Annotated in this window: 54 protein-coding genes (2 of these 54 only partly in view); 32 read left to right on the forward strand and 22 right to left on the reverse strand. The window is 70.9% G+C overall.

All coding sequences use genetic code 11. The features are described from left to right. Nucleotides 1-824 carry the end of a tetratricopeptide repeat protein gene (locus ACZ5WG_RS35060; RefSeq protein WP_468728535.1) on the forward strand. Its footprint begins 4,510 nt before the window's first position, so only the last 824 of its 5,334 coding nucleotides appear in the window; the start codon falls outside the window, past its left edge; its stop codon occupies nucleotides 822-824. 118 nt (nucleotides 825-942) lie between these two features. Here the strand turns inward: ACZ5WG_RS35060 and ACZ5WG_RS35065 are convergent, their stop codons facing one another. Then, nucleotides 943-1,881: an SDR family NAD(P)-dependent oxidoreductase gene (locus ACZ5WG_RS35065; protein WP_468728536.1), complete on the reverse strand. Its 939-nt coding sequence runs from the start codon at nucleotides 1,879-1,881 to the stop codon at nucleotides 943-945. Nucleotides 1,882-2,108: 227 nt separating this feature from the next. Between ACZ5WG_RS35065 and ACZ5WG_RS35070 the strand changes: the two genes are divergently transcribed. Next, nucleotides 2,109-2,630, forward strand: coding sequence for a hypothetical protein (locus ACZ5WG_RS35070; RefSeq protein ID WP_468728537.1), 522 nt, complete (start codon nucleotides 2,109-2,111; stop codon nucleotides 2,628-2,630). A 359-nt stretch (nucleotides 2,631-2,989) separates the two neighbouring features. On the opposite strand, the gene ACZ5WG_RS35075 is transcribed toward ACZ5WG_RS35070, so the two are convergent. Continuing rightward, a complete protein-coding gene (locus ACZ5WG_RS35075; RefSeq protein WP_468728538.1) occupies nucleotides 2,990-3,877 on the reverse strand; it encodes a hypothetical protein in 888 nt (295 codons plus the stop codon). Nucleotides 3,878-4,219: 342 nt separating this feature from the next. Between ACZ5WG_RS35075 and ACZ5WG_RS35080 the strand changes: the two genes are divergently transcribed. The 12 genes from ACZ5WG_RS35080 (at nucleotide 4,220) to ACZ5WG_RS35135 (ending at nucleotide 14,935) form a co-directional block, all read left to right on the forward strand. Then, nucleotides 4,220-4,420: a hypothetical protein gene (locus tag ACZ5WG_RS35080; protein WP_468728539.1), complete on the forward strand. Its 201-nt coding sequence runs from the start codon at nucleotides 4,220-4,222 to the stop codon at nucleotides 4,418-4,420. A gap of 341 nt (nucleotides 4,421-4,761) precedes the next feature. After that, nucleotides 4,762-5,547, forward strand: coding sequence for a hypothetical protein (locus ACZ5WG_RS35085; protein WP_468728540.1), 786 nt, complete (start codon nucleotides 4,762-4,764; stop codon nucleotides 5,545-5,547). 179 nt (nucleotides 5,548-5,726) lie between these two features. Then, on the forward strand, nucleotides 5,727-6,860 hold the full coding sequence (locus tag ACZ5WG_RS35090) for a hypothetical protein (protein ID WP_468728542.1): 1,134 nt from the start codon (nucleotides 5,727-5,729) through the stop codon (nucleotides 6,858-6,860). Nucleotides 6,861-7,421: 561 nt separating this feature from the next. Beyond that, a complete protein-coding gene (locus tag ACZ5WG_RS35095) occupies nucleotides 7,422-8,486 on the forward strand; it encodes a COX15/CtaA family protein (protein ID WP_468728543.1) in 1,065 nt (354 codons plus the stop codon). Nucleotides 8,487-8,662: 176 nt separating this feature from the next. Beyond that, entirely contained in the window at nucleotides 8,663-8,785 is a 123-nt protein-coding gene (locus ACZ5WG_RS35100) for a lasso RiPP family leader peptide-containing protein (protein ID WP_133895650.1), read from the forward strand. A gap of 120 nt (nucleotides 8,786-8,905) precedes the next feature. Then, a complete protein-coding gene (locus ACZ5WG_RS35105) occupies nucleotides 8,906-10,705 on the forward strand; it encodes an asparagine synthase-related protein (RefSeq protein WP_468728544.1) in 1,800 nt (599 codons plus the stop codon). A gap of 17 nt (nucleotides 10,706-10,722) precedes the next feature. Beyond that, nucleotides 10,723-10,950, forward strand: a complete 228-nt coding sequence (locus tag ACZ5WG_RS35110; RefSeq protein ID WP_468728545.1) for a lasso peptide biosynthesis PqqD family chaperone — start codon at nucleotides 10,723-10,725, stop codon at nucleotides 10,948-10,950. 1 nt (nucleotide 10,951) lies between these two features. Continuing rightward, nucleotides 10,952-11,413: a lasso peptide biosynthesis B2 protein gene (locus ACZ5WG_RS35115; RefSeq protein WP_468728546.1), complete on the forward strand. Its 462-nt coding sequence runs from the start codon at nucleotides 10,952-10,954 to the stop codon at nucleotides 11,411-11,413. 14 nt (nucleotides 11,414-11,427) lie between these two features. Further along, a complete protein-coding gene (locus ACZ5WG_RS35120; protein WP_468728547.1) occupies nucleotides 11,428-12,384 on the forward strand; it encodes a phytanoyl-CoA dioxygenase family protein in 957 nt (318 codons plus the stop codon). Next, the gene (locus ACZ5WG_RS35125; RefSeq protein WP_468728549.1) at nucleotides 12,381-13,511 is read left to right on the forward strand and encodes a hypothetical protein; all 1,131 of its coding nucleotides are present in this window, start codon (nucleotides 12,381-12,383) and stop codon (nucleotides 13,509-13,511) included. Before ACZ5WG_RS35120 ends, ACZ5WG_RS35125 begins: the two co-directional genes overlap by 4 nt. A gap of 140 nt (nucleotides 13,512-13,651) precedes the next feature. Next, complete coding sequence (locus tag ACZ5WG_RS35130; RefSeq protein ID WP_468728551.1) at nucleotides 13,652-14,182, forward strand: hypothetical protein; 531 nt, start codon at nucleotides 13,652-13,654, stop codon at nucleotides 14,180-14,182. A gap of 528 nt (nucleotides 14,183-14,710) precedes the next feature. Beyond that, nucleotides 14,711-14,935: a hypothetical protein gene (locus ACZ5WG_RS35135; RefSeq protein ID WP_468728552.1), complete on the forward strand. Its 225-nt coding sequence runs from the start codon at nucleotides 14,711-14,713 to the stop codon at nucleotides 14,933-14,935. Between the two features lie 197 nt (nucleotides 14,936-15,132). Here ACZ5WG_RS35135 and ACZ5WG_RS35140 read toward each other — a convergent pair whose 3' ends face one another. From ACZ5WG_RS35140 to ACZ5WG_RS35170, 7 genes are all read right to left on the reverse strand, one after another. After that, nucleotides 15,133-15,834: a formyltransferase family protein gene (locus ACZ5WG_RS35140; protein ID WP_468728554.1), complete on the reverse strand. Its 702-nt coding sequence runs from the start codon at nucleotides 15,832-15,834 to the stop codon at nucleotides 15,133-15,135. Further along, on the reverse strand, nucleotides 15,831-19,055 hold the full coding sequence (locus tag ACZ5WG_RS35145; RefSeq protein WP_468728555.1) for an amino acid adenylation domain-containing protein: 3,225 nt from the start codon (nucleotides 19,053-19,055) through the stop codon (nucleotides 15,831-15,833). Before ACZ5WG_RS35145 ends, ACZ5WG_RS35140 begins: the two co-directional genes overlap by 4 nt. Next, on the reverse strand, nucleotides 19,052-20,245 hold the full coding sequence (locus ACZ5WG_RS35150) for an NAD-dependent epimerase/dehydratase family protein (RefSeq protein WP_468728556.1): 1,194 nt from the start codon (nucleotides 20,243-20,245) through the stop codon (nucleotides 19,052-19,054). Before ACZ5WG_RS35150 ends, ACZ5WG_RS35145 begins: the two co-directional genes overlap by 4 nt. Next, the gene (locus tag ACZ5WG_RS35155; protein WP_468728558.1) at nucleotides 20,230-22,272 is read right to left on the reverse strand and encodes a fatty acid CoA ligase family protein; all 2,043 of its coding nucleotides are present in this window, start codon (nucleotides 22,270-22,272) and stop codon (nucleotides 20,230-20,232) included. The genes ACZ5WG_RS35150 and ACZ5WG_RS35155 overlap by 16 nt, the downstream gene beginning before the upstream one ends. A 5-nt stretch (nucleotides 22,273-22,277) precedes the next feature. Continuing rightward, nucleotides 22,278-23,165, reverse strand: coding sequence for a hypothetical protein (locus tag ACZ5WG_RS35160; protein WP_468728559.1), 888 nt, complete (start codon nucleotides 23,163-23,165; stop codon nucleotides 22,278-22,280). A gap of 3 nt (nucleotides 23,166-23,168) precedes the next feature. Continuing rightward, on the reverse strand, nucleotides 23,169-24,227 hold the full coding sequence (locus tag ACZ5WG_RS35165; protein WP_468728560.1) for a 3-oxoacyl-ACP synthase III family protein: 1,059 nt from the start codon (nucleotides 24,225-24,227) through the stop codon (nucleotides 23,169-23,171). 317 nt (nucleotides 24,228-24,544) lie between these two features. Beyond that, the gene (locus ACZ5WG_RS35170; RefSeq protein WP_468728561.1) at nucleotides 24,545-25,048 is read right to left on the reverse strand and encodes a hypothetical protein; all 504 of its coding nucleotides are present in this window, start codon (nucleotides 25,046-25,048) and stop codon (nucleotides 24,545-24,547) included. Between the two features lie 229 nt (nucleotides 25,049-25,277). Between ACZ5WG_RS35170 and ACZ5WG_RS35175 the strand changes: the two genes are divergently transcribed. Then, nucleotides 25,278-26,087 carry a hypothetical protein gene (locus ACZ5WG_RS35175; protein WP_468728562.1) on the forward strand — a complete coding sequence of 270 codons (810 nt, stop codon included), beginning with the start codon at nucleotides 25,278-25,280 and terminating at the stop codon, nucleotides 26,085-26,087. A 275-nt stretch (nucleotides 26,088-26,362) separates the two neighbouring features. Then, nucleotides 26,363-28,198, forward strand: coding sequence for a glycoside hydrolase family 15 protein (locus ACZ5WG_RS35180; protein WP_468728563.1), 1,836 nt, complete (start codon nucleotides 26,363-26,365; stop codon nucleotides 28,196-28,198). Nucleotides 28,199-28,205: 7 nt separating this feature from the next. Here ACZ5WG_RS35180 and ACZ5WG_RS35185 read toward each other — a convergent pair whose 3' ends face one another. The 3 genes from ACZ5WG_RS35185 to ACZ5WG_RS35195 form a co-directional block, all read right to left on the reverse strand. Further along, complete coding sequence (locus tag ACZ5WG_RS35185; protein WP_468728565.1) at nucleotides 28,206-29,267, reverse strand: YybH family protein; 1,062 nt, start codon at nucleotides 29,265-29,267, stop codon at nucleotides 28,206-28,208. 114 nt (nucleotides 29,268-29,381) lie between these two features. Next, nucleotides 29,382-30,176 (reverse strand): SDR family oxidoreductase, encoded by a 795-nt coding sequence (locus ACZ5WG_RS35190; protein WP_468728566.1) that lies wholly within the window; start codon nucleotides 30,174-30,176, stop codon nucleotides 29,382-29,384. Continuing rightward, nucleotides 30,173-30,577, reverse strand: a complete 405-nt coding sequence (locus ACZ5WG_RS35195) for a GlcG/HbpS family heme-binding protein (protein ID WP_468728567.1) — start codon at nucleotides 30,575-30,577, stop codon at nucleotides 30,173-30,175. The genes ACZ5WG_RS35190 and ACZ5WG_RS35195 overlap by 4 nt, the downstream gene beginning before the upstream one ends. Nucleotides 30,578-30,747: 170 nt before the next feature. On the opposite strand from ACZ5WG_RS35195, the gene ACZ5WG_RS35200 reads away from it, so the two are divergent. Then, entirely contained in the window at nucleotides 30,748-31,707 is a 960-nt protein-coding gene (locus ACZ5WG_RS35200) for a GlxA family transcriptional regulator (protein ID WP_468728568.1), read from the forward strand. A 208-nt stretch (nucleotides 31,708-31,915) separates the two neighbouring features. Here ACZ5WG_RS35200 and ACZ5WG_RS35205 read toward each other — a convergent pair whose 3' ends face one another. From ACZ5WG_RS35205 to ACZ5WG_RS35220, 4 genes are all read right to left on the reverse strand, one after another. Next, nucleotides 31,916-32,386 carry a hypothetical protein gene (locus tag ACZ5WG_RS35205; protein ID WP_468728569.1) on the reverse strand — a complete coding sequence of 157 codons (471 nt, stop codon included), beginning with the start codon at nucleotides 32,384-32,386 and terminating at the stop codon, nucleotides 31,916-31,918. A gap of 156 nt (nucleotides 32,387-32,542) precedes the next feature. Then, nucleotides 32,543-32,995 (reverse strand): hypothetical protein, encoded by a 453-nt coding sequence (locus ACZ5WG_RS35210; RefSeq protein WP_468728570.1) that lies wholly within the window; start codon nucleotides 32,993-32,995, stop codon nucleotides 32,543-32,545. 365 nt (nucleotides 32,996-33,360) lie between these two features. Beyond that, entirely contained in the window at nucleotides 33,361-33,894 is a 534-nt protein-coding gene (locus ACZ5WG_RS35215; RefSeq protein ID WP_468728571.1) for a CbrC family protein, read from the reverse strand. 128 nt (nucleotides 33,895-34,022) lie between these two features. Next, nucleotides 34,023-34,547, reverse strand: a complete 525-nt coding sequence (locus ACZ5WG_RS35220; RefSeq protein ID WP_468728572.1) for a MarR family winged helix-turn-helix transcriptional regulator — start codon at nucleotides 34,545-34,547, stop codon at nucleotides 34,023-34,025. 111 nt (nucleotides 34,548-34,658) lie between these two features. Here ACZ5WG_RS35220 and ACZ5WG_RS35225 point away from each other — a divergent pair, with 111 nt between their 5' ends. From ACZ5WG_RS35225 to ACZ5WG_RS35240, 4 genes are all read left to right on the forward strand, one after another. Further along, the gene (locus ACZ5WG_RS35225; RefSeq protein WP_468728573.1) at nucleotides 34,659-35,234 is read left to right on the forward strand and encodes an NADPH-dependent FMN reductase; all 576 of its coding nucleotides are present in this window, start codon (nucleotides 34,659-34,661) and stop codon (nucleotides 35,232-35,234) included. Between the two features lie 357 nt (nucleotides 35,235-35,591). After that, nucleotides 35,592-36,020, forward strand: coding sequence for a nitroreductase family deazaflavin-dependent oxidoreductase (locus tag ACZ5WG_RS35230; RefSeq protein WP_468728575.1), 429 nt, complete (start codon nucleotides 35,592-35,594; stop codon nucleotides 36,018-36,020). Nucleotides 36,021-36,063: 43 nt separating this feature from the next. After that, nucleotides 36,064-36,987, forward strand: a complete 924-nt coding sequence (locus tag ACZ5WG_RS35235; RefSeq protein ID WP_468728577.1) for an NADP-dependent oxidoreductase — start codon at nucleotides 36,064-36,066, stop codon at nucleotides 36,985-36,987. A 441-nt stretch (nucleotides 36,988-37,428) separates the two neighbouring features. Continuing rightward, complete coding sequence (locus tag ACZ5WG_RS35240; protein ID WP_468728578.1) at nucleotides 37,429-37,851, forward strand: hypothetical protein; 423 nt, start codon at nucleotides 37,429-37,431, stop codon at nucleotides 37,849-37,851. Nucleotides 37,852-38,080: 229 nt separating this feature from the next. Here the strand turns inward: ACZ5WG_RS35240 and ACZ5WG_RS35245 are convergent, their stop codons facing one another. Beyond that, nucleotides 38,081-38,365, reverse strand: a complete 285-nt coding sequence (locus tag ACZ5WG_RS35245) for a hypothetical protein (RefSeq protein ID WP_468728579.1) — start codon at nucleotides 38,363-38,365, stop codon at nucleotides 38,081-38,083. A gap of 456 nt (nucleotides 38,366-38,821) precedes the next feature. On the opposite strand from ACZ5WG_RS35245, the gene ACZ5WG_RS35250 reads away from it, so the two are divergent. Both ACZ5WG_RS35250 and ACZ5WG_RS35255 read left to right on the forward strand, forming a co-directional pair. Beyond that, nucleotides 38,822-41,518 (forward strand): tetratricopeptide repeat protein, encoded by a 2,697-nt coding sequence (locus tag ACZ5WG_RS35250; protein ID WP_468728581.1) that lies wholly within the window; start codon nucleotides 38,822-38,824, stop codon nucleotides 41,516-41,518. A 350-nt stretch (nucleotides 41,519-41,868) separates the two neighbouring features. Then, nucleotides 41,869-42,447: a hypothetical protein gene (locus ACZ5WG_RS35255; protein ID WP_468728582.1), complete on the forward strand. Its 579-nt coding sequence runs from the start codon at nucleotides 41,869-41,871 to the stop codon at nucleotides 42,445-42,447. A 159-nt stretch (nucleotides 42,448-42,606) separates the two neighbouring features. Here the strand turns inward: ACZ5WG_RS35255 and ACZ5WG_RS35260 are convergent, their stop codons facing one another. Beyond that, nucleotides 42,607-43,341 carry a hypothetical protein gene (locus ACZ5WG_RS35260; RefSeq protein WP_468728583.1) on the reverse strand — a complete coding sequence of 245 codons (735 nt, stop codon included), beginning with the start codon at nucleotides 43,339-43,341 and terminating at the stop codon, nucleotides 42,607-42,609. 114 nt (nucleotides 43,342-43,455) lie between these two features. Beyond that, on the reverse strand, nucleotides 43,456-43,893 hold the full coding sequence (locus ACZ5WG_RS35265) for a hypothetical protein (protein WP_468728584.1): 438 nt from the start codon (nucleotides 43,891-43,893) through the stop codon (nucleotides 43,456-43,458). Nucleotides 43,894-44,062: 169 nt separating this feature from the next. Between ACZ5WG_RS35265 and ACZ5WG_RS35270 the strand changes: the two genes are divergently transcribed. Further along, nucleotides 44,063-45,979 carry an MFS transporter gene (locus ACZ5WG_RS35270; RefSeq protein ID WP_468728586.1) on the forward strand — a complete coding sequence of 639 codons (1,917 nt, stop codon included), beginning with the start codon at nucleotides 44,063-44,065 and terminating at the stop codon, nucleotides 45,977-45,979. 143 nt (nucleotides 45,980-46,122) lie between these two features. On the opposite strand, the gene ACZ5WG_RS35275 is transcribed toward ACZ5WG_RS35270, so the two are convergent. Next, nucleotides 46,123-46,767 (reverse strand): GAP family protein, encoded by a 645-nt coding sequence (locus ACZ5WG_RS35275; protein WP_468728642.1) that lies wholly within the window; start codon nucleotides 46,765-46,767, stop codon nucleotides 46,123-46,125. Nucleotides 46,768-47,378: 611 nt separating this feature from the next. Here ACZ5WG_RS35275 and ACZ5WG_RS35280 point away from each other — a divergent pair. The 8 genes from ACZ5WG_RS35280 (at nucleotide 47,379) to ACZ5WG_RS35315 (ending at nucleotide 54,233) form a co-directional block, all read left to right on the forward strand. Continuing rightward, nucleotides 47,379-47,531 (forward strand): hypothetical protein, encoded by a 153-nt coding sequence (locus ACZ5WG_RS35280; RefSeq protein WP_266671358.1) that lies wholly within the window; start codon nucleotides 47,379-47,381, stop codon nucleotides 47,529-47,531. A 242-nt stretch (nucleotides 47,532-47,773) separates the two neighbouring features. Continuing rightward, nucleotides 47,774-49,273, forward strand: a complete 1,500-nt coding sequence (locus ACZ5WG_RS35285) for a UDP-N-acetylmuramoyl-L-alanyl-D-glutamate--2,6-diaminopimelate ligase (protein WP_468728587.1) — start codon at nucleotides 47,774-47,776, stop codon at nucleotides 49,271-49,273. A 15-nt stretch (nucleotides 49,274-49,288) separates the two neighbouring features. Then, nucleotides 49,289-49,417 (forward strand): hypothetical protein, encoded by a 129-nt coding sequence (locus ACZ5WG_RS35290; RefSeq protein WP_468728588.1) that lies wholly within the window; start codon nucleotides 49,289-49,291, stop codon nucleotides 49,415-49,417. Between the two features lie 419 nt (nucleotides 49,418-49,836). Further along, nucleotides 49,837-52,107, forward strand: coding sequence for a sensor histidine kinase (locus tag ACZ5WG_RS35295; protein WP_468728589.1), 2,271 nt, complete (start codon nucleotides 49,837-49,839; stop codon nucleotides 52,105-52,107). Beyond that, nucleotides 52,104-52,526 carry a roadblock/LC7 domain-containing protein gene (locus ACZ5WG_RS35300; protein WP_468728591.1) on the forward strand — a complete coding sequence of 141 codons (423 nt, stop codon included), beginning with the start codon at nucleotides 52,104-52,106 and terminating at the stop codon, nucleotides 52,524-52,526. Before ACZ5WG_RS35295 ends, ACZ5WG_RS35300 begins: the two co-directional genes overlap by 4 nt. Next, entirely contained in the window at nucleotides 52,526-52,897 is a 372-nt protein-coding gene (locus ACZ5WG_RS35305) for a DUF742 domain-containing protein (protein ID WP_468728644.1), read from the forward strand. The genes ACZ5WG_RS35300 and ACZ5WG_RS35305 overlap by 1 nt, the downstream gene beginning before the upstream one ends. Then, complete coding sequence (locus ACZ5WG_RS35310) at nucleotides 52,884-53,483, forward strand: GTP-binding protein (protein WP_468728592.1); 600 nt, start codon at nucleotides 52,884-52,886, stop codon at nucleotides 53,481-53,483. The genes ACZ5WG_RS35305 and ACZ5WG_RS35310 overlap by 14 nt, the downstream gene beginning before the upstream one ends. Before the next feature lie 294 nt (nucleotides 53,484-53,777). Beyond that, a complete protein-coding gene (locus ACZ5WG_RS35315; protein ID WP_468728594.1) occupies nucleotides 53,778-54,233 on the forward strand; it encodes a GNAT family N-acetyltransferase in 456 nt (151 codons plus the stop codon). Between the two features lie 67 nt (nucleotides 54,234-54,300). Here the strand turns inward: ACZ5WG_RS35315 and ACZ5WG_RS35320 are convergent, their stop codons facing one another. Together ACZ5WG_RS35320 and ACZ5WG_RS35325 are read right to left on the reverse strand one after the other, a co-directional pair. Further along, complete coding sequence (locus ACZ5WG_RS35320) at nucleotides 54,301-55,251, reverse strand: alpha/beta fold hydrolase (protein ID WP_468728595.1); 951 nt, start codon at nucleotides 55,249-55,251, stop codon at nucleotides 54,301-54,303. A gap of 204 nt (nucleotides 55,252-55,455) precedes the next feature. Next, nucleotides 55,456-55,617, reverse strand: the 3' end of a protein-coding gene (locus ACZ5WG_RS35325; RefSeq protein WP_468728596.1) for an alpha/beta fold hydrolase. 630 nt of this gene lie beyond the right edge of the window; the window shows 162 of its 792 coding nt (coding positions 631-792); the start codon falls outside the window, past its right edge; it ends in the stop codon at nucleotides 55,456-55,458.

A 55,617-nucleotide genomic window follows, 5' to 3' on the forward strand; every position in this document is an offset into this window, starting at 1 on the left:
GCCTCAACGAAGCACAGTCCTTGGCCGAGGAAGAGATCGCCCTGGTGCGGCAGCACATCGAGGAAGATCCCCAAGCACTCAAGCCGCGACTTGCCCGCGCCCTCACGAACACGAGCCGTTTCCATCAATTGGCAGAGCAGTGGGAAGCGACGCTGACGATGCTCGACGAGGCCGTAGACCTCCAGCAGCCAACAGCCGACGCCGCGATGACCGACGATGTGATCGAGAGTCAGTTGTCGGTGATATCGGAGGTGCTCGATCAGTACGCTGAGCGACCCGATGTGACCTACCGGGCGTACGAGATCGTCCGTCGGCTCGCCCTCGGCAGAGAAGGGCCGTTCGAAGGTCAATTGAGCATTGTTCTCACGACCATCGGCGTCAGGTTGATGCACCATGGACGACTGGACGAGGCGCTGACAACAACCCAGCGGGCTCTCGAGATCCAGCGTCGCCTCTGTGGTTCCGATCCCTTCTTCCGACTGGCGGTCACAGGCGCACTCTCCATCCTTACGGCCATCACTTCCGCGCTGGACCGGTGGTCCGAGGCGCTGTCCTACGCCCAAGAGGCGGTTGCACGACATCGTGAGCTGGTGCGGGTGAAGTCTCCGGCGCCCTATCCTGGCTTCCCCCAGGCACTGGCGAACCTCAGTCTGGTGCTGACCGTCCTGAATCGCTGGAGCGAGGCGCTGGACACGACTGACGAAGCCATCGCCGCCTACGAGGCACCCGCGTTGCCCAGCACAGAGGCTCCCTCTCGAGACGCATTGGCGGACCTGCGCACCAGAAGGGACTACATCTTGAGGCACCTGCAGCCCAACGGCTGAGCATGTCGGCGGCTCGTCGGGGTGCCTTCGTCCCCTGCAGGGGGCCTGTCCGGCGGCTCAGGCCTTCGGCGTGAGGTCCACGGCGTGGGTCATGTTTTGCAGCGCGCGCATGCCTGGGCTATCCGGGGTCGACGCCGGTCAGGTCACAGCTTGCGTCCCACAACCGCGCCGCGACGGAGGCGTCGGCGAGGTGGTTCCACACCGGTCCACGTCGGGGCTCGCCCCGCAGGCCGAAGACGCGCGGTCCCCACAGCTGGCCTCCACGCACGGCCGGGTCGAGCACCGCCCGGACCGCGGGCCATGCGCCGGCGTGCTTGCCCTGGACGAGGAGGGCCGCAGGCGCCGCGCTCAGCCGGGCGCTGGTGGTTCGCACATGTACCGGCGGCCGTGACGGGGTGAGGGAGTCCAGCGCACCGCCGGGATGGACCACCACGCTCGTCACCGTGCTGCCGGCAGCGCGCAGACGGCGGTCGAGTTCGACGCCGAAGTACATCTGCGCCAACTTGGAGCGTCCGTAGGTGCGCTTGGGCCGGTAGTCCTTCCGGGACTGCAGGTCGTCCAGGTCGAGCCGCTCGGACTTTGCCGCGAAGCTGCCCGTGGTCACGACGCGGGCCTCCGGCGCGGCCGACAGCAGCGGCATCAGCCACCGGGTCAACGCGAAGTGCCCGAGGTGGTTCGTGCCGAACATGAGCTCGTGACCGTCCACGGTCTCCCTGCGCGGCGGGGCGTCAAGCGCAGCGCCGGCGTTGTGGACCACCGCGTCAAGGCATTCCACTCCCAGTGACTTCCCCACTGATTGCAGCGACGAGAGGTCGGCGAGGTCCAGCCGGAGGACCCGCACCCGCGCACCGGCAACACGTGCACGGATCGAGGCCATGGCGACCTCGGCCTTCGCAGGATTCCGGCTGCCGAGCACGACGGTCGCTCCGGTTGCCGACAACTGCTCCGCGACGAAGTACCCGATGCCGGCGTTGGCACCGGTGACCAGGAAAACGCGGCCATCGGCACGCGGCAGCCGTTGGACCTTCCAAGGCGGGGTGGAGGATGCGGACGACATGGCGACGGGCTCCCTTGCTGGTGAAGGCGGCTGCAACTGCTCCGCCGGCAACTCGGCACCCACGGTTCCAGTGGCCACCGACACATCGCCTATCGATCACCGACAGCCCCGCGAGACGGCCGATATCCCACCGACACGGTGCTGACCCGTCGCCGCACCATGCCGGAACGTCGCGTTGGCCAACCGGAGCAGGGGTCGGGGGCGCAGCGCACACTAAGGTGATCGGCATGGAGCCGGTGCCCACCCTCGTGTACTCGGACAGCCCCTTCATCGACTTCCGTGACTACGACTTCGCCGGGGGCTGCCATGGCTATCGCTGGGTCGCCACCAAGTACTTCCGGCTGCCAGCCGATGTGCCCGACGACCGCGACGTGTTGGCGGCCTTGATCGCGCACCCCCAGTTCCGGGACACGTACGACGGAGCGGGCGTTCAGGACTGGCCTCGGCACGGCCAATGGTGGCTTGACCGCATCACCCCCGACACCTACAAGGCAGTCGACGACGCAGCCGCAGCCGACGTCATCCACTCGTGGGCCAGCCAGCACGGCAACATCCCGGGGAATCTCGAGGCACGCCTGCGGCAGGAGATCTACACGCCGATCCACACGGCAACCACCCGATACGTGCTGGGACAGCTCCCCGAGGACGCGTTCCACGACTACGGCCCCATCCACATCGACTACCACGAACTGGTCCTCATCGACCGCCCAGCAGCCGCACTCACCCTGCTCGTCGCAGCCGACGACTAACCCTCCTGGGACTGCACCGCCGATGCTTGAAGCCGAGGCATTCGGACAGTTCCAACATCTGACTCCACCATTGAGCCGTTTCCCTCGGATCACCTTGCCGGCCAGCTCTCGGTCCTACGGGGCCGGGACGGCGTCCGGCCGTGTTCTTCAGGTCTGGTGGCGCCGGCCACACCCGGACCCGCCTAGCGGCAGGTGGCATGGAATCACTGGGCTTCTCCGTTCCGGTGGCACTGCTCGCGCTCACGCGCACCGGGGTCAAGACCGGCTACGCCATCGACAGCGTCCGCAGCACCACTCAGGACGAGGAGCACCCGTCCGAGAAGGGCCGGAGCCTCGTCGGCACTGCGCCGCCGGCCGACTCAGCGGGATGCCTTGCGGCGCAGGCGCAGCCATGCCCAGGTTCCGACGCCAGCCGCAGCCAAGGCGGCAGCTGCCCCGAGGAACCAACGGGCCGGAGATGCCACTTCGGCGGCCAGGAGGCTGCGCGCGGGATCGTGGCAGTCGGCGGGGGGTGCGGTTACCCGGTAGCGGGCCCACTCCTTGGCGGGTTTGCCCTTCTCGTTCCAGTGCACGACGTAGACGCCGGGTTGGGCGTCGCACCGGATCCGGACCGTGGCACTCACGTGCCTGTCTCCGCGCATCACCACCGGCCGCGTGAACCCCGGGGACGACAGTTCCACCATGCCGTCGTTGCCCATCTCCAGCCCGTCCTCGGCATGGAGTTCCCCGCCGGCCGGCACGGAGCGTACGTCCCAGGGCGACGCAGGCCACTGCGTACCCTCGGGGTAGCGCTCCTCCCTGGACTCCGGCGGCCGCGCGGCCACCTGCCGCGCGCACTCCGCCCGCTCCGCCGCGTCGGCCGGCGCCACCCGGATCCTGCCCCACAACCGGTCGATCTTGGAGGCGTTCTCGTCGCCGAGGGGCGATCCGAACCGCACCTCGTAGGAACCCGGCTCGATGGTGCAGGAGACCGTCGCCACCGCCTTGAGGAGGAGGTCGTCCATCCGGAAGGTGCCGTCGGCGGCGAAAGCCGGCGAGGCCACCCGGACGTCACTGAACGCGTCCCCGGACCTCATGGCCTCGGTCGTCACGATGACCCGCTCCCCCGGTCGGACGGACAGCTCGGCACTGCTGGGCAGCGGCCGGGGCGGGTCCTCGGCCGGCGCCGCTAACGCGCTGCCCACTCCTGTCGCCAGCAGCAGTGCCAGCACTCCGACGGCACCGATCCTCGTCGCTTCTCTCCCCATTTGAACCCCTTCTCCTTTCGTCGATGATCTTTAGATCCCTGCATACCCTGCCCCCTCACCGAACTGACGCATCATTAAGGCCTTCTGCGCTGCGTCAGAGGAATCCGGGGGCGACGGGACGTGCACGTCCTTCAGGGCCGCCACCTTCGACGAGGCATGCCGGCTGCGGGCTCACCTCGATGCCCGCTCTCGCCGCCAGGACCAGCACCGTGGCGACGAACCTCTAGGACAGGGCAGCCATGCTGCTACCCTCCAGACGATCAGCACAGCGCCTGGGGGCACTTCATGAGCTTGGCATTCGTTCTTCTGACCGCTGGCCCCATGTGCCTCGTCGGGGGAAGCGTGATCGCACTGAACGTCCGGGGAAGCGCCCATGCACTGGAACGCAGGGCCGCGGGCAACCTCGAGCGGGCCATGCACGCACCGGGAAACCTCGGCCCGCCCCAGCAGGTCATGTCCGCCCAGGTCTACCGGTACCTGGCGACAGCAATAGCCCTCGGCGGACTGGTCTTCACTCTCGGCGGCCTCCTGGAACTCGCCTGACACGGACAGGCATCGGCGCTCCACACGGCCCGGCAGGCAGTCAGTCCCGGTGCGGCGCTCGCGGGCGAGCCGGCCTGGCCGGTGCGGGCCCAAGGCGGGGGCGGAGGCGGCAGACCCGCCCGCTGCGTCGCAGAGTGGACGGTCACTCGCGGCTGATGTGTCCTGCGGGGCAGTGGATCCGGTGCGGGGCGGCGTTCCCCAGCCAGGCCAGCGCGCAAGGCGAACCTGACCGACACCAAGGAGCAGGGCAGGGTGTGGGTAATGCGGCCCCTCTACGACTCCCGCCCCACCATGACGACCTGTGGTGGCAGCTCGACTTCGATCACACATACGATGCCGACATGATCGCCGCATCCGTGGACACCACCTCACAGAGTTACGCCATGGGCCAGGTGGTCGGAGTCCTTTCCGTCGCCGTTGTCGCCATCGTGCTGCTCTGGCGCCTCACCCGCTCCTGGCGCGCGCCGTCAACCCCGGCGGGCGGCGATGTGGCCTCGACCCTGCACGAGACGAGGAAGCGGCGCCTACTCGTCATCGGTGTGACCGTGCTGATCGCGGGGGGCGCGGGGGTGAAGGCCGCGGCCTCGTACAACCCCGAGCCCCGGGCCTCCGAGGCGATGGCAACCGGGCCCGTTCCCCAGGGCCGGGGTGCGCCGGCGGGCACGCCGCGTTCCGTCGTCCTGCCGGCCAGCTTCGCGGACTTCCGGCTGATGACCGGTGAGGCCACCGAGCGGACCGAGGCCGCAGTGCTCGCGGGCCGCAAGCTGCCCGAGGGATTGAAGGCCGGCTACTACGACAAGGACGGGGACGAGAACCTCGACCTACTGGTCTTCGTCCGCAGCGCGGAGTGGGACCCCAAGATCCTCGAGGAGAAGGCCACCAAGTCGATCACGCAGGAGTTCCGCAACTACTTCGCCGGCGCGAAAGCCCACGACGTGACCCGCTTCGAGCCGGGCCCGTACGGCGGAGGCCTCAGCTGCGGCCTCGCCAAGGGCCCTGACGGCGACCAGGCAATGTGCGCCTGGAGCGACGCCACCACCTTTGGCGCGGTCCGGATCGTGCACCCGACCACCCTCACCGACGCTGCACAAGTCACCCTCGCACTCCGCAACACCGCCACGCACTGAACACGCAGCCGTCGCGAAGATGGCGCAACGCTCGAACTGTGAAGTGCTTCCTGAAAATCGGCCACCCGGTACTCGGCGGTGACCCCAGGCCCGCTCACCGGATCTCCCCACTCATAGGGTGTTTGGCCTGGGCTCGAGCGGCCTGATCACGCCTGCGTACCGGTCGCTATGCTGCCGGGATGACCGCGCAATCGCCCCCACCGCTGACCCTGGAAGCCGCCAGAGACCTTCAGAAAACACTTCAAGCCGACATCGGGCCGGGCCTCAGCGAGCGGGAACTCGACGCAATCGAGGCACGGTTCGGCTTCAGCTTCTCGGCGGACCACAGGGTCTTCCTTGCCGCCGGGCTCCCGCACGGTTCGCAAAGCTGGCCCGACTGGCGGCATGGCGACCCCGAAGACTTGACTTCGCGGCTTTGCCAACCGGTCGAAGGAGTGCTCTTCGACGTGGAGTACAAGCGCTTCTGGCATCCCGCCTGGAGCCCAAGGCCTGCAGAGACGTCCGACGCGCTGCAGCTCGCCCGGTCCGAGTTGGCGGCCGTACCGCAGCTGGTCCCCATCTACAGCCACCGCTACCTGCCTGGCACCGCCGGCGAGTGGGGCCACCCGGTGCTGTCCGTCCACCAGACCGACATCATCTTCTACGGGAACGACCTCGCCGACTACATTCGAAACGAGTTCACCGGCCGGGCGAGCAGTCTTCCGGTCCGCGCGACCGTCGACTTCTGGTCATACTTCGTCGAGCGCGGTCCGAGCACCGACGCCACCGCACCCACGCCGTACTCCCCGTACGCCGTCAGCGCGCAGGAGGCTGTCGAATGCCTGCGGATGCTGGCATTGGAGAGCCTGATCGGCCGGCAGCACTACCCGCACCAACTGATCGAGGCAGGGCTTGCGGCACTGGTCCTCGATGTCGAGGCGCAATCGCTTCCGCTGCTCGCCGGCCTGTCGCGCGCGGAGCATGAGAGCGCCGATGCGCTCTTCGACCAGGTACTGACCGAGCTGGGGCTGTCCGGCGTCCTTCTCACGGACGACACCGGCACCCCTTGGGAGGCGGCCCGCTGGGAACTCGTGCGCTGGTGGCTCCGGTTGATCGTGAACGGAAGCCTGGCCCCCGGTGCCGGCGGTGACGTGATCACCTACGAGGGCTGGGGCGCGCTGGCCCGACCCCAGTCGCTTCAGCCGCTCGTCGACAAGGTCGACGCGTACAACGACTGGGACGCAATCCGGAACGGCACACGCGAGCAGCTGACCGGAGCGATCGTCGCAGAGGCCGAACGGCTGCTCGCCGGTCCCTGGCCGCCGCTGGACTGATCTCCCAGCCGTCGCGTGCCGGCGACCGCCTTCTCCTCGTCGGCGGCGCGGCTGTTTCCCCCGGTGGCGGTGGCGTTGCCCGTGTCCTCGGCTTTTGCGGAACCGCTGCCCTGGCCCAGCCAGCGTTTGACGCCCGAGACGGCGCTCGTGCGCGTCGGCCGTTCCAGTTCGGACGGCCGTGTCGTCCGTGCGGGCCGTGCGGTGGGCGGAGCGCTGGTGCAGCGCCCGGGTCAGGGCGGCGGTGCCGACGGAGGCCTGGATGGAGTCGCCGGTGAGCTGGCCCGCATCGGAACGTCCAGTACCCAGATCAACGGTGTGGAGTCCGCTGCTGCGACGGCCACCACGATGGCCGCGGCCTTCCGCGTACGCGACATGCCGAGACCCTGCGGTCGGTCGGAGCCCCGCCGGGGAGCCGCCGCCGCGCCCGCCCGCCCGCGCCGGTTCCGCCTCTTCTTCCTGCTCCGTTACGTGTGCGACGCCCCGTCAGGCCGGGGTCAACGCGCGGCGTAGGCTGGGGTTCCGTGCCACGGCACGTAAAAGCGAAATAAAGGAAGGCTGATCGTGCGAACTCCCCTCTCATGGCTTGCCGGCAGGTACTTACTCGGAGCGAAAAGCGTCAGACTGGCCGCACTGGGTTCGGTCGTGGCAAGTATCGCGATCATCGTGACCGGTGGAATCGTCCGCGTCACCGGATCCGGTCTCGGCTGCACCGATTGGCCCATGTGTACGGGAGAGACGCTGGCCCCCACTGCGGAAATGGGAGTGCACGGCGCCATTGAATTCGGGAACCGGCTCCTGACCGGGGTGCTGTGCGCGGTGGTGGGCTGGGTCATCATTACCGCACGCCTCCAGGAAAAGCCGATGCCCGCGGTGTTGCGCGGAGGCTGGGCGCAGTTCTGGATCGTCGTACTGAACGCGGTCGTCGGCGGAGTGACCGTATGGATGCGGCTGAGCCCGTACATCGTCGCCGCACACTTCCTCGCCGCCACGCTGCTACTCACCGCCGCGGTGTACACCTGGCACGCGGCGTACGCCGATGACGGTGCCGACGGCGCCGCGCGTGGCGCGGGTGGCGCGGGTGGCGCGGGTGGCGAAAGCGACGAGGGCGGCGAGGGTGCCCGGCCCGGCGCATCGGCCCCGCTCGCGCCGCGGCCCGCCGCGCGGATCCGGTCGCTGTCGGCGGCCCTGGTCGCGGTGACGGCCCTGCTGGTCGTCGTGGGTACGCTCGCCACCGGTTCCGGACCGCACGCGGGCGACTCCTCCGACGTGGCGCGCATGCCCTTCAACTGGACGGCCGTGACCGTAGCCCACGGCGTGCTGGCCGGGGCGGTCCTGGTCCTGGCCGGAGTGCTGCTGTCCGCGCTGCCCCGGGACGGCTTCGGCGCCGCGCGCCGCAAGGCCGCCGTTTTCCTCGCCGTGCTCCTGGGTCAGGGCGTCGTGGGGCTCGTGCAGTCGCTGACGGCCCTGCCCTCGCTCGTCGTGATGCTCCACCTGCTGGGCTCGGCTCTGGTGTGGACGGGAGTACTTCAGGTGCACTTCACGGTCAAGAGGGCCTCTTTCGGTCATTCGGGTCCGGTGAGCGGTGCACCGCTGCCGCGTGCGCAGGGTGCCGCGACGCACGCCTGATCCACCGGAAGACCAGTGCATCTTACATGTACTCGACAATTGGAATTCGACATTCCACTTTCGTCCACGCCACGCCTTCCGGCCACCATGGACGACGGCATCGAAAAAACGTTCTCGCAAATCCCCATCCCCCCTTGTTAGGTTGAATATCAATCGAGCGGAAGGGGGTGACACAAATGAACGACCACGAGGTTGTCGAGTACGAGGCGCCCGAAATGCTGCCCATCGGCGAGTTCTCCGAGCTCACGATGTGGTACGGCTGGGCCAGCAACGACGGTGAGGGCACGGCGATCATCTAATCGCCGCGCGCAAATTCAGTTGGCTAGGGGGATTCCTTGAGTGCGTCATGGTTCATCGCTTTCCCGGAGAACGTCGATGACGCATTTCCGGTATCCACCGGGCCCTCTGAGAACACCGAAGTGCTGACGTACGCCTCGGGCCGGACATGGGTGGTCGCGGACCGCTCCCATTCCCGCCTGATTGCCGCGGAAGCCGGCGCCAGACGCCTCGCGCTGTTCGGCGAGACGAGCATCGACGCGGGGCGTCTGGCCCACCTGCTGGCGCAGCACGAGCGAGCCGCCGACCTGATGGCCGCCGCGCACGAGATCGCAGGCAGCTTCCACATCCTCCACACCGACGGCCGCTCCACCCACATCCAGGGCAGCGCCTCGGGCCTGCGCCAGGTGTTCTACACCCGGCGGCAGGACGGCTCGTACGCCGCATCCGACTCGGCCGAACCACTGGCCCGGCTGAGCGGTGCCACCCCGCGCATCGAGATGGTCGCCTGGGGGATGCTGCACCCCGGATTCGACTACGGGCTGACCCACGGCACCTACTGGCACGGGGTCCACCGGCTCCCCGCCGACCAGCGGCTGCGCATGACCGCCGACCGGGCCGAGACCACCACCTGGTGGCGTCCCCCGGCGCCGGAACTGTCGGTCGCCGACGGCGCGCCGAGGGTACGGGCCGCGCTGGAGGAGGCGGTGGCCGTCCGGCTCGCCACGGCCGGCGGCCTCTCGGCGGACCTGTCGGGCGGCATGGACTCCACGTCCCTCTGCTTCCTGCTGGCCGGCCAGGGCGCCCGGTTCCAGTCCTTCGTCGAGCAGACCGTCGACCCCAACCACGACGACGCCCACTGGGCGGCGATCGCCGCCCGGGAGATCGACCGGCCCCTGACGGTCCTCGGCCCCGAGGACGTCCCGGGTCCGTACGACGGCATCTGGGAACCGGGCCGGGGACTCGTCCAGGACGTCCCCTACGGACTGGGCGAGCCGTACACCCTCATCCGGAACCGGGCGCGGAAGACCGCGATGTCCAGGATCTTCGCCGCCACCGGCTCCGACGTGCACATCGGCGGATTCGGCGGGGACGAGCTGTTCACCATCGCACCGTCGTACTTCGGCGACCTCTACGCACGCGCACCCCTGCGGGCGGTCCGCGGCATCCGCGACCTCGCCCGCCTGAGGCGCTGGAGCCTGCCCGCCGTCCTGCGCGCGCTCGCCCGGCAACAGACGTACCAGGGCTGGTTCGAGGAACAGCTGAGCAGTCTGCACCTGCCCCGGCCGGACGTCCTCGGCCCCGGCCTGAGCTGGGGCCCGCAGGTCCGCGTGACCCCGTGGTCGACACCCGCCAACGTCGAGGCCGTCCGCGCGGTCGCCGCCGCCGGTGATGCCGGCCGGACCCCGCAGGCGGACACCCGCTCGGTGCACACCAGCATCGCGGGACACCGCATCGGCGGACAACGGCTGGGCCCGCTGCGCGCACTGATGGAGCACCAGGGGATCACCCTGTCGCTGCCGTACATGGACGACGCGGTACTGGAGGCCGCCCTGTCGGTCTCGCGAGCCGAGGCCCTGCCGGGTACCGGATTCAAGCCGGTCCTGAAGGCCGCCATGCGGGTGGACGCGACGCCGGACTCCCGGGCGGGCGCACTCTCCCGCTCCACCAAGGGCGAGTTCAGCATGTCGGTGCACCGCGGCCTGGCCCGCAACCGCCGCTCGCTCCTGGGCCTGTTCGAGGACTCCCTGCTCGCCGAGCACGGCCTGGTGGACATCGACCGGCTGCGCGCCACTCTGCGGGACACGATGCGCCCCGAGTACGAGACCAACGCGCTGGAGCTGACCGTTGCCGCCGAGGCCTGGATGCAGGCCGTCGCGACGGCCCCGGCCCCGGCCCCCGAACGCCCCCTGAAAAACCGACGACTGGCCTCACCATGCTGAAGATCTCCCCTCACGTCGTGCTCACCAGGACCGAGGACGCGGCCGTACTCCTGGACAAGAAGTCCGGCACGTACTTCCGTATCAACCCCATGGGGACTGCGGTGTTCGAGATGCTCGCCGCCGGACGCACCCAGGACGAGGTCGTGAGCGAGCTGTCCACACGCCATCCGGCGGCCGCCGACCGGATACCCGGCGACGTCGCGAAGCTGATCGACACCATGCGGCGCGCAAAGGTGCTGGTGTGACGTGACACTGCCCATGACCCTGGAGCCGCGCGCCCGGCTGCCCCTGCGCCGACGGCCCCTGCCGATGCTGGCCGTCGCGGCGAGCCGCCTGCTGACCTGGCTGAGCCCGCACGCGTTGGAGCGGGTGCTGCGCCGGGCCAGCGGCGGCGCCCGCCCCGCCACCCACGCCGAGGCACTGGCCGCGCGCAGCGACGTCGTCTCCGTCAGCCGTCGCGCCGCCGGACCGTACTGCCTGGAACGCTCGATCGCCGCGGCCCTGCTGGCCCGACTGCGCGGCAGCTGGCCCGACTGGGTCTCCGGCGTCAGCCTGATGCCGTTCGCCGCGCACGCCTGGATCGAGGTGGAGGGGCGGGCGGTCGGCGAGTCCATGCGGCTGGACGCCTTCCACAAGAACATCGTCGTATCCCGCGCCCCCCGCACGGAGCGGAGCGGCGGGCGACACGACCACACCTCCGAGAGTTGAGAGGGACGGACACCATGGACACCAAGCGCATAGTGGAGCAACTGGCGAGCCGGGGACACGCCCTGGTACCCGGCTTCGTGACGGGCGAGGCCCTCGCCCGGGCGCAGGCCGCGATCGGCACCTACTTCCCCGACCCGGAGGGAAGCGGGAGCACCCCCGAGGAGGTCAACGCCCTCAAGCACGCGGTTCCGTTCCCCTTCACCAGCAACGACCTGAACCGGCACGCGCTGGACACCCGGGTCATCGACGTCGTCGAGGACCTGCTCGGCACCACGGACCTGCGGCTGACGAGCTCCTTCATCCAGGCCAAGTACGGCACGGCGTACGGGGAGAGCCGGGACCAGACCCTGCACAACGACGCCTGGGCGGCCAGCAGCCTGGTGCACCCACGTGCGGACGGCGTCTACCAGCGCGTGTACGGCATCCTCTACCTGACCGACGTGACCGTGGACACCGCGCCCACGTATGTCGTCGACCGCGCCGCACACCTCGGGCTTCCCCTGCTGACCGACGCGGGCAAGGGCTCGTACGACAAGGCGGAGTATCCCGGACTGTACGAGCAGGAGCGGCCCGTGGAGGCAGAGGCCGGCTCGCTCCTGCTGTTCGTCGGCGACATCGTCCACCGGGGGTCGGCCTACAACGAACGGCTCGGGCGGCGACTCGCGCTCTTCTTCAACATGCACGGCGCGCAGGCCCGTTGGACGGACAAGCACCTGTGGTCGATGCGGCCGGCCCACCCCAACTGGGACACCCTGCACGAGCTCATGGTCGAACTGGACCCGCGCCAGCGCCACCTCCTGGGCTTCCCGCCCCCCGGGGACGACTACTGGACCGACGAGACGATCGGGCACCTGGAGCGGATGTACCCCGGGATCGACTCCAAGCCCTACCTGCCGCCGACCCCGGCTCAGGTCCCGGCTCAGGCCCCGGCTCAGGCCCCGGCCCCGGTCCCGTCGCCGGTCGCCCCGTGACGACGGAGCGGTCCGGGTACGCGGGACTGGCCGTCGACGGGCTGCGCTACCTCGGAGACGTACTGGAACTGGGAGACGGCTTCGACGCGGCGGCCGAGGAATCCGTCCGGACCCTCTTCGACGGCTGGGGCCACCGGGTCTCGCGGGACTTCGACGGCGGCGGGACCAGGCAGGACGCCGTGTCGACCGCCCCGTTCGAGTACTCGCTCGTCCTGCGGGAGGACCGCGTCGACGTCCGGCTCTTCTTCCGGCCGCTCCCCGAACGGGGCCCCGCCACGGTGTCCGGGAGCTGGGAACGCGGCCGGCGGACACTGGCCGAGCTGGAACGCCTGGGCGTCGCACGCCTGGAGCGGGCCCGGGAGGTCGCCGACCTGTTCCGGCCGCGCAGCGAGCGGGCGGCGTTCGGGATGTGCCTGGCGGCCTCGGTCCGCGCCTCGGGCATCGCCCGCCCCAAGGTGTACTTCGACACGCTGGCGGCGGGCGCCGAACACAGCCGGGAGACGGTCGGGACGGCGCTCGGCCGGCTCGGCCAGGGCGGGGCGTGGAGCTGGCTGAAGCGCCACGACCCGCAGGGCATGGCGCACCTGATGCCGGCCTTCTTCGCGCTCGATGTGGACGAGTCCCCGCACGCCCGGATCAAGTTCTACACCACGGTCGCGGAACGCTCGACCGCCGAACTCGAAGCACGCCTGGCCCCTTTGGGCCGCGGTGCGGCGGCCGCCGCGGTCGGCCTGGTCGCGGACACCGCCCCGCAGGGCTCGACGGCGCTGGACACGCCGGGGGTACGCCCGACCCTGTGCTGGAGCATGACCTCGCGCGACGGGGCACGGCCGGACGACGCCACGCTGTACCTGCCGTTCAACCTGTACGCCCCGCAGCAGCAGGACACGCACAGCCGGCTGCGCAGGAGGCTCGACCCCGCGCTCCTGGCCCGGGTGGGGCGGCTGGTGAGCGACCACGCCGCGGCCGTGGAAGGGCGGGCGAACCCCTTCCACTGGGCGGCGGCCAAGCTGGTCCACGGCGGGCGGGCCCTCACTCTCTACACCTCGGCCGCGGCGGTGGAGGCGGCCCGGACGGTCCGGGCCCCGGCGCAACCCCGTTCGGACTCCCTTCCGGTCGCGACGTAGCCGTATCCGGCGAGGCGTCCGACCGGCGCGGGCCGGCAGCTGCCGGAGCGCGCCGCGGCAGTTCGAGGACGTCCGCGATCAGAGTCGGCCACGGCGAAAACCGGGTACTCGATGCGGACACGGCCTGTGAGGCTGTGCGGGTGACTGAGACGACCCCTTACGACGCCGACCGTGCCCGATTCACCCGCCAGGCGCTGGCACGCCTGGTCCTCTGCGATCACGCCGTGGACGTCGCCGATGGCGCCACGGGCCTGGTCGCCACCGAGAACGACCCTGACGCCGGTCCCGGGGGCCGGGTCAGCCAGGCGTTCCAGCTCATCGAACTCGCGGAGCGAGCTCTGGTCTCGGCCGTGGTCTACGAACGCGAGCGGGGCAGCTCCTGGACGGAGATCGCCCAGTATCTCGGAATCGGTCCAGCAGAAGCGGAAGAGCGCTTTGCCGAGAACCTGGACGGCTGGAACACGGCCTTCGACGTCCCCTACCGGCTCGACGACACCGGCCGAAAGCGCATACCCCAGCTGCCCACGGCAGCGTACGACCCCGCGTGGGCCTGCACCCAGCTCGACCGCTGGGCCGGGAACCGGCTCATTCTCGTCAACGACAAGCACCCCGTCAGTTCGGGTCTCGTCATGGCTGCGGCTGAGGACGTAGCACCCCCGGTCACCCCGTAGCGGTGCTCGGCCACGCAGGAACGGCGATCGTTTCGACGAACGGAACGCGAGCCTGAAGGCAGCCGGCGGCGCTCCGGGGTGAAGCGGGAGGGGGGACGCGCCGCACGCTTCCTGGTCGCGGCGGCCGCCGCGTCGCATGCCTCAGCGAACGCCGGCTCCTCGCTGCGCCGGCTTGCCCGGCCCGAGCCGTCGAAGTGGACGGCGCAAGCCTGCTGCATCGAAGCTCGCTCGTTCGCATGGCATGCCAGCGGGTCGCAGCGACTCCAGCGGAACGATTCGTCATGGTGGGACGCGGACACGGCCCAACCCGGCAAAAGACACGCCGATGAGTGAACCCGCATGGGCAGACTCAGCATCACCGCCCAGGCCGCCCCTGCCGTCGCGCCGGACACGCTCGTCATGGTGTGCAGCTCTGGACGGCTGTTCGCTGCAGCGCGGGTGGACTCGCGGGAGCGACGGTGACCTCAGGAGAACACCTGCAGCAAGGGCACAGAAGTTGGATCACATGACTACGTGGAAAGGCCGGAAATGGACAAGAAGAAGCCGAAGAACCAGGACGATCCGGAAACACTCTCTGACGAAGAGATGATGAAAGTGATCAATGAAATCCTCGACAGCGTCCCACCCGAGCAAGCCGAGGACTGCCTCCTCGCCATTGCCGAAGGGAGACCGGCTCCCCGGAGCGTTCCGGTTGAACTGACCCCCGCCCAAGCGAACAGCCTTCTCCTCTTCCTGCACAGAGGCGGCGGCTGATCCGTCCCGGATCGACGGGGCACACCCAGGTGGTGCTCTCGGCGTACTCGAGGCGAACGTGCTCAGTGGTGACAGGCTGCGTGCTCGAGACGCGGGAGCCGATCGGTGGGCAAAGGAGGCGTTGTCCACCGACGCAGGCTGCGTGCCGTGTTCGGCAGCTGGCGGGAGAAGTCCACCGGCGGCTCCCCACCCGGGGCCTAAGCCGGGGAGGACGCCCCGGACAGCCGCAGCAGCGCCCGGGTGACCTCGGGGGCGTGGGCGGCGAAGGGGCCGAGGTCGGTGGCGCGGGCGTAGGCGGGGTGGTCGGAGAAGGCGTCGAGCCGGTCCAGGGCGCGCAGACCGTAGTACGCGGACGGTTCCGCCGCCGCTCCGGGTGCCGGATGTGCGGTTCCGGCGACGACGGCCGGCAGGATCTGCTCGAACAGCGCGTGGCAGGCGCGGACGCCACGGAGCATGACCTGGTGGTAGCGGTCCTCGGGCCCGACGGGGAAGCGGTGTTCGGCCAGGACGCGACCGGTGTCGATACCGACGTCGACCTCGTGGACGGTGGCGCCGTACTCCGTGTCACCGTGCAGCAGCGCGAACAGGACGGCGACGGAGGGCAGTCCGCGGTGCCGGGGCAGCAGCCCGTTGTGGATGTTGAGGATGCGCAGTCCCTCGACCCGGAGCAGCGGCTCCCGGAAGATGTGCCGGTTGTTGAGGGACCAGACGATGCCGTCGGTGCAGGCTCGGGCCAGCGTCCCGGCGTGGGCGTTGATGTCCGCGACCGCCAGGTGGGGCGCGTCGGCAACTGCGGCGTCCAGCGGGTCGGCGGAGCAGACCAGGTCGACCGGGTGGCCGCGGGTGGCGGCATGGGCGACGGCGCGGCGCAACAGGGATCCGTCTCCGACGAAGATCACGCGGATGCCTCCTCGCGGGCGGCGGTCAGCTGGGCGCAGACCTGCTCGAGCGTCAGGTCCCGTACCAGGCACTCCAGACTGCCGGTGAACCGCTGGGCCTGGCCGGGAGTCAGCAGGTCCGAGGAGACGGCGGCGAGCATCTCGACGAGGGCCAGGGAATCACCGCCGAGGGCGTGGAAGTCGGAGTCCGCCGACAGCCGCGCTCCGTCGACGCCGAGGATCGCCGCCCAGTGGTGCCGGACACGCGCCTCCAGAGTGACCGCCGCGGACGCGACCGGTGGGGGTGCGACCGGCGTGGTGCGGGCGAAGGGGTCGGGTAGGGCGTCGAGATCGGTCTTGCCGCTGACCGTGCCGGGCAGCGCGTCGACCACGACGACATGGGCGGGGACGAGGTGCGCGGGCAGGGTCCGGGTGAGCTCGGCCCGCAGGACGCGGTCCAGGTCCGCGCGTACCTCGGGGTCGTCGGAGTGCGGCAGTACGTACGCGCACAGCACGGCCGCCGCGGAGTGCGGGCGCCGGCGGGGCACTACGACGGCCCGGCGGACGGCGGTGTGGGTTTCGAGGACGGCGACGACTTCGGCGGGCTCGACGCGATGCCCGGCGATCTTTACCTGCTCGTCGATGCGCCCGGCGAACTCGACCGCGCCGTCGGCCAGTCGGCGTCCGAGGTCACCGGTGCGATAGACGCGGACTCCGTCGGGGCCGGTGGTGAAGGGAGAGCGCCGGCCGACGCGAGAGCCGTCGGCCGTACGTTCAGCCGGGGCGAGGTAACCGCGGGCCACTTGGACCCCGCGTACGACGATCTCGCCGGTGCGGCCGATGCCGCCCGGTCCGCTGCCGATGGCCTCACCGTCCTCGCCGACGAGGTCGACCCGGGCGTACGGGCCGGGCAGGCCGATGGGGACGGTGGCGCCGGTCTCGCTGCCGTCCACGGTGTGGGCGAGCACGGCGACGGTCGCCTCGGTGGGCCCGTACGCGTTGATCACACGGCAGCCGGCCCCGAAGGCGGCGCGCGCGGACCGTACTGCGGCGGGGGTGAGGGGCTCACCGCCCAGCAGCAGGGTGCGCAGATCGTGCGCGGGGCCGCTGCCCGCGGCGTCGAGGAGGGCGAGGTGGGAGGGCGTGAGCGCCAGGGTGTCCGCGCGGTGCTCGGCGACGAGCGCACGCAGGGCGCCGGGCGAGGCAGCGCCGGGCGCGAGGACGGCCGTACCGCCGGCCAGCAGCGGCAGGAAGAGGGGGAAGCAGGAGATGTCGAAGGCGTAGGAGGAGGCGAAGCCGAAGCGGGTGCGACCGGTGACCCGGCAGACGCCGGTCATCCAGCGGACGAATCCCATGAGACTGCCGTGCTCGATCTGCACGCCCTTGGGGCGGCCGGTGGAACCGGACGTGTGGATGACGTACGCGAGGTCCCCGGCGGCGGGCCGCACATCCGCGGCGGCGCTGGTTCCGGCGTCACGGACCGCGCCGACGCCCAGCGCCCCCGCGTCCTCGTCCGGGCCGGGACCGTCGAGGAGGTCCTCGACTGCGAGCAGGGTCCCGGGCACGAAGGGGGCCAGTTCCGCCGCCAGGTGTCGCCGGGTCAGGCACACCCCGGCGGCGCACCCCCGGAGGGTCTCCCCGATCCGCGCGCCGGGGTGGCCGGGGTCCAGCGGCACGTAGGCGGCGCCCGCCTTGAGGATGCCCCACAGGGCGCACACTCCGGCCGGAGTGCGGTCGACGACCAGTCCCACCAGGTCCCCGCGTCCGACGCCGCACCGCCCCAGCCCGGTCGCGATCGCGTCGGAGCGCCGGTCGAGCTCGGCGTACGTGACCACCCCCTCGGGCCCGTCGAGCGCGGGCGCGCCAGGGGTACGGGCGGCCTGGGCGCGGAAGACGTCCACGACGGTGAGCTCGGGGACGGCGGCCGGCTCCGGTTCTGCCGACGCCGACGCCGACGCCGACGGTGACGGTGCGGGGTAACCGGCCGCGACGTCCGGGCCGGACCGGCTGACCTCCACCGCCGTGTCGCGGAAGCCGGCCAGGGTCGCGTCCAGCAACTCCGCCGCACGCGCCGCGAGACCCGGGCCCCCGCCACGGACGCCGAGCGTGATCTCGGTCGCCGTGCCGGTCTCTGCCGCGACCAGCGAGAGCGGGACCAACGGGGCGTGCACCGGCAGCGCGTAGGCCGTGGACGCCGTGAATCCACCGCCGGAGAGTTCGGCCGGGTCCAGGCGGCCGAGGTGGGAGACGACCGCCGACGCGAGGTGTCGGTCGGTGCGCAGCGCCACGGCCTGGGCGGCGCGCAGCAGACCGGCGGTCACGGCCGACGGCAGCGGCGCGAGGGCCGTCTCGAATCCGGTGGCGAGTTCGCGGCCCTCGGCGAGGGCGGTCAGCAGTCGGGTGTGCGCGGCCGTCCAGTCCGCCCCGGGGCACAGGTCCAGGAACAGCGGCAGGCTCAGGTTGCCCGTCGCCGCGATCCCGGGGCGGTGGCGGCGTAGGTCTACGGGCACCATGACACGGGTGTCGAGCCGTGCGGCGTCGGTCAGGGCCTGAGCGAGGCGGGCGGTGAGCGCGGGGTGGCGGCCGGGCAGGGTCCGGCGCAGCCACAGCGTACGGAGCGGGCTGCCGCCGGCGTTGGCCGTGCCGAGCGGGGAGCGGCGGGCGGGGCTGGGCGTGGGCCGCGGCCCGGCGGTCCTGAGCCGGCGCAGCAGCGTGGCTTCGGTGTCCACGTCGAGCGCGGGCCAGGCGGGCTCGCCCCGCAGAGCGCGGAAGACTTCCCGTACCCAGGTCAGGGCGCCGTGACCGTCCATCACGGCGTGCGAGGCGCTGAAGACGAGGGTGGTCACCGCCTGGTCCCCGCCGGCGCCGGGCACGATCAGTACCTCGCAGCCCGGCGGCTCTGCTCGTCGCGACGGCTCGGCGGGCAACACGACCGTCCCCTGCGCCGAGTCGGCGTACGCACCGGCGCGCGGTGCGGCGTACCGCACCCGCGGCGCCGGCCCCCCGGCTCTCCACATCGCCCCGACGCGCACGAGCGAGGACCCCGGGCACGCCTCGGCGGCCTGTGCCAGGGCTGTCTGGAAGTGCCTGCGGTCGGGTACGCCGTCCCCCTCGACGACGATGCGCAGGGCCATGGCCCCCCGGGCATCCCCGGCGGCGATGTAGAGGCGCTCCGTGGGCGACACCGGGCGCCGGTAACGGGCGGCGGCATCGGCGGCATCGGCGACCTGACGGAATGTCATGATCGGCTGTTCCCTTGTTCGGTGCGGTCGGGTGCGGTGCGGTCGGGTGCGGTGCGCAGCGCGGGGCGGCCCGGCGAGACGGACCTGGAGCTGGAGCTGGAGCTGGTGGAGACAGCCGGGCCGGCGGTCCAGGCGGAAACGCCGCCCACCGCCGTCACCCACTTCTGCAGCGCTCGCAGTCCCTCGGCCTGGGTGCGCGGAGCCGCGTAGCCCAGGTCGTGACGGGCGGCAGCGGTGTCGTACGTCGCCGAGCGGGTCAGCAGCGCCAGCATGTAGCGGCTCAGCGGCGGACCCGCATCCGTACCTCTGCCTCTGCCTCTGCCCGCGGACCGGTGGCGCAGGTGCCAACCCGTCTCGACGGCCGCGGCGATCCCGCGGCCGAGGCGGAGCGGGATGCGCGGGGCGGGCGGAGGGCAGCCGAAGAGGGCGCCGACCTGGGCCAGGAACGGCCACAGGTCCGTCTCCTCGCGGTCCGCAACGAAGTAGGCCTTGCCGCCGACCCGCCCGGCGGGGGCGAGCGCGGCACGCAGGCAGGCGTCCACCGCGTTGTCGACGTGGCACAGCGACACCAGGACCCGCTTGCCGCCCGACAGGTCGGGCAGCCGGCCCGCACGCATGGCCTCGACCATGCGCGGCAGGAATCCGGCGTGGTCACGCGGCCCCCAGATGCCGCGCGGGCGTACGGCGCAGGTGGTGAACTCCGGTCCGTCGGCGGCCCGTACGTACTGTTCGGCGATCGCCTTCGTCTCGCAGTAGTGGTTGAACCACCGCTCCGGGTACGGGGTGCTCTCGTCGATGTCGAAACGGTCGCCCTCCCGTACCCGCATCAGCGCGCTCGGGCTGGAGACGAAGACGAACCGCCGTGCCCCCGCCGACCGCGCCGCCTCCAGCAGCCGCAGCGTGCCGGTGACGTTGGCGGCCTCGAACTGCGCACGGCTGCCGTGGTCGACGACCCGTGCCGCACTGTGCAACACCGCCCCGCAGCCCTCCGCCACCCGCCCCAGTGAAGGGCCGTCGGTGAGATCGCCGGTGACGACCTCGACGCCGGGCAGGGAGCGCAGCCGTACGGAATCGCTGCCGGGCCGTACGAGGGCACGGACCGGATGGCCCCGGCGCAGGGCGCCGTCGACCAGGTGCCCGCCCAGGAACCCGGATGCTCCGGTGACCAGGATCTTCACAGCGCTCGCCACCAGGTCGCGCCGTAGAGCATGGTGCGTCCGACCACCTGGGCGGTCCCCTGTCCTGCCTCCCGGCCGCGCGGCAGCGCGAGCGGGATCTGCGCGGCGTGCACGCCGATGCTCAGGACGGCGTCGGCCCACCACAGCCACCGCAGCACCGGGAGGTCCGGTACTCCCGCCGTCGCTGCCCACAGCGCTCCGCCGACGAGGTACGCCCACCCGGCGAGCGGCACGATCCGGACCGCCCGCCGGCCCGAGGGCGATGCGGGCCGGGCTTGCTGCCGCTCGGCCCAGCGGGCCAGCTCCTCTCTGCCGATCTTGGCGTTGTGCCGGATGTCCACGGGGAAGCCGGGGTGACGCAGGAACTCCTGGAGGCCGGTGGTCGGGGCGTGCGCCGCGGCCATCGTGCGCAGTTCGGCGACCAGCTTCGTCCATTCGCCATCGTCGAGCGCTGCCCCGTCCGCCCCGGTCTCGGTCTCCACGCAGACGACGGGCCGCTGCGCGCCGGCCTGCCCGATGCCGACCAGGGCGGTACGCCGCACCAGGGGATGGGCGTTGAAGACTCCCTCGCAGCGCACGGTGTGCAGGTCCCGGTGGGCGGTGCGCACCCGCTGCGCGGCGCGTCCGCAGAACCACAGCCGTCCCTCGTCGTCGAGGCGGCCCAGGTCGCCGGTGCGGTGCCAGATGCGGGGCGCTTCGCCGTCGGGGCGTTCCTCGGTCACCTTGTGTGCGGCGTCGGACCGGGGGGCTCGGTGGTAGCGCAGGCTGACGGAGTCGCCGTGGACCAGGATCTCGCCGACGCGGCCCGCCGGCAGGCCGGTTGCGGAGTCGAAGCGGGCGAGCGGGCCGTCGGTGACGGGGGCGATGGCCACTCGGGTGCCGGGGACGGGCCGGCCGACGCAGGTCCCTTCGCCCGCGGCGGCAAGGGCCGCGGTACCGCCGCCTTCGCGACCGGTGTCGGCCTCGTCGTCGCCGAGGACCTCGGCCGCCTCGATCGAGGTGATCGGCAGTACCTCTGTGGCTCCGTAGGTCACATGGATCCGCGCCTTCTCGTCGAGGACGGAGCGCAGCGCGGCCACGACCGCGTCGGGCACCGGGGCCCCGCCGGAGACGACGCAGCGCAGGTCGGGCAGCGGGTGGCGGCCGCGGGCGGCGCCGGTGAGGTGCCCGGCCAGGTTCCGCAGCAGGGCGGGCGAGGCGAACATCGTGGTGACGCGGAATCGTTCCAGCGCGTCCACGAGCAGCGCCGGGTCGGCCTGGGCGACCCGGGCGGGCGCGAGCGGCGCCAGGACCAGGGTGGATCCGTAGACCAGGTCGAGCACCCCGTAGAAGGGCAGGGTGACCAGGGAGACGTCGTCGCGGGTGCGGCCGTGGACGGCTTCTATCTGGCGGGCGATGGACAGCGCCATGCGGTGGGTGTACTCGACTCCCTTGGCGGGGCCCGTGCTTCCGGTGGTGAAGCCGATCATCAGCAGCTCGTCCCCGCCGGTCGGCGCGGCCGCGTCCGCGTACTTCCCGGTCGCGGGGGTGGCGCGCAGCGCGGCCAGCGTGTGACCGCGGCCGAGCCGGCGCCGCCCCAGGGTGACGGGCACGCGTACCCCGGCGAAGGTACGGCGGCCCAGGACGCGCACGAGCTGCGCGAGGGGCGGCCCGATGAACGCCTCGGCGCCCACGGCCCGGTAGCAGTGCAGCATGCGCCGTACGCCCATGCCGGGATCCACGACGACGGGCACGGCCCCGACCCGGAACAGCGCGAAGCAGAGGGCGAACAGCTCGGGCCCGGGCGGGGCCATCAGCACCGTCCTGGTGCCCCGGGTGATCCCGGCGCGCCGGAATCCGCGGGCCAGTTCCTCGACCGTCTGCTGCAACTCGGCGTAGGTGATGGTGGCGTAGCCGCCGGAGCCGCGGCCGTCGGGGTGGATGACGGCCGGCTTGTCGGGAAAGGCGCGGGCGTTCCGCTCGAGCCACCCGGCCACGCCGTCCGGGTCGGTGGCCGGTCGCTGCACGGCGGGGTCACCGGTGAACCTCGTCTGCGGCACGGGGCTCACCACCCCTCGGGCCGGTAGACGGCGCAGGCCGCGCTGGGTCCGGCGCCGACGGTCACGAACAGCAACTGGTCGTAGTCGTCCCGGCGTCCGCCGTCCCTGGCCCGGAGGTAGCCGAGGACCGGCGCCGCGGTGTGCGGCTCTCCCCCGGCCCCGGCAGCGGCCCCGGCAGCGGTCTCGGACAGGCCGATCACCAGCGTCCGGTCGAGGTCGATGCCGGTCTCCTGCGCGTAGTCGGCGGTGGCACGCGCCGCGAGCTCGCTCAGCCGCGCCTCGTGGCCCGGCTCGCGCCGGACGGTGATCGTGGTCCGTCCCTGGCTGCCCATGGTGTCGGTGTCGAGGTAGCCCTCGACATCGGTGGGCCGGTCGGCGGTGTAGTGGCGCACCGGCCCGAACCCGGCGCCGGGATCGGCACTGCGCTCCAGCAGGAAGGCACCGGCCAGATCCGCGTACGGGTAGCCGGGGTCGCGCGCCGCGTCGCCGCCGGGGTGGACGTCGGCCGCCGTGATCAGCAGCCGCTCGGTGCTTCCCGTCTCCAGCAGTGCCTGCCCCACTTGAACGGCGTTGAGCACACCACAGGCTCCGTTCATCAGGTCGAAGGAGAAACCCGCGGCCGGCTCGGGGTCGGCGATGTAGTCGAGGTTGATGCCGACCTCCTTCTGGACCAGGGCCGACATGGCCGGTTCGAAGGTGTTGTGCTCCCGGTAGACGCCGGCGTTGATGAGTACGCCGATCGACGAGGCCGGCACCCGCGCCCGGTCCAGGCAGCCACGGGCGGCCCGGGCGGCAAGGTCCACGGCCGAAGCCGGGGCCTGGGCCCCCGGGGCGCCGGTCGGGGCGGACGCGTCGGGCACAGCGGTTGCGGCGGCGGTGATGACGATGCCCATGGCTCACACCCCCACGTTCGTGAGGGTCGCGGACAGGGCACCGGTGACCACGCCCGAGGCGGCCGGCACCAGCAGGAACCTGGCCCCGCGGCGGGCGCTGCCCGCCCTGAGGTGCTCGCACAGCGTCAGGAAGTGCGACGTCGTGGCGGTGTTTCCGTACCGTTCCACCACGGAGAGGGAGGCGGGCATGGCGGTGCCGAATTCGGCCTCGGCCGTCTGGTTGACGTAGTCGATGAAACGGGTGCCGACCTGGTGCTGGATGACGTAGTCGAAGTCCTCGCAGGCGAACGTCCGCCCGCTCTTGGCCAGGAGATCCCCGTGGAACCGCGGCCACAGCCTGAGCCGGTCGCGGTTGTGCATCTTCTTGTTGTCCGTGTAGAGGGCGATGCCCGGGGTGCGGTCGCTCGGCATGCCCATGCACAGGTGGGAGTACTCGGAGCAGGTCATCAGCTCGACGTAGTGAATGCGGTCGGCCTCGTCGGCAGAGACGTCCAGGACGACCGCGGCGGCCGAGTCCCCGACGGAGAGCGAGGCGAACTGCGGGTCGTAGGAGTCGGTCATCTCCTGTGCGGCGGTCTGCGCGACGCGGGTGGCCTGCTCGCCGCTGACGACCAGGCCGCGCCGCACGGCACCGGAGCGGATCATCCGGTCGAGCAGCCAGACGCCGGTCATCATGCCGGCGCACGCGTTGGAGACGTCGAAGTGGACGGCGGCGCGGGCGCCCAGTTCGCTTGCCAGCATCGCGGCGAAGGAAGGCTCGAAGGTGAAGCGACCGCCGTCCTTGAAACGGGTGATCGAGGCGGAGATGACGATGTCGAGGTCGGCGGCCCGGTAGCGGGAGGACTCCAGCGCGTCCCGGGCGGCGGCCAGGGCCAGCCCGAACGAGTCCTCACCGGCCGCCGGTTCGGGGTCGGACACGCGCCGCTCGGCGATCCCGGTGATCTTCTCGATGTCCACGTCCCCCAGCCCCGGGACCCGGGCGGCGAGCTGAGGTGTGGTCTGGACTGCTGCCGGCAGGCAGACGCCTAAGGCTTCTATTCGGCTGTATGCGGTGGTGCTCATGTGTGTCGCGCTCCGTAGCGATCCGCCTGCGGGCATGGGAGTGCCGAGGCGGTGGTTGACAGCTGGATTCATGGGGCGCCCGGGGAATTACGGACAGCGAAGTTACCGTAGCGTACGGATCTCATGCCGGGCCGTCAGAGATCCGCAAATGCGGAAGATCCGGCCGAATACCGGCCACCCACCGCTCACCGCGACAGCGGTCAGAACCTGGGCCTGCACCCCGTTCAGCGACGTCCAGGCACTCGAAAACCTGTCCGGAACCACCCGGTCCACTCACCTCCACCCCGGCTTCGGGAGCGACCGGACGCCCGCCGGGCTCACGCGTGTGTCCACGCCCGCAGGAGGGCTTCACGCTCGGGCGGTTTCGGTGTGCCACCGCCGTGGTCCCGGCTCCAGGCCGTGAGGGTCCGAGGGTCTGCCGTGCCCTCCCGGAAGCGGGCCAGGAGGTGCTGGGACAGGGTGATCTCCCGGGGGGTGTAGCCGTCGGTAGCCGCCGGCACCTGCACCTCCTCCGTACCGTCCTGCGTCTCCAGGACCAGGAACATCTGTGGCGGTTCCTCGCCGCCGTAGCCGGACCCCAGCGTGACCACCGCTTCCAGCACCGCTGCCAGGAAGCGGCCTCCGCCCCTCGCGGCGCCCTCGACGGGCACGGCCTCCACGCCCGCGGAGCGCAGGACCGACCACGGCCACGCCCGGATCCGGTCCGGGCCCCGTGCCTGCACCCCTTCGGAGGTGATGCGGACGCAGTGCCCCTCCCCGTCCGGCGGGGAACCCACGTACACGGAGTCCTCGGTGATCCAGAACAGTCCTACCATCGCCACGGCTGACTCCTGATGTGCATGCCCGTCCGTCTCGGGCTCCTGCGATCGTTTGCCGGCGCCCCGCGGCGCCTGGTTCCAGTAGGCCCCGCCCTGCCCAGCGGGGCATGACCCTGCATCTCGGGGCTTGACCGTCTGCGGGACGATCCTTCGTCCGCTGCTTGCGCTGGAGCCGGTCGCGCTCGGGCGGCCCTTCCACCGGGCCCCGAAGCAGACGGCATAGGGTGACGAAATGCCCGTACACGCCGACCGCGACCTCCTGGACCTGCTCGATGCCCACCTGGAGGCCCTCGGGGACGGCGTGGACCTCCCGCTCCCACGGGGTCTGGCCAAACCCGCCGGCGACGCATCGGAAGAGCTCGTCCGCTGGGCCCTCGACCGGCTCCGGCATATCCCCCGCGAGCCGGGGGAGGCGTTCGGCCTCCACGTCGGCGGCCTGCTGAGGGAGTTCCGCACCCGCCGGTGTCCCTGGAACGCGGCGGCCTTGCGCCTGCTCGACGACGTCTACACCTTCGCAGCCGCCGGTCCCCGCCGGCACGAGGACTGGGCGCACGATGTCCTCGCCGTGCTGCACCGGTCGGTCAACGACCCCCGTGGCTGGGTCCGCCTGGACTGGGACCGCCGCAACGACGCCCGCCCCATCGGGTCTGCGTACCCCTTCGACCCACCGGCCGCAGCGGATTTCCCCGACCGCTTGTACCCCCTCGAAGCGGAGGCGGCCGTCGGCGCACTCGCCGTCATGGCCGAGGAGTGGCAGTCCGAGCCCGCCCCCGTCCGCACCCGCCCGGACCGTGACTCCGTGCTGGCGGACGCCCGGACCCTGCTCTCCAGGTACGGCCCCACGGCCGGCTACTGGACCAACGCGACGGCCGCCGCTTCGGACCCGGCCGTGGACTTCCTCGCAGCGGGCCTCGCGGGCACCCGATCCCACATCTTCGTCACCTCGGAGTACGTCAAGGGCCTCGACTTGCTCGAGGACCTGGGACTGATCGCGGTCACCGACGACGAGGTCGGCGTCTTCTGGTCAATCGGCGCGTACTGACCCGCGAGCACCCAGGCCCGGTCCGCCTGATGCGGGTCTTCGGCCTCTCGTCCGTCACCCGCGATGAAGTACGTGGCGGCCGCCCACCCCGCCTGCGTCCGGCCTACCCCCCATCGCCCCATGGCCGCCCTTGGGGCCTTGGGGGTGGCCTGAAGCGAGCCGGCCGCCGAGTCCTGTCCGCGCGGCTCCGTCAGACCCCCGCCCCGCGTAGCGGTCTAGCATGAAAAGCAAGGCTTTCATCTCCAGGCCCGGGCCGCAGCGGCAGGGAGGCCGGTATGGCGTTCGACACGACTGGTTTCGAGCAGGCGGACGGCGGCCGCTACATCCCGATCTCCGAGCACGGCCTGATCGGCGATCTTCGTACGACCGCCCTGGTCGGCACGAACGGCACCATCGACTGGTACTGCTGCCCGCGCTTCGATGCGCCCAGCGTCTTCGGGGCCATCCTCGACGCCGACCGGGGCGGGTCGTTCGAGTTGGCCGCCGATGTCCCGACCCGCACCAGGCAGTTCTACTTCCCCGACACGAACGTGCTGATCACACGCTTCTTCGCCGGGGACGGGGTGGCGGAGATCCAGGACTTCATGCCCGTCGTCGACGAGTCGCGCGAGGCGGCCCGGCACCGGCTGATCCGGCGGGTGATCTGCGTCCGCGGAACCCTCCCGTTCACGGCGCGGATCGCCCCCCGCTTCGGCTACGGCGCCGAAGCGCACACCACACACCTCGAAGGCCACACGGCGGTGTTCCGCTCCCCGTCACTGACGCTCGCGCTGACCTCCACCGCACCCCTGGAAACCGACGGCCTGGACGTGTGGTCGCACTTCAAGCTCCTTGAGGGCGAGTCCAACGTGTTCGCCCTCGACCAGATCGGCGAAGACGTCCCGCCCCGGTCGTGCCCGCGCGCCGAGGCGCAGGAGCAGGCCGAGGCCACCGTCCGGTTCTGGCGCCACTGGCTGGCCGGGTCGCGCTACCACGGGCGGTGGCGGGAGATGGTGAACCGCTCCGCGCTGCTGCTGAAGCTGCTCACCTACGCGCCGACCGGGGCGATCGTCGCCGCACCGACCACCAGCCTGCCCGAGCAGATCGGCGGCGAGCGCAACTGGGACTACCGCTACGTCTGGGTCCGCGACGCCGCCTTCTGCGTCTACGCCATGCTGCGCCTGGGGTTCACTTCGGAGGCCGAGGCGTTCATGGGGTTCATCTCCGAGCGGGGCATCCTGCGGGGCACGGGAGAGAGCGGTCCGTTGCAGATCATGTACGGCATCGACGGGCGCACCGAGCTGCCCGAGTACGAGCTTCCGCACCTGGAGGGATACCTCGGCTCCGCACCGGTCCGGGTGGGCAACGCCGCCACCGGCCAGCTCCAGCTGGACATCTACGGCGCGCTGATCGACTCGATCTACCTCTACGACAAGTGGGGGCAGCCGATCAGCAGTGACCGCTGGGACGAGGTCGGTGCCGTGGTGGACTGGCTGTGCGAGCACTGGGACCAGCCCGACGAGGGAATCTGGGAGACCCGCTCGGGCCGGCGGAACTTCGTGTACTCGCGGCTGATGTGCTGGGTGGCGCTGGAGCGCGCGATGCGCATGGCGAACCGCCGCGGTCTGCCGGCGGACCTGACCCGCTGGCGGGAGTCCCGGGACGCGATCTACCGGCAGATCATGCGGCGCGGCTGGTCGGCCGAGCGAGGCGCGTTCGTCCAGGGGCTGGACGACCACGTGCTGGACGCCTCGCTGCTGATGATGCCGATGGCCAAGTTCATCTCCCCCACCGACCCCAAGTGGCTCTCCACCCTGGACGCGCTCACCACGGACCTGGTTTCCGACTCGCTGGTATACCGCTACGACCCGACCGCCAGCCCGGACGGCCTGCACGGCCCCGAGGGCACCTTCTCGATCTGCTCCTTCTGGTACGTGGAGGCGCTGGCCCGCGCCGGCCGACTGGAGGAGGCCAGACTCGCCTTCGAGAAGATGCTCACCTACGCCAACCACCTCGGTCTGTTCGCGGAGGAGATCGGCCCGACCGGCGAACAACTGGGCAACTTCCCGCAGGCCTTCACCCACCTCTCGCTGATCAGCGCCGCCTTCAACCTCGACCGCGCGCTGGGCTGACGCAGCATCACCGCCGGGACGGCTGCCCGAAGAAGGGGTCGTCCACCACATGGGCCCAGCCGCCGTCCGGCTGGCGTCGGAGGATCTCCGTGGTGGTGGAGATGACCGGCTCGGGGCCGGCACCGGTGAGGGTGGCGGTGTTCGATACCAGGGCGACGTCGTCCACCTGTCGGATGTCGCGCAGTTCGAGCTTGAGGCGGGCGCCCGTGTCGATCAGCTGTTGCAGGCCATTCCGGATGGACGCGGTGCCCACCAGGTGGGTTCCAGGGGTGGGGACGAAGTGGGCGTTCGGCTCGTACAGCGACACCAGGCCCTCGACGTCACCCGCCTCCAGGTACTCCGTGAACATGGCCCCCACCTGCTCGGGCGTCTCGGCGCGGCGCCGGGCCGCGGCGCCGACGGGCTTGTCGCCCCAGCCCGCCGCGGCGAGCAGGTCGTACCAGTCGGGGTGGGCGCCATAGGGCAGATGGTGGCGGAGCAGGGCGCCCGGGAAGGTCAGCGGGGACGCCTTGTGGGGCTTGGCCTTGGCCTGGGTGACGATCGCGTCGCTGAGCGCGTAGGCCAGGTCCATGCGGGGAAGCAGGGCGTGCACCTCGTCGGCGAGGCCGGGCGGAAGGTCCTCACGCCGGATTCCGAGGATGTCGGTGCCGATGCCGGCCTGCGCCAGCGCCACCTCTGTGCCCTTCCGCCCGGCGATGCCGTCCGAGGTGTGCAGGGCGATGGCGTCCCAGGCGATGGCGATGCGCCGTTCCTCGACGCCGCGTTCGCGGAGGAAGGCCGCTGCGGTGTCGGCGCCGTCGACTTCGAACCGCTGGTCGCCGTTGCCCTCCTCGCTCACCCCGATGTCGTGCAGGACGCAGCTGAGGAACAGCAGTTCGTCGTCGTAGTCGGTGCCGGGGTTCAAGCCCTGGTTCTGGGCGTGGGCTCGGGCGAAGACGTAGCTGCGGACGCTGTGGTGGAAAACGAAATCCGGCGTGGCCCTGGCCACGTAGGTGTAGGCGTCCCGGGCGAGGCGCGTGTCGGGGAGGCGGAGCTGTTCGAAGGCGGGCAGGGGTGCGTCGGTGGTCATGGTGTGGCTCTTTCGTTCGGACTGGGCGACTGAGGCGGAGTGCGTGCAGTCGGGTGGCGAATCCGGCGAATGGGCCGATCTGCGCGGCCACTTGTTCGCGGTGGTGGCGCCGGATCACACCGTGCGGGTCCAGGCTGCTTCCTGGACCTCCTTGATGAGCTCTTCGGTCGCCGGGGGCCAGACGTTCCGGTACTTTCCCTGCTCGGCGCCGATGATCTCGACCATCTTGTCGATCATGTCTTGCGGCTCGAACTGGTCGGCCAGGATTTCCGCGAAGCGGGCCCTCACGTCCTCGGTCCGGTTGAAGTTGACCGCGTCGTCCAGCCAGCGGAAGGCCGTGTCCGCGATCCGGTCGTTGAACCCGGTCAGGTACGCCCCGGGGTTGATGGTCTGTACGGTGATGCCGGTCGGCGCGAGCTCGTCGCGCAGGGTCGCCGCAATCGCCTCGAGCGCGTGCTTGGCCGCGCAGTAGGCCCCCAGGCCGAACGCGGTCAGCATGCCTCCCATCGAGCTGACGATGACGACGCGGCCCGCCGTGCCGGCGTCCACCCAGGTGCGGATCACCCGCTGGGTGATTTCCAGGTTCGCGAAGACGTTCGTCTCGAACGTGCGCCGGACCAGCTCGACGGGAATCTCCGCCAGCGGCCCGCAGTCACCGATAGCGGCGTTGCTGACGAAGGTGTCGAAGTCCCAGCCGGGGACGGCCGCGATGTCGCGGGCGTCCAGGACGTCCAGCTTGTCGACCGTGACGCGGTCCTGCAGGCCGAGTTCCTCGATGTGCTTGCGCAGTTCGGTCACCTGCGGCCAGATCTCCGTGGTGGCGATGACCTGGTGCCCGGCCCGGGCCAGGCCGATGGCGGCGCCACGCCCCAGGCCGGTGCCGGCACCGGTGATCAGGATCTTCTTCATCGTGCTTCCTTTCCGAGCGCGATGCGGGCGACCTCGCCGTCCTGGACGGGCATGCCACCCGAGACGCCGACGGCCCCGACCAGAGTGCCGCTGTCGTCGTGCATGGGGAGGCCGCCCGCGTAGGGGATCAGGCCGCCGTTGGTGTACTCGGTCGCGGGAGCCGGGCCGCCGGGCTTGCAGAACTCCCACAGGTCCTCGCTCGGGCCGTTGAACAGAACCGAGGTCTTCGCCTTGGCCAGCGCGATCTCGATCGACCCGAGGACCGACCCGTCCATGCGGGCGAACGCGACCAGGTGTCCGCCGCCGTCGACGACCGCGATGTTCATCGTGACGCCCATCGCCACCGCGTGGGCGCGGGCCTTCTCGATCACGGCTTGGGCCGTGTCCAGAGTGATGTCCATGGCGTATGCCCCTGTCGGTAGCGGTGCGAGGTCGTGTTGCGCCCGGCGGGATCAGCGGCAGGCGACGTCTTTGTCCGTCATGAGGCGACCGTAGGCGCGATCCGGGCGAAGGAGTCATTGGCACGCATGCCATGTAGCGATAGGATCGTGCCAATGGCGTGGGAGGTGAGATGTCAGACGGAAAGCACCGCGTGGTCGTGGTGGCTCTCGAGAACGTCCTCGCACTCGACATCGGGATTCCGTTGCAGGTCTTCGGGAGCTGGCCTGATGGCCCCTACGCGCTGACGGTGTGTGCGGAACAGCCCGGGCTCGTCGCGATGCACGGCGGCCCCGCGTTGTCGGTCGCCGACGGGTTGGACGCCCTCGATACGGCAGACACCGTGATGGTCCCGGGATACCTGGAGCCCGACACACCCTCCGCCGCGGTCAGCGCCGCGCTCGCGGAGGCGGCAGCCCGGGGCAGCCGCATGGTGTCCATCTGCCTGGGTGCGTTCGCCCTCGCCGCCGCCGGCCTGCTCGACGGCCGACGGGCCACCACGCACTGGCAGTACGCGGCAACACTGGCGAAGCAGTACCCGCGGGTGACGGTGCAGCCGGAGGCTCTGTACATCGACGAAGGCCAAGTGCTGACCTCCGGCGGCGTCACCGCCGGCCTCGACCTGTGTCTGCACCTCATCCGCCGCGATCACGGCACCCGACTGGCGAACCAGCGAGCACGCCTGCTGGTCGCCGCGCCGCACCGCACGGGCGGTCAGGCCCAGTTCACGGACCTGCCGGTGCCCCCCGATCCGGAAGACGGACCCGCGCCGGTGTACGAGTGGGCCTTGCGCAACCTGCACCAGCCGCTCACCGTCGACCAGTTGGCGCGCCAGGCCGGGATGTCGCGGCGCACCCTCATCCGCCGCTTTCACACCGACACCGGGCGACCGCCCATGCGTTGGCTACTCGACGCAAGGCTCGGCCTCGCACGGGAACTCCTGGAATCGAGCGACCTGACGGTGGAAGCGGTCGCACGGCGCTGCGGCCTGGGCACGCCGGCCAACTTCCGGACCCTGTTCAAAGCCCACGTCGGAGTACCGCCCCGCGCGTACCGCGAGACGTTCAACTCGGCCCCGCTGAGCAAGACTTGAGTGCCGGCCGATCGTCGTCGTCATCGCCGGGGCGTCGGGGTTGGTCCGGGCCAGGACTGTCCCGCAGCCGCTCGAGATGGCGGCCGTACCTACCGATCGGCAGGTACGGCTCGATGAACTTCCACTGATCGTCCATAAGTTGCCTCCGCTTCACGACCAAGGCGTCTTGACAGCGAACGCAGTCGTTGCGGCTTCTTGGCCGGCGAACCTAGGCGCGTGAGGTGAGGAGCCGGGCCGCGGTAGCTTCGAGTTCAGCGCGAAGCACCCGCTGGCATTCCAGCGGTGCGCACACCTCAAAGGCCAGGTCTCGAATCTCGCCGAACAGGAGCACCTGGAGGTACTCGGGGCCACCCGCTTCCTCACGGCCCAACAGGATCTCCACGGTGAGCCGAGTACCGTCCGCGAGCCGCCGCGATCCGCTCTGTGGTTCGCCGTCAACCAGCACGAACTCCTTCTCGTACCGGCCTTCGGGTGGCGAGGCCAGCAGCCACTGGGCGAACGCGGCTGCCCGTGGTGCACCACCGCTCAGTGTCGTGCGTCCGATGAAGTACGCGTCGAAACACCAGGTACCGACCGGATCCTTGCCGACCGCCAACCACAGGTCATCAACGGGCATGCCAGGATAATGGCTGCCGCGCCAGCCGAAGCGAAAGCCTGTCTCATCGTGCTCGCCGGACACCGTCGACCCTTCTCTCTCCCCGATCTGCGGGTTGGCAGTTCGCCCGACGCATGAGCGTCTCGATCAACCGACCGCGCAGGTCAACGATCGGCTCGCTGTCCGTCACCGCAGCAGACCAATACCGCCGTGCTCACCACCGACCTGCTTCGCCGGCACTTAAGCCAACGCGGAACGGCTGACCAGGCGCCCGTCGAGGACGACCTCCAGCCAGGTGTAGCAGTCACCGATCCACAGCCCGACCTCCGCCCCACACCCCGCGCAGGCCAGGTTCGGCCCCTCGTGCCCGCCTGGCCCGCAGCAGCCGCCCCAGCGGCTCAGGATCTTCGCGGTACCGACCAGATCGCCGGGGCTCAACAGCAGGTCCACCCCTGGCCCGTGCCCCGCCCGGGACATTCTGAAGCCCTTGGGCGGCGAGCCCCAGGTGATGCGTCCCGGCTGCGGGTCGCGGGCGTACGTTCCTGCCGCCATCCTGGGCGGGCAGGGGTCCACAGGAGAGTCGAGCGGCGTCCAGGCCTCGTCCTCCGCCGGCGGGTCCACCTCACGCACCGGCGCGGACAACCGGGCACGGCACACGGCGCAAGAGAAGACCTCGGCAGCAGCAATCTGCATGTCATCTCCCCTGTCCTTCGGTGCCGATGAAGCTACCCCACCTCGCTGACTCACCCAAGCCGCTCCCGATCCGGTTGCACCCACGACTCACCGGCGCTTCACCGAGTGGGCGCCGGTCTGCCCCTCAAGCTCCACGCTGGCAAAAGCACCGACTACAACCACCTGCGGCGATGGTTTCGCGGTGCACAGACTCCAGCCAGCGGCTGGGCCGGCACCGCTGGACAACCCGAACGCACCATGGTCTGGCTCGCCGGATGTCGGCGCCTGCACCCGCGTTGCGAACCCAAGCCCAGCCACTTCCTGGCTGTCACCAGCATCGTTTGCACCCTCATCTGCTACCGCAGGCTCATCAGGACAAACGATCTTCAGGCTGCGTCAGAGTAGGCGAGGTGCGCGCCGCAGACGGTACACCGGAACAGCATGGCGGTTGCCCCCTCGCCCAGGTTGGTCAGGAAGTGCTCAAGTCGGTTTTCGTCGTTCCAGCCGTCGATACGCATATCGGCCCGCAGCTGCTCCAGGGCTTCGGGATGCGCCGCCAGCTCGGTGTATCCGACTTCGCCCACGAAGGCGGCCGCGTCTTGGCAGTGGACGAGCCAGTGCGGATCCTGCCAGGCGTGGAAGCCAGGGGTGCGGCGGGTGACCTCATGCAAGACGGCCTCGCTGACACCGTCGAGCCCGTAGGAGTCCGTGAATTCACCCGCGAAACGTTCAGCCGCGCTCCCGTCCGCGATGCACCATGGGCAGAAACGTCCCCCAACGTCGTGGGCGGTGTAGAAGGACGCCGTGTAGATCCAGCCTCTGCTGCGCTCGCAGCAGGCGCACGTCTGGTCGGCCGCACGGACGGACCCGCTTGCGAGGGGGTCTGGGTGATAGCGGAAGAAGGGCAGGCTGGCACTCATCGCCGCTTCCCGATCCGCGTCTTGGTGGCCATACCCGCTGATCCCATGGAGAGCAGTCTGTCCGCGAGGAGCCCTCCGATCAACCGGCGACGTCGGACTGCTGCCGGCCCGGCCAATTGAGCAGCTTGCTAGGACCCGGGTTCGGCGATGTCGCACGAGGTGGGGGTGACCTCGCAGGGGGCAGCGGCCAAGTCCCTGTCCCGGACGTCGCAGGCGATCCGGCTGAGCAGGGTCCGGAACGCCGGGCGCTCGTTCTCATCGAGCGCCTCAAGGAGCCGGTCTTCGGCTTCCCGTACCTGCCGCTGCAGGTCCTGGAGGGTGCTGACGCCACGCGCTGTGGCGACGATCTTGCGCTGGCGCCGATCGGCAGGGGTGAGCCGGCGCTCGACCAAGCCGGCGCTGACGAGGTCGTCGATCAGGTAGGTCATCACCGTGCGGTCGATCCCCAGATACGTGGCCAGGGCGAGCTGATTTCTCTGGTCGCCTCGGACGACGACGGCGAGCGTCTGGTAACCGCGGGCACCCTGCGGGACGTCATCGAGGACCGACGCGACGACGGTCCGGTACGCGCGCATCAGGACGAGGAGGGAAAGACCGAGGTCTCCCGCGAAGTCGACACCGTCGACCGGCGTGGTCGGTGTCTCGGCGCTCATAACAGGAATGATACCCGCCCACTCATTGTTGGACAGATCATCTGTACCGCATGCGATCTGTCAGACAACATACTTCGACGACGAAGCGCCGCAGATGAGAAGGCAAACGTCATGATCAAGATCGGCATCATCCTCGGCAGCACCCGCCCCAACCGCAACGGCGAACAGGTCGCGAAGTGGGTGCTCGACATCGCCTCGCGCCGCAACGACGCCACATTCGAGCTCATCGACCTCCGCGACCACCCCCTGCCGCACCTCGACGAGCCGCTTCCGCCGTCGCTCGGCCAGTACCGGCACGAACACACCAGGCAATGGGCCGCCAAGATCGCCTCGTTCGACGGGTTCGTGATCGTGACACCCGAGTACAACCACGGCATCCCCGGCGTTCTCAAGAACGCCATCGACTACCTCTACGCCGAGTGGAACAACAAGGCGGTCGGTTTCGTGTCCTACGGCGGGGTCGGCGGAGTGCGGGCCGTCGAGCACCTGCGTCTCGTCGTCGCCGAGCTCCAGATGGCCGACGTACGCCAGCAGGTCGCACTCTCGATGATCACCGAATTCGAGAACTTCACCGTCTTCAGGCCCGGCGAGCACAACCTGACCGCCCTGGACACCATGCTCGACCAGGTCATCGCCTGGAGCGCCGCGCTCGCACCGCTGCGCATGGCCTCGGCCGCCGCGGCCTGAGCCGCCCGCCGGGCTCTGTTCGGTCATGCGCGGCGTACAGGAAGTCCCGCCATGTTCCTCCGGAGCCGAAACGTCCCGTGGCACCGGGAAGGCGCGCCTGTCCGCAGAGGGCCGGTCCTGCACGTGCCCCGGCCGTGCGAATCACCCAGATCCGGTGATGCCATCTCATCTGCCTGGTGGAAGGGATCGCAGTGGCCCGCCTCCCGGCAGGAGGTCGCCGGCAGGAGGTCCCCGGCCGAAGGCCGGAGCAGCGGCGCTCGTGTCACCGCCCAGCACTGGCGCAAGGCAGCATCTGCCCCGTCCCTACGGCTCATCCTCCCGGCGCACAACCCGGATCGTGAACGACAGGAGTTCGACATGAGCGAAGCACGCGACTGGAACGCGAAGACCATCGCAGAGTTCCGGGCGAACGAGGGCAGGGTCGGCGGGGTCTTCGAGGGCGCTCCGCTGCTCCTCGTCCATCACCGCGGCCGCAAGAGCGGGCAGGAGTACGTCAGCCCGGTGATGTACCTCTCGCACGACACCGCGCCGGACATCATCTACGTCTTCGCATCCAAAGGCGGAGCACCCACCGACCCGGACTGGTACCGAAACCTGACCGCCGCCGGCGGGGGCACCATCGAACGCGGTACTGCGACCTACCCGGTGACCGTCCGCGAGCTGATCGGCGCCGAACGCGACCGCATCTACGCCGAACAAGCGCGGCGATACCCCGGCTTTGCCGAGTACGCACGCCAGACTGCCGGAATCCGCATCATTCCCGTGCTCGAACTCCGGCGGGCGTAGCCCATACCCCGCGTCAGCTTCAACGAGTCGAAGGAGAGAGATCATGCCCAGGGCAGTCAGGTACGACGAGTTCGGCGGGATCGACGTGTTGCGGGTCGACGAGGTGGAACGCCCGGCGCCCGGGGGCGGGCAGGTCCTCGTACGCGTGAAGGCGGCCGGCATCAACCCCAGTGAGGCGGTCATCCGCACGGGGGCGTTGGCGGACCTGTTCCCGTCGACGTTCCCGTCCGGGCAGGGCAGCGACCTCGCCGGGGTCATCGAGGAGGTCGGCGCCGGGGTTGCCGGATTCTCGCCCGGCGACGAGGTGATCGGATTCAACCAGAAGCGGGCCTCCCAGGCCGAGCTGGTCCTGGTCGAGGCCGGTGACCTCACGCGCAAGCCGGAGAAGGTCCCATGGGAGGTGGCCGGCAGCCTGTACGTCGTCGGCGTAACCGCATGGGGGGCGGTACACGCCGTCCAGCCCAAGGAAGGCGAGACCGTCGTCATCTCCGGGGCCGCCGGAGGAGTCGGCTCGCTCGCCGTCCAGCTCGCGCGCCGCACCGGGGCCACGGTCATCGGCCTGGCGAGCGAGAGCAACCACGAGTGGCTGAAGAGCCACGACGCGATCCCGGTCGCGTACGGCGACGGCGTCGCGGACCGCATCAGGGCCGCCGCGCCCAGCGGCGTGGACGCCTTCATCGACACCTTCGGCGACGGGTACGTCGAGCTGGCCCTCGCCCTCGGCGTCGCGACCGACCGGATCGACACCATCGCCGATTTCGCGGCCGCCGAGAAGCACGGGGTGAAGACGGACGGGGGGATCGCCGCCGGGCCGGGCGCCAAGGTGCTGGCCGAGCTTGCCGGCCTGCTCGCCGACGGACACCTCGAGGTGCCCATCGCGAACGTCTACCCGCTGGCGCAGGTCCGCGAGGCCTACACCGAGCTCGAACGCCGCCACACCCACGGCAAGATCGTCCTCAGGCCCTAGTACTCCACCGAGACTTCTCCATTTGGCCTGGTCAGCGACCTGGTAGTGGGGGGTGTAGCGAGGCTGCGGCATGGGTGGGATGGCTTTGAGGTGGGCGTCCCGTCAACGGGTGGCCGCGCCGCATGCAGTGGCAGGGTGCCCGTCCCGCTCGGCGACCGCTGACGGTTTCGACGGCTCAGTCATCCACTCCGCGAACGACGACGTCACGCCCTGCGGCGCGGCGTCGTGGGCTCCGGCTCCGGGGTTCGAGCCGATATGCATGGCCGCCGCTTGGCGTCAAGCCACGTATTCGAGTGGCGTGACGCACACTCCCCCACAGGGTTTATTTGAAGTACGCCCCCACCGGGGAAACCCGCCGAAGAACAGCAGGCCCACGAATTTCCCAGGCCTATTCTGCGGGGCGCCTCACAAACCCTTATCAATTCCGAATGGAGAATTCCCATGTTCGAGCGTTTCCCGACCCGCCGTATCGTTCTGGCCGGAGCTTCCCTGGCACTGGTCGGTGGTGGCATAGCCCTCCCCGCGACCGCCATGGCCGCGCCCACCGCCGCCCCGCAGCAGGCCGTCACCCTTCCCCAGGACAGCGCCGACGGCATCGGCACCGGCGGCGACGCCAACGCCGAGAACACCACGGTCGGCGGCGAGGCCACCGGCGGCAACGCGAACAGCGGCGTCGGCAACTGCAAGGGCAAGTGTGTGATCAACACGGGTAACGCCACCGGCGGCAACGCCAGTGCCGACGCCGTCAACACCGGCGACGCCACCGCCGTGGGCGGCGACGGCACCGGCACCGGCGGCCAGGTCAACAAGCAGACCATCAAGAACCAGGTCAAGGACGAACTCAAGGCCAAGCTCGGCAAGTGAGACCCCACAACCCCATAGCCCCGGGGAACACTCCCCGGGGGAGCCGCCCAACACAGCGGACGCCGGAGAGGCCCACCAGCTCTCCGGCGTCCGCATGCCGTGCCACGACGCCCCCACAGGCCAAGGCGCCCAGGGTCGAGGATTTCGCCGCCCGCCGCCCGCCGCTCGCAACCTCGAAAGGCGCGACGGCTCACCTCGGCGACACCCCCTGATGCGGCACCGGCCGGTGTCAGGGGACGAAGACGCTGCGGTTGCCGTTCGGGTGGTAGGTCTCGCCCGGGTGGATCAGCCACTCGACCTGACCTGTGCAGTCGTAGCCGGACCGGACTTCGATGACCGAGTCGGTGAAGTTGGAGACCACGGGTGGAACGAAGTCGCCCAGCGGAAAGCAGCCGCTGGGCGAGTGGTGGGCCGCGCCGTCGATGATCAGGACGCCGTGGGCCGCGTACGCGGAACTCGGTGCGGCCAGGACCAGTGCCGCGGCCGCCGCGCAGGCTGCAAGTGCCGTCTTCATGCGACGTAAGGTATGCGAGCGGCTACGTCAAGTCACGGAGGTCCCCGACTGCGCGCCGCCGACCGCTTTCGCGGCGGCTGGGAGAGCAGCGGCCGGAACCGTGACCGCGCGCCGTCCGCACCGACCAGCAGGCTGGTGACGACGGAGGTGCCGTCGGAGAAGGGAACTCGTCCGTCAGGCAGGCTGCCTTGAGGGCGAGTTGTCCGGTGGGTGGTGCCCTCTCCCCCCTGGCCGCAGACAACAGGGACACCTCACATAGCGGCCGGAGACCGTCACTGACACACGTGTTCCTCAGGCCCCGTCGACGCCTTCGCCGTGTGATGGCCGCCGCCTCTCGCCGACCAGCGGGGCGCAGGTGGGGGCGCGTTGGCCGACTGTCTCGATTCAGTGCCTCCGCACGTCAGGGGCGGCTGATTCGTGCCATCATCCGCCCCACATCGACTACGGGGGGACAGGGTGTCGGTTCAGGCGCAGACCCGTCGCAAGCGGCTCCTGCTCGGGAGTGCCACGGCGCTCGCGGCCGTCGGCGGTATGACCGGAGACCTGATCTTCACTGAGCTGAAGGACGAGTGGGCGCTCGGCGCCTTCGGGGGCGCCGCCGCGGTCGTGGCCGGCCTGACCGTGTTCCTGTACCGCCACTCGGCGGACGACCTGGCCGTGTCGGTGCGGGCCGGGCTGGAAGAGCCCCACCAACTCCCCGCGGAACACTTACTGGTGGGGCGGGAGGCGCTCAGCAGCAGTCTCATCGAGCGGCTCAGGGACGTACCGACCCCGACGAGCGGCACACTGCCCGCGAACCCGTCCGCGGGGCAGTGTGCCGTGACCGTCGTCCACGGCGCGGCCGGCACCGGGAAGACGGCCCTCGCCCTGCACGCGGCGCACCGCGTCAAGGAGCATTACCCCGACGGTCAGCTGTACGTCGACCTGAAAGGCGGCACCGCCACGCCGCGCGACGGCGGGGAGGTCCTGGAGGTGTTCCTCCGGAACCTGGGGACGGCGCAGGAGGACATCCCCCGCAGCGTCGACGACCGCGCCACCCGCTTTCGCAGCCTCACGAACGCCATGCGCCTGCTGATCCTGCTCGACAACGCGCACAGCACGGAACAGATCCAGCCGCTTCTGCCCGTGGGGGCAGGCTGCTCGGTACTCGTGACGAGCAGGAGGAACCTGTCGGCGGGAAACATCACCAGGCGCCACCCGCTGAAGGTGGAACTCCCCGCAGAGGACCAGGCGTTGGAGATCCTCAGCGCCCACGCGGGCCGGGAACGCGTCGCCGCGGAACCCGCCGCGGCCCTGGACATCGTGCAGTTCTGCGACCGGCTTCCGCTGGCGCTGCGCATCGTCGGCGGGAAGATCGGCTCACGGGACGACCTGACGCTCCGACAGATGCGAGCGAGGCTCGCGGACGAACAAGCGCGGCTGCACGAGCTGGTCTTCGAGAGCCACAGCCTCCAGGCTTGCCTCTCCCTCATCTACCGGGACCTGCCGGGGAGCACACGGCAGGCGTTCGCGCTGATGTCCTCCCTGCCCGCGGGCAGGCTGACCGACTGGCATGTCGGGCGGAGCCTGCCGACTCCGGCGACGGCGGGAGGGGTTTGCGACGAACTCGTCGGCGTAGGCCTGATGGAGGCCCGCAGGAGCGCCGACGACGCCGAGCCCTCCTACGGCCTCCATGACCTGGTGCGCGTCTTCGCCCGTGAGCAGTACAAAGGCCTGCCCCCTGAGGAGCGCCGCAGCGCGGAGCAGCGACTGGTCGGCGCCTACCGGGACGCGGTCGTCCGCCTGGCGGCGGGCCGGGCCCCGGAACTCGGCACCGGAGCACCCGGCGAGCGGCCGGGAGACCTGGAGCGCGAGACGGCCGGCGCCTGGGTGGCGGAGGAGAGCGAACGCATCAAGTGGGCGATCACCCGCGCCCGTCGCCTGGACATGGAGCCCGAGGGAGCGGAGATCGCCGAGGGCCTGACGTACTTCCTCGATGATGTGAACCTGTCCCCGGACTCCGCCCGGTGGATCTTCGACCAGGGTGCCGAGCAGCGGACCAGGGTGGTCCGGAGCCTGCGTCGCGGCCGCGCCGTGGTCGCCCTGGGGAACGAGCTGCCCGACGCGGCCCTGGAGTTGCTCCTGCCGGGCGAGTCCCCGGATCCCGTCGTCACCCTGACGGCACGAGACCGGATGATCGTCGCGCGTGCCTACGCGGCCAAGAGCGACTATCCGGCAGCCCTGGACCACATGACCACGGCCGTGGGGGAACTGCGCGCGGAGAACGACCTGTGGCACGTCCAGGCCTCTCTCGAGAAGCTGGGCGAGTTCCAGCGGTGGCGCGGGCAGCCCGAGAAGGCGGAGGAAAGCCAGCGGGAGGCACTGCGGCTGGCCGAGGGGTTCGGGGACAGGAGGGCGCAGGCGCGCCTTCGGCGCACCCTGGCCGAGACGCTCGGATACCTGCGCAGGCCCGAGGAGGCCGCCCCGCTCCTGGAACAGGCGATCCGCGACTTCGGCGTCCTGAACGACAGGGTCTGGGAAGCCCGGAGCCAGTACGCGCTGGGCAAGATCTACCGGCTGCTCGCCCGCCGCCAGGACGCGCTGGAGGCCTACGAACAGGCCGAGGACATCCTGGGCCCGATGGGCGAGCGGCAGTGGATCGGCCGCATCGACAACGCGCGGATCCGTGTGTACGCCGGCATGGAACGGTTCGACGACGCCTGGGCCTCGGCACAGGCGGCCCTCGGCCTGTTCCGGCAGCTCGGGGACGACATGTGGTACGCCCACACCCAGCGGGACGTCGGCCTGCTGCACCTGAGGCAGGGCCGGCCGGGCGAGGCACTGGCACCCCTCACCGAGGCGATCGAGGTGACCCGGCAGGCCGGTGACGCGTACGCGGAGGCCATGGCCAGGCACCTGCGAGGTGTCGCCCACCGCGAACTGGGGCAGCTGGCCCAAGCACGCAGCGACCTGGAGGCGGCACTGGCCATCTACCAGGGCGGGGCGTACGACTGGAACCGGGCGGTGGTCCTCCATGACCTGATCCGGGTACTGCGCGCCGACGGCGCGTCCGATGAGGCCGACGGCATGGAGTCTTCGGCGATCGCGACCAACCCGGCTTTCGTCCGGATGCCCGGGCGGGACGGTGCCCGGGCCATCCCGGACGAGGACTGACGGCCGGCGTCGGCCTGTGCGCGTCGCGTACTCACTGCGGCAGCCACGGCCATCGACATCGCCGTACGGGCCAGTCCTGTCAGACAGGCGACAACAGCGCAGCGCACGCCAGCAGCACCGCGAACCAGGCCCGGAGCAACAGAGGCAGGCGTCGCGACATGCGCGCCATGCCAGGTCACGGGCCGAATCCGTCCGGCAACCACCACCGCACGCGTGTGCGAGCCATGACCGCGCAGCGCGCCGTCCACTGTGCGGACGGTCACCTTGACGACCATCGATGCTTAGGCCAGCCTTACCTTTGCTTGCTCCTTGCCGGTGTGAGCACACTGCAGAAGATCCCTGGAGCAGCAATGTCCGCCGCCAACGCCACCGCGACCCCACGAAGACCTGGACGGGAAGCAGAACTCCTCCAGCTCCCCTCATGGTGTGGGACCGCCGCAGCATCGCTGGCGGTATGCGTCGGCTGGGCAGCGACCACGTGGATCGCCCTGCACACGCGCGCCGACACCACCCTGCACACCGCGGCGCTGTTCGTACACCTCGCCTCCCTGGTCCTGGGCTTCGGTGCGGTGCTCGCCATCGACTACTACGGCGCGCTGTGGCTCATGGGCCGCAAGACCCTCCGTGAAGTGCTCGACTTCACCGCCCCGCTGCACATACCCGTGTGGGCCGGCCTCGGCGGTCTTCTCTTCAGCGGCGCCTTCCTCCACCCCGATCTCGGCTCACCCCTGACGTGCGTGAAGCTCGGCCTCGTCTTGGTGCTCTCCCTCAACGGCGTCCAGGCGTCAGCCCTGCACCGCCGCCTGGCAGCTGTCGATGGCGGCCCCGTCGGCCGCTCGCTGTTGATCCGCGGTGCCGTGACCGCGTCTGTTTCACAAGCTGCCTGGTGGGGTGCGGTCGCGATCGGCTTCCTGAACAGCCGGCACTGATCGCCCTTTTCGTCCTGGTGATCGCACCGGTCACATTCGGGGCCGGAAACCGGTGACGGCCGCCTGGGTGGATCTCGGGCCGGACCACTGGACGCCGGCCTTCACAGTGCCCTGCCCGGGTGGTTGGTCCGGTCTCACCGGACCAACCACCCGAGACGCTCAGTGGCTGTGGCCGTCGTTGTGCTCGGGTGTCTTCGGGCTGGGCTTGGCCGTGGGGGCGGTCCTACCGGCAGCTGGGGCCGAAGGGCCGGTGGTGGATGCGTGATCGTCTGCCGCAGGCCTTTCCGTGGTGGCTTCTTCGGCGGTGCCGTGGCTGTGGCCCGGGCCGCCCGGCGCGGTCTCCATGGAGGTTGCGACTTCACGCAGGCCGAGGTGGGCGACAGCCGCTACGGCGAGAACGGTCAGGCCGACGAGGCTGAAGATGCGGTGCCAGGGCGTGTCGGCATCCTTGATCACGTAGGCGATGAAGGAGACGACGAGACCGGCGGGGACGAGGACCGCGCCGCGGGCGGGGAAGTCGTCGAAGTGCTGGAGCCCGCCGCTGAGCATGCCGATGCCGAAGGACAACAACAGCGAAGAGCCCATCACCACCAGCATGCGCGGAAGCCCGGGCCGCTCCCGGATGAGGAAGAACTCGTTGAGGACGGTGGCGGTGAGGAAGACGAGCGCACCGTAGAGGGCGATCCGCGTGTAGCGCTCGGGGTCCAGCGGGTGGTGGACAACTGCGCCGCTGATGAGGCCTGCGCCGACGAAGTACCCGACGTAGCCGAGATAGCGGGCGGCCAGCGAACGCTTGCGGGACGAGTGCCTCTTGCGCCGGGCGGCCCGCCGTGTCGCGGGAGCGACCGGCGCGGGGTCCGCATGCCGGGCATCGAGAAGCCGTATGGAGGTCATGTGCGAGTTCCTTGGGTGCTACAGGTGTGGCTCATCACCCCGGCACGCACCGGCAATGGGTGGGCCGGGGTCGGCGATGAGAGTCAGGGCAGGGTCGGGACGGAACGCCCGGACCTATACCTGCTGCACCACTGAACTGAGGGAACTTCGCCAGGGCGGAAGACCGGACGGGATCGTCGGGGCCCAGAGCTGCGGCCGCATCGCGGCGAAGGCGGGAGTCAGCTCCTCCAGAGGAACGAGGTGCGGGCAGGGCAGATCGCAGCCCTGCTCCGGATGGCCGGAGGTGCATGTCTCGGCGGGGTGCGAATGCCCGGTGTCGTCGTTTCTCCCGCTGGGCCCCTCACCGTCGGAGTGGTGGGTGCCGGCGATCTCGACGGACGCTGCGTGGGGCGTGGCGACGGCCCCGCCGGTGACGTGCGCGGAGGCACTGTCGGCTCCTGCGGCGTGGGTGTAGAGGAGGGCGAACAGCAGAGCGGCCAGCCACAACAGCCGCAACGGACCCGCCGGGCGGCGACTCCGCCTCGTGATCCATGCTGCCCGGGCCGTGACCATGCCAAGACCATATCCGGCGGCCGGAATCCGCTGCCCGGCAGCCCCTGGCCGATCAGACGAAGCGGCGAGCTCGGCAGGGTCAGGGCCCCGGGCGCAGGCCCTCGAAGCGGACGGCGACCGGGCGGCGGACCACGGCTTCGGCGGTCGGTGCGGCCGCTGCCCGCAAGGCGTGGGTGCCCTGTCGCTGACCGCCCGCGCCCTCTACCAGGACCCGTTCAGGCCGCTGCTGCCCGATGTCTTCCACGTCCCCTGCGGCGATACCGACGGCCTGGCCCGGCTCGACGAGGTCATCGCCACTTCGACCGCCACCTCGAAGCGGCGCCCGGGCAGCTTTTCGCCCTGGCGGTGCTTCTGGGCGGCGCGGCGGACCGCGGCGGTGACGGTGGGCGAGGTCCAATGGGGGCGATGTACGGCAAGGCGGATCAGGCAGGACTCCCGCGAAGCCCAACTTTGCCCGGAGGTCTCCGTGTCGAAAAGTGCCGCGCCTCAAGGCGGCGTTCCGCGCGAGGCCCCGGCGCGGGCGCCGCTCGTGCTCGCGTCCCTGATCATCGTTGCCGCGGTGGCCAACTTGAACCTGTCGGTGGCCAACGTGGCCCTGCCCGCGATCGGGAAGGCCTTCGACTCGTCGCAGACCGCGCTGAACATGATCGCCGTGGGGTACTCCCTCGGCCTGGCCGCATCGGTCCTCTATCTAGGGGCGATCGGCGACCGTCACGGGCGCAAGTTGCTGCTGCTCCTCGGCATCGTCCTCTCCATCCCCGCCTGTCTGCTCGCCGCCTGCGCGCCGAATGACACCGTCCTCGTGGCGGCCCGGATCCTCGGAGGACTCTCGGCCGGCATGGCCTACCCGACCACCCTGGCGCTGATCACCGCCCTGTGGGCAGGGCCGGGGCGGACGAACGCGATCGCGTTGTGGTCGGCCCTGGGCGGAGGCATCTCCATGCTCGGGCCAGTGGTCGCGGGCGCGCTGCTCGAACAGTTCTACTGGGGGTCGGTGTTCCTGGTCACCCTGCCCCTCGCCGTGGTCGCGCTGATCATGGCTCTGTTGTTCGTCCCCGCGCACGCCAACGAGTCGACCGAACCGGTGGACAACCTCGGCGGCATCCTGTCCGTCCTCTTGATCGCGGGACTCGTTCTGGCGATCAATCTCGCCGCCGTCCGCAACCAGGGGGCGCTGGTCGTCGGCCTCGTCGTGATCGCCCTCGCTGCCGGAGCAGCGTTCTTCTGGCGTCAGCGGCGGGCTCCCAACCCGTTGTACGACCTCCACGTCGCCGGCCGGCGAACGTTCTGGGTCGCCGCATGCGCGGGCATCATCGTGTTCGGCTCCCTGATGGGGTCGGCGTTCGTCAGCCAGCAGTACCTGCAGAACGTGCTCGAGTACGACTCCATCGCAGCAGGGGCCGCCATCCTGCCCGTCGTCGTGATGATGGTCATCGTGGCACCGCGATCCGCGAAGCTGGTCGAGACGCGAGGCGCCCGCACGACGCTGCTGATCGGCTACGTGTTCCTCTTCCTCGCCTTCGGCTGGATGCTGCTGTTCTGGGCCGAGGACAGCAGCTACTGGCAGATCGGCCTTGCCTACGTGCTCACCGGCATCGGGGTCGGCTTCGCCGGGACGCCCGCATCGCACTCGCTGACCGGGTCGGTCCCCGTGCGACGGGCAGGTATGGCCTCGGGCACCGCGGACCTGCAACGGGACCTCGGTGGGGCCATCATGCAGTCCGTCATGGGCGTGCTGCTCACCGCCGGATACGCCTCGGCCTTCAGCTCGGCGATCGCCACGTCTTCCAAGAGCAAGGACGTGTCGGACCAGGTCCAGAGCGAGCTGACGAAGTCGTTCGCCTCCGCAGAGCAGGTCGCCCAGCAGCACCCCCAGTACGCCGACCAGATCGTCGCGGCAGCCCGCCAGTCGTTCCTCGACGGCGACGACTGGGCATACACCGCGGGCCTGACCGCGATCGCACTCGGTGCGCTCCTGGTCTTCTTCAAGTTCCCGCGCCGGGAGGCCGAGCAGGAGCTCCTTCGGCGCTACTACGCCGAGGACTCCGCGTCCGTCACCGAGGGGTCGACCGGACCGGGAGGCTGAGGTGTCTCGGTCCCCGGCCCGGCCCTCTTCGCCCCCCGGGACGGCACCGTCCCCTTCCCTGAGCGCTACGGCCCGGCCCGGGAGGACGCCCACGTCACGGGCGCGAGCGCGGAGTGGAGCATCTGCCCAAGTCGCACGTGCGGTCAGGCGACCAGCTCATAGATGCCCCGGGCCGTCAGCCACAGGCCGACGAGCAGGGCGATCGTGACGATCAGCTGCTCCTGATGCTGCTCAAGCCAGATCCGCAGGGCGTTCAACCTGGCACCCGCGGCCGCCGGTGCCCAGACCGTGTACATCTCCATGACGATGAGGCCGAGCGTGGCCAGCAGGCAGTAGCCGGTCAGTGCGAGCCAGCTGGTGACGGAGGAGAGGTCCGCGGCGACGACCGTCGCGGCGCCGGCACCGACCAGCGCCCAAGGCTGCAGCAGCCATGCCAGCCCGGCGGCCGTGACCAGCGAGGCGCTGTCCACCCGGGCGGTCCAGTGCGGCGGGCCGTGCGGGCGGGGCGGCCGACGGCGCCGGTGTGCGCCGTACAGCACCAGCCCCAGGCCGATGGCGAGTTTCACAAACGCCACGGCGGTCGACGGCGTGCTGTGGCGGGCCGGGGGCTCGCCACCAGTCAGCAGCACCACACACGCGATCACCACAACCAGGTTGGCGAGCCACGACAACAGGAACGCCAGGCCCTTGCGGACGCCACGCCGCGAGGCGAGCAGCAGGATGAAGGCGCTGTTGTGCAGAGGCCCCAGGGTGATGGCCGTGCCGATCACGACCAGGTCGAGGACCATCAGCGCAGTCACTCCCGGAGGCCAAGGCCGTCTGCCGCCTTCGGACGGGTGGACCGGAGAACGGGGTCGGGCGGCGCTGTCACGACACCGCATTCCGACTTTGCGGGCGGCGGACCGGCCGGTCAAGCAGGCCACGCGCACGTTCCCGAATGCCGCACGTTCCCGAATGCCGCACGGCGCCACCTGCCGCCGCCCGGAGCCCGGCCGGGCCGAACAGGCGCTGAACACCGCGGAGGAGCGCGAAGCCCTCGCAGGCGGCGGCCCCTCTCACCGAGCAGGACGTGAACGGGTCACGCGCCGCCTTCGACGCCGCCGCGGCGTACGTGGCCGTGTACACCTACGAGTTCGAGGCGGAGCCCGGTGAGGACCGGCTGGCCCGCGAGGCCCGGGACGGGCTGCCGGTGAGGGAGGTCGCCGATCGGATCAGGACCGGGACGAGCTGCAGCCGCTCCGGCCCGGTCACGGCCGTACCCGTCCCTGCGTCACCCCATCGGGCAGCGGGGGCGCTCGGTCGACGGGAAGCCCGCCGCCCCGGGCCAAGGCGGCGGGAAACGGATGTGCCCCGCCCCGGCGTGGCGCCCGGGGCGCGCCGGCGCCCGTACACTCGGCCCATGAACCGCACACGCGTCACGGAGGAGTGCCTGCCGCAGGCCGCTCCCGCCGCGCGTGCGGCCCGCGCGGACCGGACGGGCGTCAGCTCCCGGACCGCCGTCGACGGCCAGGCCCCCGCGGTCGGCCGCGGTGCCCCGCACGGGCACGGCTAGCGCTTCCGCCGCCGTCCCCCCGCCGCCCCACCTCATCCGGGCCCCTCCCGTACCCCTTCCCGGGACGGCCCCGCCCACCTCCGGCCTCCCGGCCGGGCCACCGCGCCCCGACCCTTCCCGGTCCCGTCGCCCGGGGGCGCCCCTCGCCCCCCCACCACATCACCGCAGTACCGGCGATCCGTCGGCGCTGTCGCCAGGCGCGGGCCGCACGCCGGGCCCCCGCCGCTCCCGAAGGGACCACCGTGAAGTTGAGCGGGTTGCTGACCGGCCACGAGCACCACGTCATCCAGGGTGACGCCGCATCGACGCGGATCACCGCGGGCACCACCTTCGACATCGACCGGGTCGTGCCGGGCTCGCTCTTCATCGCCGTACCCGGCCATCGCGGAGGCGGCCCCGCCGCCATCGGCGCGGCGCTCGCGCGCGGGGCGGTGGCCGTGCTCGTCGACGCGGCGGGAGCCGCCGCCGCGCCCCCGCAACGGGAGCTGCCGCCCGCGGTGTGCGTCGTACGGGTGGCCGACACCCGCAAGGCCGCCGCCGTCGCCTCCTCCCGCTACTTCGGCGAGCCGGGGCGGCACATGGACGTGGTGGCGGTCACCGGGACCAACGGGAAGACCTCCATCTCGTACATGGTCGAGTCGCTGCTGAGGATCTCCGAGGGTGCCTCGGTGGGCGTCATCGGGACGGCGGGCAGCAGGATCGGCGACGAGGTGATCCCGATGCCGCCCTCGGTGCTGACCACTCCGGAATCGCCCGACCTCCAGTACCTCCTGGGCCGCATGCGCGACCGGGCCACGGGCAGCGTGGTGCTGGAGGCCACCTCGATGGCGCTGCAGACGTACCGGATGGACCGCACGTTCGTCGACGTCGGCGTCTTCACCAACCTGACCCAGGACCACCTCGACGACCACGGCACGATGGGCCGCTACACGGACGCCAAACTCCGGCTGTTCCAGGGGCTCTGCCGGCACGCGGTGGTCAACGTGGACGACGCCGTGGGAACCAGGATCCGGGCGATGATGCCGGGCGCGGTGACCACGTACGGACTCGACGCGGAGGCCGACTTCCGCGCCGCGGACCTGGTCGCGGACGCATCCGGCACCCGGTTCACCCTGCACCACGCGGGCCGGGCGTACCCCGCGGCCGTCCCGGTCCCGGGGCGGTTCTCCGTGTCCAACGCGCTGGCGGCCGTGGCGGCCTGCCGGGTCCTGGGGCACGACCTGGCCGGACTGGTCGCCGCGCTCGCGCAGATGCCGCCCGTACCGGGCCGGTTCGAGCGCTTCGTGACCCCCGCCGGCACGTCGGTGATCGTGGACTACGCGCACTCTCCCGACTCCCTCGACAAGGTCCTCACGGCCATCCGGGGCTTCGCCCGCGGCCGGGTCATCACCGTCTTCGGCTGCGGCGGCGACCGGGACACCACCAAGCGGGCCGAGATGGGCCGGATCGCCGGGACCCACTCCGACCTGTGCGTCCTGACCTCGGACAACCCGCGTACCGAGGACCCCGAGGCGATCCTGGACCAGATCGCCCCCGGCATCGCGGCCACCGGCACCCCCTACGAGCGCTCCGCCGACCGGCGCAGGGCCATCGGCTTGGCGCTCGCCGCCGCGCGACCCGAGGACATCGTCCTGATCGCCGGAAAGGGCAGCGAACCGCACCAGATCGTGGGCGAGGAACTCCTCCCCTTCAGCGACATGGCCACCGTACGCGACCTCGCCGGGGCCGACCCGGCCTCCTGACGGGCCCTGAAGGGTGTGTTGTGGAACGTCCGCACCCGCCGCGAAGCCGTCGTGGCCGCCCGCGAGGAAGTCCACCAGTGCGTCGAGCAGTTCCGGGAGCTCGCCCTCCAAGTACCCGGCCGGGAAGCAGCCGTACACGCCTGATACCCGGTGACCCGGAACAACCATGATCGTTGCGCAGGTCGTGATCAAGAAGGAGCCCGGTCCCGGGGTGCACCTTCGAAGACTCCTTCTCGCTGCGGAGGCGCCGGTCGGCACCCCGGCGCCGGCCGCCTCGACCACGGCTTGGGTCCCGACATCCGGGACGCCGCCACCAGGCCGGGGCTCGGCACCCTTACCACGCATAAGCAGGGAAGTAAGCTCTCCGTTTATTCGGACTGGCTGGATATGATCGGCATCCTCACCCCACGGGGCCGCGTCGGCAGTTCCCCCATGCCCTCTCCCGAGGACTGTGCTCAACCGTCCGTGGTCCATCCCCGTTCTGCCGCTCCCGAGGACCGATGCCTCCGATGGAACCCGAACGCCCACCAAGCCCGCCGCCGGCCGTTCGGCGCCGCCGCACCGTGCGCCTCCGTACGATGCTGGTCTGCCTGGCCGTCGTCCCGACCGTGGCGATGGCCGCCCAGGTGACCGTGACCGCCCAGCGGTTGCTGGCCCAGTCCGAGCACCTGCGTACCGACGTGGAGGCCGGCGAGCGCATCGGCGTACCCCTGGTCGAGCTCATGACCCGGCTGCAGGCCGAGCGTGCAATGACGGCAGCGCAGTGGGCGGGCGGTTCCGTCGCCGCCGGCCTCGGCGAGAAGCGGGCGGCAACGGACCGTGCGGCGGCGGAGTTCCGGCGGGTCTCGGGCATCGGCGACAGCGGCGGCGCGCAGCCTTCAGGGCAGACGGGCGGCCACCTCGACGAGGTGGGCGTCCGTCTCGACCAGCTGGCCGCGTACCGCAAGCGCGCGGATGCCCACAGCGGCAGTGCCGAACAGGTGGTCGGCTACTACACCGGCACGGTCGGAGACATCATCCGCGCGTACCAGGATGAATTCAGCCACGCGGAGGACGCCGAACTCGCCCAGGAGAGCAGGCCCGCCGTCGCCCTGTTCTCCGCGTCCGAGATGGTCGCGCGCGAGGACGCGATCCTCGCGCTGGCCGGGCCGTCCAAGGAGCTGGCGGCCACCGGTTTCTCGGAGTTGCTCGATGCCGTCGGCACCCACCGGTACCTGTACGACACCTGGATCGTGCCGTACCTGTCGCCCGCGGAACAGGCTTCGTACGACAAGCTCACCGCCTCGGACGCCTGGCGCGATAAGGTCCGCATCGAGAATGCAGTGGTCAGCAACCACCAGGACACTGCCTCCGGGGTGAAGCTGCCGGCCGATGTCGCCGGCTGGCGTGCCGCGCACGACGCGTTCGCGCCGCAGTTGGCCGCACTCAACGCGGACCGGTCGCGGAGCGTGCTCGCGCACGCCGACGCGAAGGCCTCCGACCTGGAGACCGAGGTGTACTGGCTGGTCGGGGGCAGCGGCGGCGCCCTGCTGCTGGTCACCGGGGTCGTCGTCCTCACCACGCGGTCGGTGCTGCGCAGGCTGAGCCGCCTGCACACCCGTACGGTCGCCATCGCCGAGCAGACACTGCCCGAGGTTGTGGCCCGGCTCCAGCGCGGGCAGGCCGTCGATGCCGAGGCGTTGCCGGCCGTGCGCGGGCACCAGGACGAGGTTGGGCGGATCAGCGATGCGTTCGCCCGGGTCGTCGCCGTGTCCGTCGACGGACACCGGCAGCTCGCGGCCGAGCGGCATGGTTTCGGCCTGTTCGCCTCGGGCATCGCCTCACGCACCGGAAACCTCGTCAGCCGCCAGCTGGGACTGACCGAGGACATCCAGGACGCCTTCGGCCACGACGAAGCGCTCCTGGCCCAGTTGATGCGGTCCGACCAGTTGACGGTGGGAATGCGGCGCCAGATAGAGAACCTGCTCATCCTCGCCGGTGGCGAGATCCCGGACCCGCACACCGAACCCATGCGCCTCGCCGACCTGCTGCGGGAAGCCGCCGCGGAGGTCGAGGACTTCCGGCGGATCGAACGCCAGGCGCTGGACGAGGCGAGCGTGCAGCCACACGTGATCAGTCAGATCAGCCACCTGCTGGCAGAGCTGCTGGACAATGCGACCCGGTTCTCGCCGCCGCGGTCGAAGGTGGTCGTACGCGCCGAACTGGCGGCGGACGGGCTGTCGATCGAGATCGAGGACCGCGGACCGCGCGTGGCGGCCGCCGGGTACGAGGAGATGAACCGGCGTCTGCACTCGGCGCCCCCGTACTCCGTCCTCGCCGAGAACGCGCACCGGCTGGGCCTCTTCGTGGTGGGCCACCTTGCCGACCAGCTCCAGGCCCGGGTCACGCTGCGGCGCTCGGTGTACGGGGGGACGGCGGCCGTGGTGATCCTGCCGAGCGAGCTGCTCGCGCCGGCCGAACGGAAGGGCGAGCGGGTGCCGGCTCCTGCGGCGCAGCCCGGGCCGGCAACCGACCGGGATCCGGAGCCGGCCCCCGTGCTCACCCCCGTACGGGCTCCCGCCCCCGAGGTCCGGCCGGTCCCCGCCCCCATGCCCGTACGGCTGCGGAGCGAGCCGGCGCTGCCCGCTCGCTCCGGATCCGGCGACGGCGCGCGGCCGGCCCTGCCCGAGCGCGTCCCCCAGACCCACCTCACCCGGCAACTCCGCGGCCCCCGTGCCCCGGAGCCGGACGCAGGCCAGGACGCGGCGAGCCCCGAAGAGGTGGCCGACGCCTGGGCGGACTATGAAGAGGGAACCCGGAAAGTGGAAGCAGAGCTCAGACAGGATCAGCCATGACCACGACAACCAACGACATGATCTACAGCGTCCTGGACAACAACCTGAGCAGGATCGCCGGCATCCAGGGAGCCGTGCTCCTGTCCAACGACGGGATCAAGCTCAGCGCCTACCTGCTCGAGCGGGACCAGGCGGAGCGCATCGCGGCCGCGTCCTCCGGTATCGCCGCCACGATGAAGGCGATATCGAGGGAGGTCGGCGGGGGCGGGGTCATCCGCCAACTGGTGGAGATGAACGACCGGTACCTCTGCATCGTCGGGTGCGGGGAAGGCAGCACGCTCATCGTGGTGACCTCCCGCAAGGCACGGCTCGGGGAGCTGGGAGGCGAGGCGGTACGAACCGCCCAGGCGCTCGGCGAGTGGCTGGGCACCCCCGAGCGCACGCCGGCGCCGACGTCAACACCGGCGTCGACGTCGTAATGCCGGACGAGCCGCAGCGCCGAAGCCTCCGCCGGACCCGGCTGTACGCCCTGACCGACGGACGTACAGCCGCCGCTCCGCAGACCGTCCTCACCATGGACACCACGATCGTGGCGGCGGTCACCGAGGACGAAGCCCTCAGCGGCCTGCCCACCGAATGGCGGGCCATCCTGGCCATGTGCGCGCCGTCGGGCGGACTGGCGGTCGCCGAGATCGCCGCGCGGATGCACATGCGCCTCACTCCGATGACGCTTCTCCTCGGCGAACTCGCGGACCGCGGGCTCATCCGCCATCGGCCGCCGCTGGAGGGGGCCGAGACCACCAATGTCCACCTGCTCATGAAAATCAGGGACAACCTTGCCCGGATATGACACCTCCGATACTCCCGTCCAGGAAGCGTCCCCTGTCAAGATCCTCATTGCCGGTGGGTTCGGAGTCGGCAAGACGACTCTGGTCGAGGCGGTCTCGGAGATCGAGCCGCTGCGTACGGAGGAGCGCCTCACGAGCGCGGGAGTCGGTGTCGACGACCTCGACGGCATCGAGTCCAAGACACTGACCACCGTCGCGATGGACTTCGGCCGGATCACCCTCGCCGACGCCGGAGTCGTCCTCTACCTGTTCGGCACACCCGGCCAGGAGCGGTTCTGGTTCATGTGGGACGACCTGCTGAACGGGGCCTTGGGGGCACTCGTACTCGTCGACACGCGGCGCCTGGACCGCGGCTTCCCGGCCATCGACTTCTTCGAGAGCCGGGGACTGCCGTTCGTGGTCGGCGCGAACTGCTTCCACGGCGAGCAGCCGTACACCGCCGAGGAGATCGCCGCCGCACTGCACCTGCGCGACCCGGCCACGCCCGTCCTCCTGCTCGACGCCCGCTCCCGTACGGACGCCCGCGACGCCCTGCTGACCCTGCTCGACGTGGTCATCGCCGAGGCGCGGACCGCGGCGAGCGCCTGATCGAGCATCAGGAGGGACGCAGTCGAGAAGCGTGGCCGGGACGGGCACCGGCTCCGCCGCCGATGCCGGCTCCCGCATCCACACCCGCCCGCCTTGCGCAAGCATGACTCCGGCCCTACTAGCAGCCCGGGCCCACCTGGGCACCCGTCCACCATGGCGCTCCGGCGGTCCGTTTTGCTCCGCCCCGGCACCTGCCGCCCGCGCCCCACTCCAGCATGATCGATTCCCTGGACAGAGGGAGGAGCGATCAGGCTCCTCCCCGTCCCATTCCTTCGATCACGGGAGCCCCGTCACATGTCCGACATCATCGTGCGTGCCGTGCAGGCTGAGGACTTCGCCCAGTGGCGCGCCCTCTACCGCGGCTACGCCGATTTCTACAACGTGGAGCAGACCGAGGAAGCGGCCGCCACCGTGTGGTCCTGGGTCACCGACCCCGGCCACGAGGTCAGCGCCCTGGTCGCCGAGAACGCTGCCGGCCGGCTCGTCGGCCTGGCCCACTACCGCCCGTTCTCCCGGCCGCTCTCCGCGACGGTCGGCTGCTTCCTCGACGACCTGTTCGTGGCGCCCGAACACCGCGGCTCCGGCGCCAGCGACCAGCTGCTCGGCGCCCTGCGCGAGCTCGCGGCCGCGCACGGCTGGAGCGTGGTCCGCTGGATCACCGCGGACGACAACCACCGTGCGCGGTCGAAGTACGACCAGGTGGCCACTCGCACCATGTGGGTCACGTACGACATGACCCCCGGCCTCTGACCCTCGGCTCCGCTCTCGGCGGCCTCGCACCGGCCGCCTCCTCATCGCGCGAACGGGGCACGAGTCACTACGCGTTCGTGGCGCCCCGGTTCGCCGCAGGGTCGAGGGAGTCGATGTCCTCCATGAAGCTCAGCATCCGGGCGTTGACCAGGTCGGGGTGGTCGATCTGCGGGCCGTGGCCGGTCGCGGCGACGATCTCGGCCCGGGCCCCGGGGATCAGGCGCGGCACCCGCTCCAACTGCCGCTTCGGGTGTACGAGCAGGCTGCGCTTGCCCATGACCAGGTAGAACGGCGTCCGGATGGAGCCCAGTTCGTCATCGGTCAGCGGCAGCGGCGCGGGACGGCGGATCCGGAAGGCGCGGACGCCCGCATGGATCCATGTGCGGAGCTCGGGAACGACGATCACCGGCTGTTCGAGCCAGGCAGCGAGGCGGGGGCGCAGCGCCTTGGGGGCGAAGGTGGCGAAGAGGCTGGCGAAGATCCAGACGAAGAAGCGCAGGCCCACCTTCTCCAGACCGCCCGGATCGAGGGCGGTGACGGAGGCGAGCCGGCCGGGCCGGAGGTGCACCTGGTTGATGACCAACCAGCCGCCGTAGGAAGAGCCGACGAGGTGGACCCGGTCGAGACCGAGCGCGTCGAGGGCCTCGTCCATCCACTGGGCTGCGCGCTCGGGCTGCCACATGGGCTCGCGCTGAACGCTACGGCCCGGGTCGCCGGGGGTGTCGAGGGCGTAGACGGGGCGTTCGGCACTGAGTGCACGGGTGTTGGGGTACCACTGGGCGGAGCAGCCACCCGAACCGTGGATCAGGACGACGGGCGTGCGGGACTCGGCCGCCGGGTCCGTGGGGCCGTAGCGGTAGACGTGCGTGGTCCCGAAGCTCGTCTCGACGTCCGTCTCGGAGCGGGCGGGCGCACCCATCGCATAGAGCACGTCACAGGTGGCGAAGTACCGGTCGCGCAGCTCGTCGTTCACGTAGTGGCCGATGTCGCGTCGCACTCGGGTCGTGTTCTCGGGCACGGGGCACCTCCGGGAAGATCCGTTCTTCGTGATACGACCGTACCATGTTGTTGGTACGTCGGTACCACGAAGGGGCTTCGGGTCGGCCGGACCGCGCCACCGGCCCTCGACCTCGGCAGCGGCCCGGGGCTCTGACGTCCCGGTTCGCAGCCCGTCTGCCGGACGCCGAGGTCCCGGCCGTCGGCGAAGACACCTTGCGCCGGGTCACGGAGTCGACCCCGCCTCCTCGCGCAGGTAGGCGTCGATCGCGGCGAAGGTCGCTTCCGGCTGCTCCAGCTGCGGCAGGTGGCCGGCCTCGGGGATGACGTGGAGCCGGCCGCTGCCGAGGGCTTCGGCGTACGCGGCGCCATAGGCGGGGGTGACGAT

The sequence above is a fragment of the Streptomyces sp. NPDC032745 genome (assembly GCF_055579465.1).

What these genes read in the sequence shown, in the direction of transcription:
- ACZ5WG_RS35300 (WP_468728591.1), top strand. Translation starts at nt 52,104, where the DNA reads ATGACCACGACAACCAACGACATGATCTACAGCGTCCTGGACAACAAC.
- ACZ5WG_RS35275 (WP_468728642.1), bottom strand. Translation starts at nt 46,767, where the DNA reads ATGGTCCTCGACCTGGTCGTGATCGGCACGGCCATCACCCTGGGGCCT.
- ACZ5WG_RS35175 (WP_468728562.1), top strand. Translation starts at nt 25,278, where the DNA reads ATGCCCGTACACGCCGACCGCGACCTCCTGGACCTGCTCGATGCCCAC.
- ACZ5WG_RS35225 (WP_468728573.1), top strand. Translation starts at nt 34,659, where the DNA reads ATGATCAAGATCGGCATCATCCTCGGCAGCACCCGCCCCAACCGCAAC.
- ACZ5WG_RS35100 (WP_133895650.1), top strand. Translation starts at nt 8,663, where the DNA reads ATGAACGACCACGAGGTTGTCGAGTACGAGGCGCCCGAAATGCTGCCC.
- ACZ5WG_RS35135 (WP_468728552.1), top strand. Translation starts at nt 14,711, where the DNA reads ATGGACAAGAAGAAGCCGAAGAACCAGGACGATCCGGAAACACTCTCT.
- ACZ5WG_RS35070 (WP_468728537.1), top strand. Translation starts at nt 2,109, where the DNA reads ATGGAGCCGGTGCCCACCCTCGTGTACTCGGACAGCCCCTTCATCGAC.
- ACZ5WG_RS35215 (WP_468728571.1), bottom strand. Translation starts at nt 33,894, where the DNA reads ATGAGTGCCAGCCTGCCCTTCTTCCGCTATCACCCAGACCCCCTCGCA.
- ACZ5WG_RS35210 (WP_468728570.1), bottom strand. Translation starts at nt 32,995, where the DNA reads ATGCAGATTGCTGCTGCCGAGGTCTTCTCTTGCGCCGTGTGCCGTGCC.
- ACZ5WG_RS35165 (WP_468728560.1), bottom strand. Translation starts at nt 24,227, where the DNA reads ATGAGCACCACCGCATACAGCCGAATAGAAGCCTTAGGCGTCTGCCTG.
- ACZ5WG_RS35145 (WP_468728555.1), bottom strand. Translation starts at nt 19,055, where the DNA reads ATGACATTCCGTCAGGTCGCCGATGCCGCCGATGCCGCCGCCCGTTAC.
- ACZ5WG_RS35200 (WP_468728568.1), top strand. Translation starts at nt 30,748, where the DNA reads ATGTCAGACGGAAAGCACCGCGTGGTCGTGGTGGCTCTCGAGAACGTC.
- ACZ5WG_RS35185 (WP_468728565.1), bottom strand. Translation starts at nt 29,267, where the DNA reads ATGACCACCGACGCACCCCTGCCCGCCTTCGAACAGCTCCGCCTCCCC.
- ACZ5WG_RS35160 (WP_468728559.1), bottom strand. Translation starts at nt 23,165, where the DNA reads ATGGGCATCGTCATCACCGCCGCCGCAACCGCTGTGCCCGACGCGTCC.
- ACZ5WG_RS35220 (WP_468728572.1), bottom strand. Translation starts at nt 34,547, where the DNA reads ATGAGCGCCGAGACACCGACCACGCCGGTCGACGGTGTCGACTTCGCG.
- ACZ5WG_RS35065 (WP_468728536.1), bottom strand. Translation starts at nt 1,881, where the DNA reads ATGTCGTCCGCATCCTCCACCCCGCCTTGGAAGGTCCAACGGCTGCCG.
- ACZ5WG_RS35090 (WP_468728542.1), top strand. Translation starts at nt 5,727, where the DNA reads ATGACCGCGCAATCGCCCCCACCGCTGACCCTGGAAGCCGCCAGAGAC.
- ACZ5WG_RS35230 (WP_468728575.1), top strand. Translation starts at nt 35,592, where the DNA reads ATGAGCGAAGCACGCGACTGGAACGCGAAGACCATCGCAGAGTTCCGG.
- ACZ5WG_RS35075 (WP_468728538.1), bottom strand. Translation starts at nt 3,877, where the DNA reads ATGGGGAGAGAAGCGACGAGGATCGGTGCCGTCGGAGTGCTGGCACTG.
- ACZ5WG_RS35235 (WP_468728577.1), top strand. Translation starts at nt 36,064, where the DNA reads ATGCCCAGGGCAGTCAGGTACGACGAGTTCGGCGGGATCGACGTGTTG.
- ACZ5WG_RS35255 (WP_468728582.1), top strand. Translation starts at nt 41,869, where the DNA reads ATGTCCGCCGCCAACGCCACCGCGACCCCACGAAGACCTGGACGGGAA.
- ACZ5WG_RS35315 (WP_468728594.1), top strand. Translation starts at nt 53,778, where the DNA reads ATGTCCGACATCATCGTGCGTGCCGTGCAGGCTGAGGACTTCGCCCAG.
- ACZ5WG_RS35265 (WP_468728584.1), bottom strand. Translation starts at nt 43,893, where the DNA reads ATGGTCACGGCCCGGGCAGCATGGATCACGAGGCGGAGTCGCCGCCCG.
- ACZ5WG_RS35245 (WP_468728579.1), bottom strand. Translation starts at nt 38,365, where the DNA reads ATGAAGACGGCACTTGCAGCCTGCGCGGCGGCCGCGGCACTGGTCCTG.
- ACZ5WG_RS35305 (WP_468728644.1), top strand. Translation starts at nt 52,526, where the DNA reads ATGCCGGACGAGCCGCAGCGCCGAAGCCTCCGCCGGACCCGGCTGTAC.
- ACZ5WG_RS35280 (WP_266671358.1), top strand. Translation starts at nt 47,379, where the DNA reads ATGAACCGCACACGCGTCACGGAGGAGTGCCTGCCGCAGGCCGCTCCC.
- ACZ5WG_RS35195 (WP_468728567.1), bottom strand. Translation starts at nt 30,577, where the DNA reads ATGGACATCACTCTGGACACGGCCCAAGCCGTGATCGAGAAGGCCCGC.
- ACZ5WG_RS35180 (WP_468728563.1), top strand. Translation starts at nt 26,363, where the DNA reads ATGGCGTTCGACACGACTGGTTTCGAGCAGGCGGACGGCGGCCGCTAC.
- ACZ5WG_RS35260 (WP_468728583.1), bottom strand. Translation starts at nt 43,341, where the DNA reads ATGACCTCCATACGGCTTCTCGATGCCCGGCATGCGGACCCCGCGCCG.
- ACZ5WG_RS35190 (WP_468728566.1), bottom strand. Translation starts at nt 30,176, where the DNA reads ATGAAGAAGATCCTGATCACCGGTGCCGGCACCGGCCTGGGGCGTGGC.
- ACZ5WG_RS35240 (WP_468728578.1), top strand. Translation starts at nt 37,429, where the DNA reads ATGTTCGAGCGTTTCCCGACCCGCCGTATCGTTCTGGCCGGAGCTTCC.
- ACZ5WG_RS35120 (WP_468728547.1), top strand. Translation starts at nt 11,428, where the DNA reads ATGGACACCAAGCGCATAGTGGAGCAACTGGCGAGCCGGGGACACGCC.
- ACZ5WG_RS35085 (WP_468728540.1), top strand. Translation starts at nt 4,762, where the DNA reads ATGATCGCCGCATCCGTGGACACCACCTCACAGAGTTACGCCATGGGC.